The 57,671-nt window shown below is 47.8% G+C and carries 53 protein-coding genes, 1 tRNA gene, 1 CRISPR repeat array and 1 riboswitch (1 of these 56 running past the window's edge); of the genes, 34 read left to right on the top strand and 20 right to left on the bottom strand.

All coding sequences use genetic code 11. From position 1 onward, the window contains the following. The 5 genes from HFE64_00270 to HFE64_00250 form a co-directional block, all read left to right on the top strand. Positions 1–1,122, top strand: the 3' portion of a protein-coding gene (locus tag HFE64_00270) for a hypothetical protein (GenBank protein MCI8631910.1). Its footprint begins 627 nt before the window's first position; only the last 1,122 of its 1,749 coding nucleotides appear in the window; its start codon lies off the left edge, out of view; its stop codon occupies positions 1,120–1,122. Between the two features lie 73 nt (positions 1,123–1,195). After that, the gene (locus tag HFE64_00265; GenBank protein ID MCI8631909.1) at positions 1,196–1,711 is read left to right on the top strand and encodes a hypothetical protein; all 516 of its coding nucleotides are present in this window, start codon (positions 1,196–1,198) and stop codon (positions 1,709–1,711) included. Between the two features lie 19 nt (positions 1,712–1,730). Beyond that, positions 1,731–2,156: an acyl-CoA thioesterase gene (locus tag HFE64_00260; protein MCI8631908.1), complete on the top strand. Its 426-nt coding sequence runs from the start codon at positions 1,731–1,733 to the stop codon at positions 2,154–2,156. After that, positions 2,156–2,641: a DNA-deoxyinosine glycosylase gene (locus tag HFE64_00255; protein MCI8631907.1), complete on the top strand. Its 486-nt coding sequence runs from the start codon at positions 2,156–2,158 to the stop codon at positions 2,639–2,641. The genes HFE64_00260 and HFE64_00255 overlap by 1 nt, the downstream gene beginning before the upstream one ends. Positions 2,642–2,711: 70 nt before the next feature. Beyond that, positions 2,712–2,830: riboswitch (FMN riboswitch) on the top strand. Between the two features lie 82 nt (positions 2,831–2,912). Then, the gene (locus tag HFE64_00250) at positions 2,913–3,572 is read left to right on the top strand and encodes an ECF transporter S component (GenBank protein ID MCI8631906.1); all 660 of its coding nucleotides are present in this window, start codon (positions 2,913–2,915) and stop codon (positions 3,570–3,572) included. Here the strand turns inward: HFE64_00250 and HFE64_00245 are convergent. Then, positions 3,569–5,101 (bottom strand): ABC-F family ATP-binding cassette domain-containing protein, encoded by a 1,533-nt coding sequence (locus tag HFE64_00245; GenBank protein MCI8631905.1) that lies wholly within the window; start codon positions 5,099–5,101, stop codon positions 3,569–3,571. The genes HFE64_00250 and HFE64_00245 overlap by 4 nt on opposite strands. Before the next feature lie 437 nt (positions 5,102–5,538). On the opposite strand from HFE64_00245, the gene HFE64_00240 reads away from it, so the two are divergent. Both HFE64_00240 and HFE64_00235 read left to right on the top strand, forming a co-directional pair. Beyond that, positions 5,539–6,546: an aldo/keto reductase gene (locus HFE64_00240; GenBank protein ID MCI8631904.1), complete on the top strand. Its 1,008-nt coding sequence runs from the start codon at positions 5,539–5,541 to the stop codon at positions 6,544–6,546. After that, the gene (locus HFE64_00235) at positions 6,547–6,717 is read left to right on the top strand and encodes a chorismate--pyruvate lyase (GenBank protein ID MCI8631903.1); all 171 of its coding nucleotides are present in this window, start codon (positions 6,547–6,549) and stop codon (positions 6,715–6,717) included. Between the two features lie 56 nt (positions 6,718–6,773). Here the strand turns inward: HFE64_00235 and HFE64_00230 are convergent, their stop codons facing one another. The 3 genes from HFE64_00230 to HFE64_00220 form a co-directional block, all read right to left on the bottom strand. Continuing rightward, positions 6,774–7,418, bottom strand: coding sequence for a hypothetical protein (locus HFE64_00230; GenBank protein ID MCI8631902.1), 645 nt, complete (start codon positions 7,416–7,418; stop codon positions 6,774–6,776). Positions 7,419–7,480: 62 nt separating this feature from the next. Then, a complete protein-coding gene (locus HFE64_00225; GenBank protein MCI8631901.1) occupies positions 7,481–7,951 on the bottom strand; it encodes a hypothetical protein in 471 nt (156 codons plus the stop codon). 287 nt (positions 7,952–8,238) lie between these two features. Next, positions 8,239–9,615 carry a TrpB-like pyridoxal phosphate-dependent enzyme gene (locus HFE64_00220; protein ID MCI8631900.1) on the bottom strand — a complete coding sequence of 459 codons (1,377 nt, stop codon included), beginning with the start codon at positions 9,613–9,615 and terminating at the stop codon, positions 8,239–8,241. A gap of 509 nt (positions 9,616–10,124) precedes the next feature. Here HFE64_00220 and HFE64_00215 point away from each other — a divergent pair. After that, entirely contained in the window at positions 10,125–11,477 is a 1,353-nt protein-coding gene (locus HFE64_00215; protein MCI8631899.1) for an ATP-binding protein, read from the top strand. Between the two features lie 16 nt (positions 11,478–11,493). On the opposite strand, the gene HFE64_00210 is transcribed toward HFE64_00215, so the two are convergent. The 5 genes from HFE64_00210 to HFE64_00190 form a co-directional block, all read right to left on the bottom strand. After that, positions 11,494–13,644, bottom strand: coding sequence for a UvrD-helicase domain-containing protein (locus HFE64_00210; GenBank protein MCI8631898.1), 2,151 nt, complete (start codon positions 13,642–13,644; stop codon positions 11,494–11,496). A 24-nt stretch (positions 13,645–13,668) separates the two neighbouring features. Continuing rightward, positions 13,669–15,021 carry an ATP-binding protein gene (locus HFE64_00205; protein ID MCI8631897.1) on the bottom strand — a complete coding sequence of 451 codons (1,353 nt, stop codon included), beginning with the start codon at positions 15,019–15,021 and terminating at the stop codon, positions 13,669–13,671. A gap of 153 nt (positions 15,022–15,174) precedes the next feature. Next, positions 15,175–16,572, bottom strand: a complete 1,398-nt coding sequence (locus tag HFE64_00200; protein MCI8631896.1) for an FAD-binding oxidoreductase — start codon at positions 16,570–16,572, stop codon at positions 15,175–15,177. After that, positions 16,559–17,761, bottom strand: a complete 1,203-nt coding sequence (locus HFE64_00195) for an electron transfer flavoprotein subunit alpha (GenBank protein MCI8631895.1) — start codon at positions 17,759–17,761, stop codon at positions 16,559–16,561. Before HFE64_00195 ends, HFE64_00200 begins: the two co-directional genes overlap by 14 nt. A 12-nt stretch (positions 17,762–17,773) precedes the next feature. After that, on the bottom strand, positions 17,774–18,562 hold the full coding sequence (locus HFE64_00190) for an electron transfer flavoprotein subunit beta/FixA family protein (GenBank protein MCI8631894.1): 789 nt from the start codon (positions 18,560–18,562) through the stop codon (positions 17,774–17,776). 460 nt (positions 18,563–19,022) lie between these two features. On the opposite strand from HFE64_00190, the gene cas3 reads away from it, so the two are divergent. Genes cas3 through cas2 form a run of 7 tightly spaced genes read left to right on the top strand, consistent with a single transcriptional unit; the run spans position 19,023 to position 26,626 of the window. Beyond that, positions 19,023–21,221, top strand: coding sequence for a CRISPR-associated helicase Cas3' (cas3, locus tag HFE64_00185; GenBank protein ID MCI8631893.1), 2,199 nt, complete (start codon positions 19,023–19,025; stop codon positions 21,219–21,221). 34 nt (positions 21,222–21,255) lie between these two features. Continuing rightward, a complete protein-coding gene (cas5c, locus tag HFE64_00180) occupies positions 21,256–21,987 on the top strand; it encodes a type I-C CRISPR-associated protein Cas5 (protein ID MCI8631892.1) in 732 nt (243 codons plus the stop codon). Beyond that, a complete protein-coding gene (gene cas8c / locus HFE64_00175; GenBank protein MCI8631891.1) occupies positions 21,981–23,804 on the top strand; it encodes a type I-C CRISPR-associated protein Cas8c/Csd1 in 1,824 nt (607 codons plus the stop codon). Before cas5c ends, cas8c begins: the two co-directional genes overlap by 7 nt. 1 nt (position 23,805) lies before the next feature. Continuing rightward, positions 23,806–24,654 carry a type I-C CRISPR-associated protein Cas7/Csd2 gene (gene cas7c / locus HFE64_00170; protein ID MCI8631890.1) on the top strand — a complete coding sequence of 283 codons (849 nt, stop codon included), beginning with the start codon at positions 23,806–23,808 and terminating at the stop codon, positions 24,652–24,654. After that, positions 24,654–25,292 carry a CRISPR-associated protein Cas4 gene (cas4, locus tag HFE64_00165; GenBank protein ID MCI8631889.1) on the top strand — a complete coding sequence of 213 codons (639 nt, stop codon included), beginning with the start codon at positions 24,654–24,656 and terminating at the stop codon, positions 25,290–25,292. The genes cas7c and cas4 overlap by 1 nt, the downstream gene beginning before the upstream one ends. Beyond that, positions 25,289–26,311 (top strand): type I-C CRISPR-associated endonuclease Cas1, encoded by a 1,023-nt coding sequence (cas1c, locus tag HFE64_00160; protein MCI8631888.1) that lies wholly within the window; start codon positions 25,289–25,291, stop codon positions 26,309–26,311. Before cas4 ends, cas1c begins: the two co-directional genes overlap by 4 nt. A gap of 24 nt (positions 26,312–26,335) precedes the next feature. After that, the gene (gene cas2, locus HFE64_00155) at positions 26,336–26,626 is read left to right on the top strand and encodes a CRISPR-associated endonuclease Cas2 (protein MCI8631887.1); all 291 of its coding nucleotides are present in this window, start codon (positions 26,336–26,338) and stop codon (positions 26,624–26,626) included. 144 nt (positions 26,627–26,770) lie between these two features. Beyond that, positions 26,771–27,721: direct repeats of the CRISPR family, unit length 33 nt; unit sequence GTCACACCTCGCAAGAGGTGTGTGAGTAGAAAT. A 142-nt stretch (positions 27,722–27,863) separates the two neighbouring features. Here cas2 and HFE64_00150 read toward each other — a convergent pair. Beyond that, a complete protein-coding gene (locus HFE64_00150; GenBank protein MCI8631886.1) occupies positions 27,864–28,376 on the bottom strand; it encodes a GNAT family N-acetyltransferase in 513 nt (170 codons plus the stop codon). Positions 28,377–28,680: 304 nt separating this feature from the next. Between HFE64_00150 and HFE64_00145 the strand changes: the two genes are divergently transcribed. The 5 genes from HFE64_00145 (at position 28,681) to HFE64_00125 (ending at position 33,876) form a co-directional block, all read left to right on the top strand. Next, positions 28,681–30,567: a DNA mismatch repair protein MutS gene (locus tag HFE64_00145; GenBank protein ID MCI8631885.1), complete on the top strand. Its 1,887-nt coding sequence runs from the start codon at positions 28,681–28,683 to the stop codon at positions 30,565–30,567. 74 nt (positions 30,568–30,641) lie between these two features. Then, entirely contained in the window at positions 30,642–31,661 is a 1,020-nt protein-coding gene (locus HFE64_00140; protein MCI8631884.1) for a Gfo/Idh/MocA family oxidoreductase, read from the top strand. A gap of 1 nt (position 31,662) precedes the next feature. Next, positions 31,663–32,535, top strand: coding sequence for an aminoglycoside phosphotransferase family protein (locus tag HFE64_00135; GenBank protein MCI8631883.1), 873 nt, complete (start codon positions 31,663–31,665; stop codon positions 32,533–32,535). Further along, positions 32,529–33,317 carry a sulfite exporter TauE/SafE family protein gene (locus tag HFE64_00130; GenBank protein MCI8631882.1) on the top strand — a complete coding sequence of 263 codons (789 nt, stop codon included), beginning with the start codon at positions 32,529–32,531 and terminating at the stop codon, positions 33,315–33,317. Before HFE64_00135 ends, HFE64_00130 begins: the two co-directional genes overlap by 7 nt. 13 nt (positions 33,318–33,330) lie before the next feature. Then, positions 33,331–33,876 carry a DUF2441 domain-containing protein gene (locus HFE64_00125; GenBank protein ID MCI8631881.1) on the top strand — a complete coding sequence of 182 codons (546 nt, stop codon included), beginning with the start codon at positions 33,331–33,333 and terminating at the stop codon, positions 33,874–33,876. A gap of 114 nt (positions 33,877–33,990) precedes the next feature. Here HFE64_00125 and HFE64_00120 read toward each other — a convergent pair whose 3' ends face one another. Further along, positions 33,991–34,743, bottom strand: a complete 753-nt coding sequence (locus HFE64_00120; protein MCI8631880.1) for a cell wall hydrolase — start codon at positions 34,741–34,743, stop codon at positions 33,991–33,993. A gap of 381 nt (positions 34,744–35,124) precedes the next feature. Here HFE64_00120 and HFE64_00115 point away from each other — a divergent pair, with 381 nt between their 5' ends. From HFE64_00115 to HFE64_00090, 6 genes are all read left to right on the top strand, one after another. Continuing rightward, the gene (locus HFE64_00115; GenBank protein MCI8631879.1) at positions 35,125–35,748 is read left to right on the top strand and encodes a histidine phosphatase family protein; all 624 of its coding nucleotides are present in this window, start codon (positions 35,125–35,127) and stop codon (positions 35,746–35,748) included. Beyond that, positions 35,741–36,316, top strand: coding sequence for a septum formation protein Maf (gene maf / locus HFE64_00110; GenBank protein ID MCI8631878.1), 576 nt, complete (start codon positions 35,741–35,743; stop codon positions 36,314–36,316). Before HFE64_00115 ends, maf begins: the two co-directional genes overlap by 8 nt. Beyond that, a complete protein-coding gene (locus HFE64_00105; GenBank protein MCI8631877.1) occupies positions 36,316–37,203 on the top strand; it encodes an MBL fold metallo-hydrolase in 888 nt (295 codons plus the stop codon). Before maf ends, HFE64_00105 begins: the two co-directional genes overlap by 1 nt. 1 nt (position 37,204) lies before the next feature. Continuing rightward, positions 37,205–37,726 (top strand): GNAT family N-acetyltransferase, encoded by a 522-nt coding sequence (locus tag HFE64_00100; GenBank protein MCI8631876.1) that lies wholly within the window; start codon positions 37,205–37,207, stop codon positions 37,724–37,726. Between the two features lie 417 nt (positions 37,727–38,143). After that, entirely contained in the window at positions 38,144–38,782 is a 639-nt protein-coding gene (locus HFE64_00095) for a DUF4004 family protein (GenBank protein ID MCI8631875.1), read from the top strand. Beyond that, complete coding sequence (locus tag HFE64_00090) at positions 38,769–39,371, top strand: hypothetical protein (GenBank protein MCI8631874.1); 603 nt, start codon at positions 38,769–38,771, stop codon at positions 39,369–39,371. The genes HFE64_00095 and HFE64_00090 overlap by 14 nt, the downstream gene beginning before the upstream one ends. Positions 39,372–39,448: 77 nt before the next feature. On the opposite strand, the gene HFE64_00085 is transcribed toward HFE64_00090, so the two are convergent. Together HFE64_00085 and carB are read right to left on the bottom strand one after the other, a co-directional pair. Then, positions 39,449–39,886 carry a GNAT family N-acetyltransferase gene (locus tag HFE64_00085; protein ID MCI8631873.1) on the bottom strand — a complete coding sequence of 146 codons (438 nt, stop codon included), beginning with the start codon at positions 39,884–39,886 and terminating at the stop codon, positions 39,449–39,451. A gap of 88 nt (positions 39,887–39,974) precedes the next feature. Next, positions 39,975–43,211: a carbamoyl-phosphate synthase large subunit gene (gene carB, locus HFE64_00080; GenBank protein MCI8631872.1), complete on the bottom strand. Its 3,237-nt coding sequence runs from the start codon at positions 43,209–43,211 to the stop codon at positions 39,975–39,977. 286 nt (positions 43,212–43,497) lie between these two features. On the opposite strand from carB, the gene HFE64_00075 reads away from it, so the two are divergent. Genes HFE64_00075 through mutM form a run of 3 tightly spaced genes read left to right on the top strand, consistent with a single transcriptional unit; the run spans position 43,498 to position 45,492 of the window. Continuing rightward, the gene (locus HFE64_00075; protein MCI8631871.1) at positions 43,498–43,977 is read left to right on the top strand and encodes a GNAT family N-acetyltransferase; all 480 of its coding nucleotides are present in this window, start codon (positions 43,498–43,500) and stop codon (positions 43,975–43,977) included. A gap of 3 nt (positions 43,978–43,980) precedes the next feature. Beyond that, a complete protein-coding gene (locus tag HFE64_00070; protein MCI8631870.1) occupies positions 43,981–44,655 on the top strand; it encodes an alpha/beta hydrolase in 675 nt (224 codons plus the stop codon). A gap of 12 nt (positions 44,656–44,667) precedes the next feature. After that, positions 44,668–45,492, top strand: coding sequence for a DNA-formamidopyrimidine glycosylase (gene mutM, locus HFE64_00065; GenBank protein MCI8631869.1), 825 nt, complete (start codon positions 44,668–44,670; stop codon positions 45,490–45,492). 25 nt (positions 45,493–45,517) lie between these two features. On the opposite strand, the gene HFE64_00060 is transcribed toward mutM, so the two are convergent. From HFE64_00060 to HFE64_00045, 4 genes are all read right to left on the bottom strand, one after another. Continuing rightward, entirely contained in the window at positions 45,518–46,585 is a 1,068-nt protein-coding gene (locus HFE64_00060) for an acyltransferase (GenBank protein MCI8631868.1), read from the bottom strand. A gap of 16 nt (positions 46,586–46,601) precedes the next feature. Next, positions 46,602–47,078: a GNAT family N-acetyltransferase gene (locus HFE64_00055; GenBank protein MCI8631867.1), complete on the bottom strand. Its 477-nt coding sequence runs from the start codon at positions 47,076–47,078 to the stop codon at positions 46,602–46,604. Positions 47,079–47,112: 34 nt separating this feature from the next. Beyond that, a complete protein-coding gene (locus HFE64_00050) occupies positions 47,113–49,749 on the bottom strand; it encodes a MerR family transcriptional regulator (GenBank protein MCI8631866.1) in 2,637 nt (878 codons plus the stop codon). Between the two features lie 260 nt (positions 49,750–50,009). Continuing rightward, positions 50,010–50,095, bottom strand: a tRNA-Leu gene (locus HFE64_00045). A gap of 392 nt (positions 50,096–50,487) precedes the next feature. Between HFE64_00045 and HFE64_00040 the strand changes: the two genes are divergently transcribed. Continuing rightward, positions 50,488–51,042 carry a rubrerythrin family protein gene (locus HFE64_00040; GenBank protein MCI8631865.1) on the top strand — a complete coding sequence of 185 codons (555 nt, stop codon included), beginning with the start codon at positions 50,488–50,490 and terminating at the stop codon, positions 51,040–51,042. 302 nt (positions 51,043–51,344) lie between these two features. Beyond that, a complete protein-coding gene (locus HFE64_00035) occupies positions 51,345–51,950 on the top strand; it encodes a hypothetical protein (GenBank protein MCI8631864.1) in 606 nt (201 codons plus the stop codon). Between the two features lie 73 nt (positions 51,951–52,023). On the opposite strand, the gene HFE64_00030 is transcribed toward HFE64_00035, so the two are convergent. After that, entirely contained in the window at positions 52,024–52,467 is a 444-nt protein-coding gene (locus tag HFE64_00030; GenBank protein ID MCI8631863.1) for an AraC family transcriptional regulator, read from the bottom strand. Then, positions 52,467–54,221, bottom strand: coding sequence for a beta-galactosidase (locus HFE64_00025; GenBank protein MCI8631862.1), 1,755 nt, complete (start codon positions 54,219–54,221; stop codon positions 52,467–52,469). The genes HFE64_00030 and HFE64_00025 overlap by 1 nt, the downstream gene beginning before the upstream one ends. Before the next feature lie 155 nt (positions 54,222–54,376). Between HFE64_00025 and HFE64_00020 the strand changes: the two genes are divergently transcribed. From HFE64_00020 to HFE64_00010, 3 genes are all read left to right on the top strand, one after another. Next, on the top strand, positions 54,377–55,195 hold the full coding sequence (locus tag HFE64_00020; GenBank protein MCI8631861.1) for a GTP pyrophosphokinase family protein: 819 nt from the start codon (positions 54,377–54,379) through the stop codon (positions 55,193–55,195). 128 nt (positions 55,196–55,323) lie between these two features. Then, positions 55,324–55,719: a pyridoxamine 5'-phosphate oxidase family protein gene (locus HFE64_00015; protein ID MCI8631860.1), complete on the top strand. Its 396-nt coding sequence runs from the start codon at positions 55,324–55,326 to the stop codon at positions 55,717–55,719. A 78-nt stretch (positions 55,720–55,797) separates the two neighbouring features. Next, positions 55,798–56,175 (top strand): helix-turn-helix transcriptional regulator, encoded by a 378-nt coding sequence (locus tag HFE64_00010; protein ID MCI8631859.1) that lies wholly within the window; start codon positions 55,798–55,800, stop codon positions 56,173–56,175. A gap of 112 nt (positions 56,176–56,287) precedes the next feature. Here HFE64_00010 and HFE64_00005 read toward each other — a convergent pair whose 3' ends face one another. Then, positions 56,288–57,436, bottom strand: a complete 1,149-nt coding sequence (locus HFE64_00005; protein ID MCI8631858.1) for an aminotransferase class I/II-fold pyridoxal phosphate-dependent enzyme — start codon at positions 57,434–57,436, stop codon at positions 56,288–56,290. Between the last annotated feature and the right edge of the window lie 235 nt (positions 57,437–57,671).

The raw sequence follows: 57,671 nt of genomic DNA, 5'->3' as shown, positions 1-57,671 counted from the left end.
GATCAGTACAACCTGGAAATCCCCACCACTCTGGAAGAGTACAAGACTGCACTGAAGACCTTCAACGAGCAGGATCCTTCTGGTTCCGGCGCTGGCGTTGCTGGTATGAATGTATATTCCTACAATCCTTGTGATTGGGGCGATTCTATCGCTAACTGGTTTGGTCTGGTTCGTGGTTTGATCAGCGTTAACTGGGATACCGATACTGCTGTTTCTCCTTGGCATCAGGATACCGTTAAGGATTACCTGACCTTCGCAAACAGCCTGTATGCAGATGGACTGTATGATCCGGAAATGATCGGTTCTACTTCTACTCTGTCTCAGAAGATCGCTAACAACCAGGTTGCTGGTTTGACTACCTATGCACTGACCACCACCTATGAGCCCACTATCGAGGCTGCTTTCAACGACGGCAAAGAAGGCGGCGCTCTGTATGCTGACATCTACCCGATCGAAGCTGTTAAAGGCGTTAGCCCGCTGCTTCCTCTGGAAGATCCTACCTACATTTGGGATGAGTTCGTATTCACGACCAAAGCTGATCCTGAATTAGCTGCTAAATTCCTTGACGTATATTACAGCCCTGAGCACATCGAGATCCTGAACTACGGTGTTGAAGGCATTCACTACGAAGTCGTAAACGGCGAGAAGCAGTGGAAGAAATATGTTGCTAAGGAAGATGGTAAGGAATTCGAAGCTAACCAGCTGAACCAGTATCTGGATGACAAGGCTGAGCAGAGACTTTCTTATGGTAAGATCGCTTATACCCGTACCGTATTCTCTGACGTAAACTTCTACGACCTTTGGGGCGCAAAGAACGGCTGTGTTGAATTAGGTTGGGCTACTCAGAAGGCTGAGTATCAGGATGCTACCATCGATTTTGGTCATTACACCTCTATCGACGTAACTGGCGTGCTGGCTACCGCTTCTGCAGAAGAGCAGGAAAAATACAACGACGTAATCAATGATATGAAATCTGCTTCTCAGCAGGCAATTTCTGCATTCATCATGGGTCAGAGATCTCTGGATGAGCTTGATTCTGTTGTTGCTGAATTGGATACTCTTGGACTGGCTGATTGCGAGGCTATTTATCAGGCTCGTCATGACCGTTTCTTAGGTAAATAATTCAGATAGCATAACCAATAAAACAGGATGCGTTTAAGCGCATCCTGTTTTTAATTCAAGAAGGAGTAAGGCGTTGACAGCAGAAAATTCTACGTTAATCATATATAACAGTCGGTATGGCAGCACGAAACAGTATGCTGAGTGGCTGATGCAGCAAAGAGAATGCGACTGTCTGCAGGCCAAGGAAGTGAAGCTATCGCTGCTGCGTCCGTATCGCAATTTAATATGGATGGGAAATGTGAAAGGCGAACAGGTGGAAGGGCTTGATCGTTTACAAAAGGTATATGCTAAATTGAAGGATCAGCGGGTGGCAATTTTTGCAGTCGGTGCTGCGCCGGACGGATCAAGGATTGTTGTGCCGGGAGAGCTTTCGGAGCTTCCATTTTTTTATGCCAGAGGTAAGTGGGATCCGGCTGCGCTTAAAGGAATGGATCAGATGATGATCAAAATGTTAAAACTGATGGCATCGAAAAAACCGGAGGAGGTTCCGGACTGGCAGAAGGATATGCTGGAGTCCGAAGAAGCGCATGATTTTATGGACAGCGCATATTTAGAACCTCTGCTTGATTTTATAGCGGGGAGAGCGTAAGCTAACAGGAGGAATTCAAATGATAAAGCCGTATCAGCATAAAGTACATTATTATGAAACAGATCAGATGAGCATTGTGCATCATTCTAATTATATTCGCTGGTTTGAAGAGGCTCGCTGTGATATTTTGGAGCAGCTGGGCATTGGATATGCTAAGCTGGAGGCGCAGGGAATCATGATTCCCGTATTGTCGATCTCCTGCGAATATAAGACGATGACACGCTTTGGGGATACGGTTCATATATTCGGCAGAATATTGTATTATGATGGCGTACGGCTAAAAATGGGGTATGAGGTAAAGGATGCAGCAACAGGGGAACTTAGATGCATGGGAGAAAGCAGTCATTGCTTTTTGCATGCGGGCGGTCCGATTTCTCTGAAAAGAAAGTACTCGCAAATTGATACTCTATTTAGAAACTATTTGTGTGAGGAGCCTCACTTGTGATGAGACAAAAACATGATTTTGGACCCGTCTGGAATGAAGAGAGCAGGATTTTGATCTTGGGCAGCTTTCCTTCTGTGAAGTCGAGAGAGCAAGGCTTTTATTACGGGCATCCGCAGAATCGTTTCTGGAAGCTTTTGGCTTCTCTCTTGAGAGAGGGACAGCCGCAAAGCATAGAAGAGAAGAAACAATTTCTTTTGCAGCATAAGATTGCAGTATGGGATGTGATTGAAAGCTGTGAAATTGTAGGATCGTCAGACAGCTCTATTCGGAACGTAGAGGTTAATGATTTCAGCGATATTTTAGAAAAGAGTCAGATTAGGCATATTTTTGCGAATGGCAATAAGGCTTTTGAACTTTATGAAAGATATGCAAAACCGCAAACAGAGAGGGAGGCAAAGCGGCTGCCTTCAACAAGCCCGGCCAATGCCGCCTATTCATTGGAAAAGCTAATGGAGAAATGGACTTGCATTTTGGAGGATTTGTGATACAATAAAGGCGGCAGGGCAAGATGGGCTGATCAAGTTAATGAACTGCCTTGCATCAATATATAGGAAATAGTGTCTTCGGGGCAGGGTGAAATTCCCTACCGGCAGTAAAAGTCTGCGACCCGCTTAGGCGGTTGATTCGGTGCAATTCCGAAACCGACAGTACAGTCTGGATGGTAGAAGGCGTAACTGGGTTTTCTATGCCTGGTTTTTGCACCTGGAAGATATATATTTCCGGGTGTTATTTAATTTAAAACCAGGAGGGAAAACAATGAAGATCTCAAGAACAAAAAAGTTAACAACATTAGCCATGCTGGCAGCACTTGCTTATTTGGTCATGGTTGTGGGGCGCATTCCGATCGTACTTTTTTTGAAGTATGATCCTAAAGATGTGATCATTACGATTGGCGGTTTTATTTTTGGACCGCTTTCGGCATTTGCGATATCGGCAGTCGTGTCGGTGATTGAAATGTTTACCGTGAGCGATACCGGGATCATCGGTGCTGTGATGAATTTGGTTTCGACTTGCAGCTTTGCCTTTGTAGCGGCTCTGATTTATAAGAAGAATCATACCCTTAAAGGAGCGGTGATTGGACTTTTGGTTGGCGTATGCTCTATGGTGATCGTGATGCTGCTTTGGAATTATTTGCTCACGCCAATCTATATGGGATATCCGCGGGAAGCAGTGGCCGCTATGCTGCCCACAGCGTTTTTACCGTTCAATCTGCTAAAGGGCGGCCTGAATGCAGGCTTAACGGTGCTTTTATATAAGCCAGTAGTCAAAACATTGAGAAAAGCGGGGTTGGCGCCCGCCAGCGAGCAGACAGAGGAGAAGGTTTCGGGTAAGGTTAGCGCTTCTGTAATGATCATTGCCGTGCTGGTGCTAATCACTTGCATCTTATTTGCCCTAGTCCTTGCAGATGTGATTTAAGGCCTCTTGAGTAAGCCCTGCGGACTAAGTTCATAGACGGTATCGGCGACCTCATCGATATATTTTCGGTCATGAGAGATACTGATCACGCAGCCCTGAAAAGCGCTGAGTACCTCACGAATGACGGGGTTAGAAAGCGGCGAGAAGTTGCGGGTGGGTTCGTCGAGCAGCAGTACATTTGCTTTGGATAAAATCATTTTGAGCAGCAGAATTTTGGCCTTTTGGCCGCCGGAGAGCTCACGCATAGGATGAAACATCTCATCAGGAGTATACCGCATGCTTCCCAGATGGGTGCGGATTTGCGTGAGCTCTTCTTTATCTCCGGTAATGGCGAGCCATTCTAAGGGCGATAGAGACAGATCCAGCTGATCCTCATAATTTTGCGGCATATAGCAGACCTTTAAGTCAGTGCGCGGAAACAGCACAGCTGCAATTTGCTTCATGAGTGTAGATTTGCCGCAGCCATTGCGCCCGACAATGCAAATTTTTTCACGGCCCATGACGCGCAGCGACAGAGCAGGGGCCAGCGTTCGTTCTCCCACCGCAAGGTGGTCTAAGGAAAGATCGAGGATGCATTTGCCGGCGGGCAGGGCAGTGCCGGGATCGAAGGCGATCATGATGGCTAGCTCGGTGTGAGGGACCTGCGTACGGTTTTCGTGTTCCCGTTCAAAGCGGCGTTCCTGAGACTTAACGGCTTTCATTTTCTTTTTGAGCAGGCGGGCGCCAGGGGGATTTTGACGGGTGATGGTCCTTAGGTCGTGCTCGACCTGCTGCTGAATATGATAGAACCGGTCCATCTGTTTGCGGTATTCTCGTTCTTCGTTATATGCGAGCTGTGTCTGCTTTTGTAATTGGGCACTGCGTTTTTGGATATAGTCACGGTAGGACAGACGCGCGATGGTGTGCCGGACGGAGCGGCCGCGCTCTAGCTTTTCAAGGTGAATGATCACGTTGGCTGTGTTTTCGATGAGCGTCTCATCATGTGAGATGAAAAGCAGAGGAAATGGACTGTCCCTGATGAAAGTTTCAAGCCATTGCAGAGTTTCGATATCAATGTCGCCGCTGGGTTCGTCGAGCAGGAGGATATCGGGCTTTTCCATTAAAATGCGTGCCAGCTGCATTTTGACCTTTTCCCCTCCGGAGAGGGAATGCACCGGCTGGTCCAGATAGAAAAATTCTGGAGGGAGACTAAGCTGCATGGCGATGCGTGCAAGCTCGCGCGGAGTCTGGTCGAAAAAGGCCGCGCTCTGCGCATAAAATTCGTAGACGGTTTTATCTTTGTCGGCTTCGGGAAGCTCCTGAGGGAGATACCCGAGCAGAGAGCCCTCGAGGAGCCGAGTTCCGCTGGCCTGCGCATAGCCCTCGATGAGCGCAGGATCATATAACCATTTGAGCAGCGTGGATTTTCCGTTGCCTTCTTCGCCGATGATCACGGCTTTGTCGCCGGGCTGCAGGCTGAACGTAAAATTTTCTATGATGGTACGCAGATCCTTTTGATGCGTGAGCGTTAAATTTTGAATTTGTAGCATAAATACCTCCATTTTGCGGTAAAAGATAAACCCCTGTTTTCGGCTATGCAAAAACAGGGGCACGTAGTCCTATTCAAAAGATGCAAAACGCAGGCAGATGAAAGGGCAGTGACAATACCTATTTTCGATAACAGAAAAAAGCCAGAATATGACCATGGCAGGGAATGAATTTCTGATATTGCGAAAATAGATTAGTTGAACATGCTTTCATCCTTTCTGAATTTGATTGAGACGATGGTAGCATAAAAAGAAAACTACTGTCAAGGGAAAGAATACTTATAATTGTTTGAGATACCGCGTTATATGCAGATACAAGCTCAAGAGGCTAAGCTTGTAAAGCCAGCAGGACTATGGTAAAATTATAAAAACGAAGAAAATCACAGGCAGCGCGCTGTTGCCTGCTTTAAAAATTAAGCAATGCAGAGAAAGGAAAACAGATGGAATATCGAATTTTAGGTAAAACAGGGTTAAAAATTTCGCGCTTAGGTTTCGGAGGGATCCCCATTCAGCGGATCGACGCGGCCGGCACCAAAGTGCTCATGCAGCAGCTGATGGAGGCTGGAGTCAATTATATCGATACGGCCCGGGGCTATACCGTGAGCGAGGAATACCTGGGCGAGGCACTCGAAGGTATCCGTGCGCATTTTGTGCTGGCAACAAAGAGCATGGCGCGCACCAAAGAAGAAATGGCCCGCGACATCGAGATCAGCCTGCGTAACCTGCGCACCGATCATATTGATCTTTACCAGGTACATAATCCCAACCTGCAGCAGCTGGAGCAGGTTATGGGCGAGGGCGGCGCACTAGAGGCGCTTATGGAGGCCCGCGCGGCGGGTAAGATTGACCATATCGGTCTCACGGCTCACTCGCGCGAGGTGTTTGAGAAGGCGCTCAGCCTTGACTGGGTGGAAACGATGATGTTCCCCTATAATATTGTGGAAAGTCAGGGGGAAGAGCTGATTAAGGCCTGTACAGAGAAAAATATTGGCTTTATTGACATGAAGCCGCTGGCAGGCGGTGCCATTGAGGATGCTACCTTAGCGCTGCGTTATATTGCATCAAATCCGGATGTGACCGTGGTCATCCCTGGCATGGCGGCTCCGGAGGAGCTAACGCAGAATATAGCCGCGGTGCAGGATACGGCGCCGCTGACGGACGATGAGAAACAGCGGATTCAACAGGTTCGTGATGCACTGGGAACGCAGTTTTGCAGACGCTGCAACTATTGCGCGCCCTGCGCGGTGGGAATCCAGATTCCGAATGTGTTCCTGATGCAGGGATATCTGGAGCGGTATGGCTTGGCGGAGTGGGCTAAGGCGCGCTATGGTGCGATGCCGGTGAAGGCTTCGGCCTGTATAGAGTGCGGGGCATGTGAGAAGCGCTGTCCGTATGAGCTGCCGATTCGGCAGATGATGAAAAAGGCAGCGGCGGAGTTTGGTGAATAAATGGAGCGCAGAGAATACAGAGTAAAGCTGATTGACGGCGATTATGCACATCTGGCGCGTATAGACCAGCCGGAGGAAGAGCTGTTTCTGGTGGCGCGGGCGCTGCTGCCGGCGGAGATTGATGAGGGCAGCGAGCTGGTATATGAGATGTTTCAGTTTTCAATGAAATAAGGAAAAAAAGACAGGGTCATCTGTGAATGGATGATCCTGTCTTTTTGCAATGGAATTTAACGTTTGATGAGCTCTGTGGCTCCGTTAAACTTAATCTGCAATTCATAATACCCTTCAGCCGAGTAATAAAAAGGCGCTATGGCTACATCGATTCGGCGCCCGTCCTCCATCCGGATAACCTGCATATCGCTGGTGCTCTTTCCACCCGTAATGGCGGCTGCATGATCGGATGATTCACTGTACGACGCAGCTTGGTATTCGATCGTTCCGATTGTAGGCAGGAGCTCATTCAGCTCTTGGACGGCCTGATCCGCGATTTCAGCAAACTGTTCGGCGCTGACCTCGCTGTCAGGCTTTTTAAGGGTTAAATTGAAGGCATACATGCACCCTCTATAGTCAGGAAGCCGTTCGTCGGTTTCTGAAACGATGTAGAGGGAGACGGCAAATTCGTTGCCAGCGAAGGAATAGGGAGTATTCAGAATAAGCTTTTCTTCCTGAGAAGAGGCATTTACCTGCTCTGCGGTATAATCATCTGTCTGTAGGTTAAACTGACTTGCTATGTCTTCCTTTTTTTCCAGCATCTGCTGTGCCAAAGCTGGAATGGACAGAGCCTCCTTGTTAGCGCTGCATCCGGCGGTACAAGAAAGGGAGAGCAGCAGGAGCAGGGTAAGGCAAAGGGCTCGAAGTCGAGATCGAAGCATGATGAATCCTCCTACTAAATCAATATTAAATATTCCACAATGTGTATCCATCAGAAACGCCATTATCTGCGTTTTCCTAATTTCTCCAAAATCGCTGTAACATCCGGCTGTGTTGGGGTAAATTTTATGCCGCGCTTCAGCATACCCATGACCTTTTTTGCTCTTTGCTCAATCTTTTTAGCGGTGTGTTCGCTTGTCAGCATTAAATGATTTCCAGCAATTGTATATTGCCGCTCTATGTACTCTTCTGTAATTGGAAACATATCCTGTATCAAAAATGCACTTTCTCGGCCGTCATCCAATTTGGCGATGTAGAGAATATCGCAGGGTTTTCCGGCTTTTTCTTTTCTCTCTATAATCTGTCTGTATTTATTGATGCGACTAGATAGTGGAATCATCCAGTATATCCCAGTATTTGTATCTTCAAAACAGTAATAATGAGGTCTGTTTTCTGCCTTATTTCCTTTAAGATATGGGTCCTGCATATCTTCAAAGAATCTGTCTTGGATAATATAAAAACCTGTTTTTTTCATTTGACTGTCCTCATTATGAAAAAGTCCCTCACCATAAAGCGAAGGACTTAAACTTTCAACCCAACCATTTATATACCGCATGTCGGTCAGCGGTAAACTTTCAACCCGACCATTTATATACCACATATCGGTCAGTGGTAAACTTCCTTGTATCTACATTCTAGCAAGTGCAAGGAGGAAAGTCAATAGGGCTTTCCATTAAAATTATATGAAATAGATATATAAATTATGCTTCCCTTAATTAAAAGTATCGCCTCTTCATATCGTATATTTAGCAGCGACTTATATTATAGTCCAATATTAGGAATGCCGGCAAAGCCTGCCTGCAGATCCTCATCTGTGGGGATGTAATCGCTCATCTGACCATTGTGGAATTTTTCATAGGCCAGCATATCAAAATATCCGGTGCCAGTCAGGCCGAAGAGAATGGTTTTATCCTCACCTTTTTCTTTGCAGCGCAGCGCTTCGTCAATGGCAACGCGAATAGCGTGGCTGGACTCAGGCGCAGGCAGGATCCCCTCGGTGCGTGCAAACTGCTCGGCAGCCTCAAACACAGCTGTTTGCTCCACGGCAGTAGCCTCCATGAGGCCGTCATGATACAGCTGCGACAGCGTGGTAGTCATGCCGTGATAGCGCAGGCCGCCGGCGTGGTTAGCCGAAGGGATAAAGCCGGAGCCAAGCGTATACATCTTAGCTAGTGGGCATACCATACCCGTATCGCAGAAGTCATAGGCAAATTTACCGCGTGTAAAACTCGGGCAAGAGGCAGGTTCCACGGCAATAAAGCGATAATCAGCCTCGCCGCGCAGCTTTTCGCCCATAAACGGTGCGATCAGACCGCCCAGATTGCTGCCGCCGCCGGCGCAACCAATGATGGTATCCGGTTTAATATCATATTTGTCGCAAGCGGTTTTGACCTCCATGCCAATGACGGACTGGTGCAGCAAGACTTGATTCAGCACGCTGCCCAGTACATACCGATATCCGGGAGTAGAGGTGGCGACCTCTACAGCCTCAGAAATGGCGCAGCCAAGGGATCCGGTAGTGCCGGGGTGATCAGCCAGAATTTTCTGTCCGATTTTAGTGGTCATAGAAGGAGAGGGCGTAACGTCAGCACCATAGGTGCGCATTACCTCGCGGCGGAAAGGTTTCTGTTCATAAGAGACCTTGACCATAAATACCTTGCAGTCCAGATCAAAATAGGAACAGGCCATGGAAAGCGCAGTGCCCCACTGGCCAGCGCCGGTTTCGGTGGTTACACCTTTAAGGCCCTGCTTTTTAGCATAATAGGCCTGCGCAATGGCGGAATTTAATTTATGAGAGCCAGAGGTATTGTTGCCTTCAAATTTATAGTAAATCTTAGCCGGTGTTCCCAGTGCTTTCTCAAGGCGATAGGCACGCATCAGTGGCGAAGGACGGTACATGGTATAAAACTGGCGGATTTCCTCCGGAATTTCAATGAGACGCGTAGTCTCATCCAGCTCCTGCTTGGCAAGCTCGGTGCAGAATACGCCGCTCAGCTCTTCCAGCGTCATGGGCTGCAGAGTGCCGGGGTTTAACAGGGGAGCCGGCTTATTTGTCATATCGGCCCGCAGATTGTACCAATACTTGGGGATCTCGTTTTCTTCTAAGTAGATTTTGTAGGGAATTTTGCTCATGATGATCTGTCTCCTTTTTCATATGATTTGTGTCCGAGACAGGAGCATATAAAAAACCTGTCCCGGATATTAAATTATGCCGGGACAGGTGAATAAACGATTACCTGCGGTGCCACCCTGCTTGACGAATAAAATTCGCCCGCCTTTGCCCGTACCATCATACGGAAACATTTGATAACGGAGCGTTTACTCCGGCGCACATACTATCTGTTCTGCTTGCTCTCAGAAGCCCATTCATCATAACGCCTCTTGCTGCCCTTTCACCGCCGGCAGCTCGCTGAAAAGAAGTTGGAAATGACTACTCACTCTTCCTCGTTGATTTATGTGTATTAAAATAGCACAGGCAGGAAAATTTGTCAAGCACTAAGTTGATTTTTTGATAAAGACGGTACATATAAGAACCTAAAAAAGCATATAGTATTGAAAAGTCAGTGAAAATGAGCGTAAAATATATTGAAAAGTTGATTATTTTGGCTTATAATTTATTTGAAAAGTCATTTGTGAGGTGCTGCAGTATGTTATATCGCAAAATAGAGAGGGTCATAGAAGCCCATTTGAAGTCAGACTCAAAAAAGATTCTTTTAATTGACGGAGCGAGGCAGGTAGGGAAGACCTATATCATTCGCCATGCAGGGCAGAAACTGTTTGAAAATTTCATAGAAGTTAATATGATCGAGGACTCATTGGGGGCTCGGTTATTTGAGAATACAAAAACAATAGAGGATTTCTATCTTCAGCTTAGTATGATTGCTGGTGACAGAATGAAGGAAAAGAGCAATACGCTGATTTTTATTGATGAGATTCAGGCGTATCCGCATCTGCTGACACTTCTAAAATTTCTGTCACAGGATGACAAATATCACTTTATTGCCAGCGGCTCGTTGCTGGGGGTTACGCTGTCTCAGACTACCTCGATCCCCATGGGCAGCATCCGCAAAGTGAGAATGTTTCCGCTGGATTTTGAAGAGTTTCTGTATGCAAATGGAATGAATCAACTAGTCATTTCTGCAATGCAGAAGAAATTTGAAAGGCTAGAAGCGCTTGAAGAGTCGATGCATAACAAAATGATGGATTTATTTCGCAAGTATCTGCTTGTGGGAGGATTGCCGGATGCAGTCAATTCCTATCTTTATGATAAAAATATTCAGCTTGTGAGGGAGATTCAAAATGAAATTCACGATTATTATGCGGCGGATGCTTCTAAATATGATGAAGAGCGAAAACTAAAGATACGGCGCATATATGATCTGATTCCGTCCAATATGGAAAACAAAAAGAAACGTGTGATCGCGCAGAATATTGAAAATAAAAAAGGGAAAACCTTTCATGACTATCAGGATGAATTTGAATATTTAATCAGCGCAGGAATCGCGCTGGGAGTACAGGCGATATCCAATCCTATATTCCCGTTGATCGAGTCCAGCGGCAAGAACTTGCTTAAGCTCTATCTAAATGATGTGGGAATCTTAACAGGCATTTTATATGGCAACAATATCAGAGCTATTCTGGATGGTGAAAAGAGTATCAATCTGGGGTCAGTATATGAGAGCGTTGTGGCCAGCGAATTGATTGCACATGGATATAAGCTGTTCTACTATGATAATCGCAGCCGGGGAGAAGTAGATTATTTGATTGATGATTATGATAGCTTATCTGCCGTTCCGATTGAAGTCAAGTCAGGTAAAGATTATCGCGTTCACAGTGCGCTGAATGCATTTGTGCAGAATGAAGACTATCATGTTAAAAAGGCCTTTGTTGTATCAAATGAGCGGTCCGTGACAACCAAAGGAAAAATCGTCTATATTCCAATTTATTATATCATGTTCTTTCAAAGTTATAGGGGAACAGCGGATTTATCCTTGGCTTAACCGCTGAGGAAGAAACTTATAGCTTTGTCAGCTTCACCCGAAAAGCAATGCTGCGCGGCGTCGCGACCGCATCAAACTGAATGATATAAGCGCCGGCAGTAAGATCCGCCTCCAGTACGGTGCCGGCTCCGAAAACCGCATGGCGTATGCGGTCGCCGGGATTAAAAGCATTCTGCACATTAGGCTCTAGAAAGCGGCTGTTCATGCGGATATACTGCCGCGTTTCGGCAATCAGGCCGTCCCGCGGGGGCGACGTATAGCATAAAAGCGAATCGTCGATATCCAGCAAAAAGCGCGAAGGATAGCGGGGGGAGCCGTCCAGGTTGCGGCCTTGGGCCGAAGAAAGGTAGAGCGACTGCTCTGCCCGCGTGATGGCAACGAAGGCGAGGCGGCGCTCCTCTTCCATGGCCTCGCGCGTGTTGATTTTGCGGGAGGGACAGATGCCCTCATTCATAGCGCAGAGAAATACGATCGGAAATTCAAGGCCCTTGGCAGCGTGAATGGTCATCAGCTTGACTTTATCGCCCGTGTCGGCCGCGTCGCTGTTCGTGAAAAGGGCAATGTGCGACAGATAGTGCTCCAGCGTGCTCTCCTCGCCACAGGAGGTTTCATATTCATAGATGGCCTGCTTGAGCTCGGCCAGATTGTCGAGGCGCACCTGACTGCCCTCTGTGCGCAGCATAGCCTCGTAGCCGCTTTTATCGAGCACGTCGGAAAGCAGCTCCGAAATGGGGCGGGACGCATAGGCAGTGCCAAAGGTCTCGACCAGCTGAAGCAGCTGCTCAGCCTGCGTGCCCTTAAAAATGGCATGATCGAGTGTGCGCGAAAGCGCCTCATAGAGAGAGCAGTGATTCTGCTCCGCATAATCCTCCAAAAACTGCATGCGGCGCTTGCCGAGGTTGCGCTTGGGCACATTCGCTACGCGGCGGAAGGATAGGTCATCATGGTAGGCGATAAGGCGCAGATAGGAAAGCGCATCCTTGATCTCCATGCGGTCAAAAAACTGAACGCCGCTATAGATGGTATAAGGAATCTTGCTCTGCAGCAGACCTTCCTCCACGGCGCGCGTCACATAATGCGCGCGGTACAGGATGGTGATATCGCGAAAAGCCGTGCCGCGCTCATGCAGCTGCAGAATCTGCGCGGCAATCCATGCAGCCTCCTGCTGCGCGGTATCGGCAAAATGGCAGATCACGGCAGAGCCGGAAGAAAGGGTGGGCAGCAGCTCTTTGGCAATGCGGTCACGATTTGTCTGAATCAGTGAGTTGGCGGCGGCGATGATCTCCGGTGTGGAACGATAGTTCTGCATCATCATAATGGTCTGCACGTTCGGAAAGGCTTCATCGAAATGAAGAAGATAGCGTACATTAGCGCCGCGCCAGGTATAGATGGTCTGGTCGGGATCGCCGACAATAAAAAGATTTTTATGATAGGCGCAGAGAATGCTCATGAGCCGGTACTGCAGCGAATCGATATCCTGAAACTCATCGATCATGATATACTGCAGGCGTTTCTGCCATTTGAGCTTGATCTCGGCGTTTTGTTCAAAGATATAGAGTGAAAAGTTGATCAGGTCATTATAATCCAGGCCAAAGCATTTTTTCTCCTGATAGAGATAGCCGTAGAAGATGATGTCCTCTGGCTTTTGCGCGTCCAGATATTTTTGGTGCAGCGTATCGAGGGGGAGCGCGATCATATCCAGATAATAGTCAGGATTTTTGCTTAGCTTGCGGATTTCGATCATATCCCGGGCCTTGGCGAAGGTCATTTCACGCAGCGTGAGACTGCGTTCCTCGTAGATGAGTTTTAGCATGGAGTCGATATCAGAGTTATCGAGTACCAAAAAGCTTTTTGGGTACTGGACGGCGTGGCTGTCCTCCTGCAGAATGGAGACGCAAAATCCATGGAAGGTGTTGATGTAGCCGGTATCATTGTCGCCGGTCAGATTGTGGATGCGCTGACGCATTTCGGCGGCCGATTTATTGGTAAAGGTGACGCACAGGATGTTGCCGGGCATGATGCCGAGCTCGTTTACGAGGTAGGCAAAACGATGCGAAAGTGCGCGCGTTTTACCGGAACCAGCGCCGGCAATGACGCGGACAAAGCCTTCGGTCGTGGTCACGGCTTCCCGCTGTGCGGGATTAAGGTTTTGCAGTAAATCTTCCATGGAGCCTCCTTTGCAGAGTTGTGGTTAAAGTAGGGGTGTCATATACAAGGGAAGAAAAGTGATGCCCTTTTCTTCTTTTAGATCGTTCATATGCAGCACATAAGGAATATGGAGCTGCTCGGCATATTTGAGGTTGAATTTTTGCAGAGAGGATAGTGTATAATTTTTGCTTGATTTTACTTCGATGGGCGAAATATTATGGCGATTGCTGATTTTGTTTTTGGCGATTAGAAAATCGATTTCCATACGGCTTTTGGCATCGGTGCGCGAGGCATTTGCATAGAAATACAGCTTATGCCCGCTGGCAGTGAGCATCTGCGCTACAATATTTTCTACGATCATGCCCTTATTGACTTCGAGCTTGTCAAATAAAAGCTTTTTATAGATTTCTTCGCTTACGATGCCGTTTTCATCAAAGGCGTGACTGATGAGCAGGCCAGTGTCTGCCATATAGCATTTGAGGGTCATTCGGTCCATGTTGAGCTTTAGGCCGATGCTAGGCGCTGTAGAATTGTAACAGATATTGGCGATCATGGCATCGGAAAGCCAAAATAATGCGTCTTCATAATCGCGAAAGCGCGCTTCTTTTTTTAGGGAAGAAAGTCTGAATTTTTTGTCATGCTTTTGCAGCTGTGAGGGGATATCATCAAAGATCTGTGCAACCTTCATTTCGTAGCCCTCTGCATGCTTTACAATGTCAGCGCGGTACAGCTCTAAGATATCGCGTTTTACCCGGTCAACCCGGTCAAAGTCGTGTGTCTGCGTATAGGCAGCGACGGCCTGCGGCATGCCGCCGACAATTAAATATTGGCGGAAGTAATCCATTGCCTTTCTGTGAAGAGCTTGCCCCAAGGGCTTTTTTTGCTGAAAACAAATTCTGATGAAGTCCATGAGGGTATCGTTTTCCAGTGCCCAAAGAAATTCTTCAAAGTCCAGAGGATACATTTTGAGATGGCGCTCTTCGGAAGGGATAACAATATCTTTAACATTTTTTTTAATGGTCATTAAGGAACCTGTTTCAAGATAGTCGTAGCGTCCGTCTGCTACGAGATATTTAATGGCGGCCCGGGCTCTGGGAAAAAGCTGAACCTCATCAAAGATAATGAGAGTTTCGCGTTCGTATAATTTGATATTGTAGAAACTGGCAAGATATAAAAAGAAAGTGTCCAGATCATGCAGATAGTTGATAAATAAATCCATGATTTCTTTGGGAGCGCGGTTAAAATCAATCAGAACATAGCTTTTATACTCTGACTTGGCAAATAGCTCTGCAATATAGCTTTTGCCTACGCGCCGCGCGCCGTCAATGAGCACGGCTGTACGCCCGCATTCTCCATGCTTCCAATTTAAGAGCATGTCATAGATTTTTCTTTTCATAAGCCTGAACGCCTTTCTTTACACGAAATCAAGATTTTTGTTATATTAGTATAACACGAAATCAAGATTTTTACAACTTCATTCATACACGAAATCAAGAAAATCCCCTCACTGATTACCTTCTTAAAGAAGAGCTGGCGAGGGGAAGTTTAATTATACGATTTTATCAGGATTTAAAATGCCCTTTGGATCAAAGGCGGCTTTGATGCCCCTCATCAGCTCCATCTGCACAGGGCCAAGATGCTCATGCAGATAGGGCTTTTTAGCGTACCCGATGCCGTGCTCGCCGGAGACCTGCCCGCCGAATTCAGCGGACTTGGCGTACATTTTTTCAAAGGCAGCAGCCAGCTTTTGCTGCCATGCAGCTTCTTCCAGTCCGTCCCGGCAGATATAGATATGCAGGTTGCCGTCGCCGGCATGGCCAAAGCTGGGAATGCGGATGGAAAGCTCCTTTGCCAGCGCATGGGTGTAGGTAATGAAGTCGGCAATGCGGTTGCGCGGCACGACCACGTCGCATTCATCCATTTCGTCAGTGGAGGCTTTGATGGCCTCCAGAAAAGCGCCGCGGGCATCCCATACGGACTTTTTACGCTCATCCGTATCGATGAAATAAGCGTCGATCGCGCCGTTTTCGATGCAGATATCGGCAGCGCGGCTATAGTTTTGTTCAATTTCGGAGAGAGAATTGCCGTCGAAGGTCAGCAGCAGATACGCGTCGTAGGCCGTATCGGGGAATTTTTTACCCAGATAGCTTTCGGCGAACAAAATGGTATCGTGTGACATGTATTCAATGGCGGTGGGATTGGTGCCGGAGCGTGCGATCAGAGGCACGGCAGCAAGAGCCGCCTGCATGGTTTCAAACGGCACCAGAAGGCTGATCGTTTTGGCGGGCAGCGGCAGGAGCTTCAGCACGGCCTCGGTGATGATGCCCAGGGTGCCCTCAGAGCCGATCATCAGATTCAGCAGGCTGTAGCCGGAGCTATTTTTTACGACTTTGCCGCCCAGCTGCAGCACCTCGCCGTTTGCCAGCACAACGGTGAGTGCGCGTACATAATCACGCGTTACGCCATAGCGCACGGCGCGCATGCCGCCGGCGTTGGTCGAAATGTTGCCGCCGATGGTGGCGGATTTCTCGCCGGGATCCGGCGGATAAAAAAGCTGATTGGCTTCTACATATTCGGCAAGCTCCATCAGCAGCACACCGGGCTGTACGGTCACCGTGAGGTTCTCTGGATCAAGCTCCAAAATCTGGTTCATCTTGGAGGTGCACAGCAAAATACCCCCTTTTACCGCGACAGCGGCTCCCACAAGGCCCGTGCCTGAGCCGCGCGCCGTGACGGGAATGCTATGCGCATGCGCATACTGCATGACGCGTGAAACCTCCTCCGTGGAGGCGGCAAAAATCAGAAGCTCGGGCGCATGCTCGGTGCCGCTCAGCTCGTCATGAAAATAGTCGTCTACAATATCACCCCGGCAGAAAAGCCGGTCGGAGGGAATGAAGGACTGAAAATAAGCGATGTCCGCATCTTGTACTGGATTATACATGAGCATCTTCCTCCTCGATTCGTTTAATTAGGTCATTGAGCACTTCATACAGATCGCCGACCACGCAGTAATGCGCCACATCGAAAATGGGCGCGGCCGGATCGCTGTTTACGGCGATGATGCAGTCGGAGCTCTTCATGCCGGCGGCAAATTGCACCGCGCCGGAGATGCCCAGCGCAATGATGAGCTTTGGCTTAACGGTTTTGCCGCTCAGGCCGATCTGGTGTGAAGCGTCCATCCAGCCGCTCTCCACTAGCGGGCGCGTGCAGGCCAGCTGTGCGCCGATGAGGGCGGCAAAACGCTGCGCCAGCGCAAGATCATCCTTACTGCGCAGGCCGCGGCCGACAGCCACGATCACATCCGCCTCCGAAATATCAGTGCCGACGGGACGCTTTTCCGTGCTCAGCACCTGCACGCGCGCATCGAGCCATGCAGGATCCACAGGCATAGACACCAGCTCGCCGGCAGGGTTTTCTACCGGCTGCGGAGCAGCAAATACCTTGTAGCGCACCGTGCAAAACTGCGGCCGCGTGCGAGGGGTTACGATCTGCGCCATAATGTTGCCGCCGAATGCTGGACGAATCTGCACGAGATCGGTATTTTCTTTCATTTCCAGCACGGTGCAGTCGGCAGTGAGGCCGGTGCGGAAGCGGCAGGCAATGCGCGGGGCAAGGCTGCGCCCGATGTTGGTAGCGCCTACGAGTACGGAAGAGGGCTTTATCTGATGGATGAAATCCTCAAATGCATTGGCATAGGTGGTAATAGAAAAGTCCTTAAAAATAGGAGAGTCGTATAAGAAAACCTTGGACACGCCGCTTTGCAGCAGCTGATCCGAAAAGCCGGTATCGCCGTTGCAGATCAGCACGGCATAGATGGGATGGCCGGTGACCTGTGCAAGCTCCTGCGCCTTGCCGATGAGCTCAAAGGTAACGGGATGGATGCTGCCCTCGCTGCAATCGGCAAATACGGCAATGCCGTTCCATGCAGATTTGTCGACGCTTGCAGGCGCCGCATCCTCTATGTATTCGATCGCGCCGGCCGGACCCTTGCGCACGCACATTTTGCACATCTTGCAGGCAGCATTAATCTGCAGCTTATCATTTTCATAGGAGATAGCCGAAAACGGACAGAGCTTCACAAGCTGCCCGGCCGCGGCCGCATCGATCTTTTCATGATGAATTCTCAGTTCAGCCATGGGAATCCCTCCTTATATAAACTTCCGCGTTTTCAGCAGAGAAAACAGCTGTGCAGAGGCATCGCTGCCCTCCATGAAAACGCGCTCTGTATTTTTTTCGGGTGGGAAAATCCGCTCCACCTGCGTAGGCGATCCGGTCAGACCGTAATGCGAAGCGTCGGTATCGGTAAAGTCATTGAGACACAGGGTGGTGATCAGATCGTCATGCCCGGCCGCTGCACATTTGCGCTTGTAAGAAGGAAGCCTTGGCGTGTTGATTTCGCCGTCGGTGCAGAGCAGACAGGGCAAGGCGATCTCTGCTTCGAGCACCGTAGCGCCCAGCTCGCAGGAGCAGACCATGCGTCCATTTGCCGCATAGGCGGCCCGGTGTACGTTGGCATAATGCGGTAGCTGCAGAAACTCCGCCATCTCGGCACCCACCTGCGCCGTGTCGCCGTCGGTGGTCTGCTTGCCGCAGAGAATCAGATCGTAGCCGCCGAGGGCGGAAATTGCCGATGAAATCGTGTAGGACGTGGCTAACACGTCGGCGCCGGCAAAGCGCCTGTCGCTGATGAGATAGCCGTGGTCGGCGCCCATGTAGATGGCCTCCATGAGCACGGCCTTGGCGGCGTCTGGCCCCATGGTGACGACCGTCACGCTGCCGCCGTGATTTTCTTTGAGCGTGAGGGCCATTTCCAGCGCATAGAGGTCATAGGGATTCATCTTGCTTTCGACGCCGTCGCGGATCAGGACGCCGGTCACAGGATCTACCTTGACATTGGAGCTGCTGGGGACCTGTTTGATGCAAACAATGATATTCATAGGGTTCCTCTCTTTCGAAATTTGCTATCTCTACTGTAGCATATTCGGAGGCGGTTTGCAATGAAATCATGCGCAGCTTGAGTGAGGAGGGGCGTGCGTCATATTTACATGTGTGCATCATGTTTGGCGTAAATCTTGAAAATAGCTGAAAATTTTACGTCGCGGATGGGGAACGGGAGGCTTGTGGTGGAAAGATTTCCACCAGGAGATGATTCCGCGTTTTGGATGGCTGATAACTTTCAGCTACAGGGGAGGTTTTCCGCCATAGGCGGCTGAAAAAATTCAGCTAAATTGAAAAAAAATAAAAAAGGTGGTGCAAGGGAAATTAAGGTTATATAAAGTTTGAATATAGAATAGAGGACTTTGATGGAATGAATTGTCAATATAAACAAAATGTGTTGATGAAAAGAAAAATATATGGTAATATAGTCTAAATAAAGCAGGGGAAAGGGGGGAGAATGTGGAATATATTGCGCATATTAATGAGAAGACGAAGGAAGAACAAAGCGTCTATGAACATAGCATCAATACAGCTCATTTAGCAGAAAAATTTTCGATAGATTCTTTGAAGGAGTTAAATTACGCAGCAGGGCTGCTTCACGACCTGGGAAAACTTCAGATGGGCTTTCAGCGGAGAATAAGAGGGGAGGAAAACATTAGGATCGAGCATGCACTATGCGGCGCAATTGAAGCGAAGCAATTATACCAAAATGCGCCGGTGGTTTCATGCATCCTGCAGTACTGTATTATGGGCCATCATAGTGGGCTGCCGGATGGTGGAGCGATCAATGATACAGCGGACATGCCTACTTTAGCGGGACGGCTTAAAAGAAAGTATCAAGAGTATGAAGTGTATAAAGCAGAGATAACCCCGCCGGCCATAGATGGTCGGCAGCTTGCCAGCTTTTTGATACAGGGGTGTAAAGAGGATAAAAGGATGCTGGCAGAGAAGTTTGCTTTTATTACACGGTATTGTTTTTCATGCTTAACGGATGCGGATTCTCTTGATACAGCAGATTTTTGTTCGGATGAGCCACATCGGGAGTTAGTATCCGATTTTTCCCGGTGCCTAGAAAAGATAGACGCAAAATTCAATTCTTTTCGCTGTGAAACGCCTCTGCAGCGCTCTCGATCGGCGATACAAAGACAGGTGTATGATAAGCTGGAGTGTGAATCCGAGATTTTTCTTATGAATATGCCCACTGGCAGCGGCAAGACGCTGTGCAGTATGAAATATGCGCTTAGCAGAGCGCTTCGATATGGCAGGAAGAGAATTATATATGTGATTCCTTATAATAGCATTATTGATCAGACGGCTGAGCTATTGGAAGAGCTGTTTGGCGACTCTGCAGAGATCCTGAGGCATCAATCTTCGTTTTCATATGATGAGTATGATGCGGAGGAGGATTATAAAAGGCTGCTGAAGGCAGCAGAGGAAAACTGGAATGCACAAATTATCATAACAACGTTTGTTCAGTTTTTTGAGTCTGTTTATGCCAATAAGAGGGGGAAGCTGCGCAAGCTTCATAATATGGCGAATAGCGTGATCATCTTTGATGAGGCGCATCTTATGCCGATACATTTTTTAAAGCCCTGCTTACAGGCGGTAGCACATATTACATCTATATTGAATAGTGAGGCGATATTTTTAACGGCTACCATGCCTGACTTCAAAAGGCTTTTAGCCTCCTATGGTTTTGACCTCCAAAGAGTAACGGACTTGGTAGAGGATACAGCGTTATTTGAGAATTTTAAAAAGTGTTCCTATCAAGACATCGGCAGTCTGAGCGAGGAGATGCTGGCACAAAAGGCTTTGGAGGACGCTAGTACATTAGTTGTAGTCAATACGAAACTGACCGCCAGAAAACTATATTCATTATGTAAAAAATCGGGACAAAGGGTATATCATTTGTCCACCTATATGTCGGCATATGACAGAAAGAGAACAATACAAAAAATAAAGGAGGAGCTAAGCAGTTTACAGCAGGAATACCCTGAGCTGGAAGGGGTGCCAAGCGAAAGGAAAATTACCGTGATTTCTACATCGCTGATAGAAGCAGGCGTCGATCTTGACTTTTTTAGTGTCTATAGAGAATTGGCGGGACTGGATAATGTACTGCAGGCAGGAGGGCGATGTAATCGTGAAGGTAAGCTGGAAAATGCGAAGGTGTATGTATTTACGCTCGAAGAAAGGGCTGACAGGGTTTTGAAGGATGAACGGGCCAATTTGCTCAAAGGTCTATTGAAAGAATATGATGACATTTCAGATGCAGAATGCATTCGTGAGTACTATAATAGGCTGTTTTTTTCTAGTTCTGAAAACACCAATGGACCTATGATATCGGATGATAGTACTGATATATGGTCGCTTAAATTTGCAGCATATGCAAGAAAATTTGAACTGATTGACAGTGATGCAGTTTCTATTGTGGTGGAGCGAGATGACCTGAGCAAAAGACTGGTAGATGCGATAAAAAGACAGCAATATGTCAACCATCGGCAGCTTCAAAAATACACGTTTAGCATCAATGAAAGAGAATTTGCAGATTTGAAAGAGCAGGGCGTGATCAACAGCTTTGGCAGTAACATATGGTGTCTTATGAATCGGGATTATTATGAAGAGGATACAGGAGTCCAATTTGAGGCAAGGGATTATTAAGGTTAGAATCTGTTTTACAAGAAAGGATGTCACAATGAGTTATGGATTTAAGGTAATGGTAGAAGGGGATTATGCGTGCTTTACTAGACCGGAAATGAAGGCTGAGCGTGTAAGCTATGATGTGCCCCCACCGGGAGCACTGGAAGGGCTGCTAAAGGGGGTGTACTGGAAGCCCGCCATACGGTATGTGATTGATAAGATCATTGTATTTAATCCAATCGATTTTATAAGTGTCAGGCGTAATGAAGTAGAGAATAAAATATCGCTGCAGAAAATGAAGAGCCAGATGAGGCGAAAAGGCGGAGATCCCGTTATCTATACTTCCGAGGAGCGTAGTCAGAGATCTGCTATGATATTAAAAAATGTTAAATATGGCATAGAATTTCATTTTGAACTCACCAACTTAAAAAATGAGCAGGAATCAGGCGAGGGAGAAAAGAAGAATTACAATATCATAAAACGGCGCCTTGAAAGAGGGCAGTGCTTTAGAATGCCCTGTCTTGGCTGCAGCGAGTTTCCGATAAAAAGGATTCAATTGGTCGATGACTTTAATTTGCAGGAAATAGATAGCCGTATTATCCAGATGGGGGATGTTGATCTGGGCTTTATGAGCTATAAGGTTTGTTTTGAGGATCAGGGAATCCCTAAAAATGGCGATTGGTCAAATCCAAGGTTCTCCGATAAGGCAACGACAGCCTATTACAGACCGCATATGATAAACGGAGTGATTGAGGTAGAGAAATATAAAGAGGTGATGAAGTGCTGATCAAGGCTTTGTGTGATTATTATGACATCATGGCTGCTGAAAATAAAATCCTACCGGATGGCTATTCAAATCTGCCGGTCCATTTTTGTATCTGTCTGACTCTGGACGGGAAAATAGAGGATATCGTTAGCTGGCAAACAGAAGAGGCGGAGATTGACAAAAAAGGGGTTCCACGGAAAAGGCTGCGTCCTAAAAATGAGCTTCTTCCGCTGAGAGAGCAAGCAACAACTATACGCGCGAACATCGTAGAACATAGGCCCTTATATATCTTTGGCTTAAATTTTGAGAAGGATCAGCTGACAGCAGAGGACCCAAAAGACAAAGCCAAGAAGTCTCACGAAGACTTTGTTACGCGCAATATTGCTTTTCTGGAAGGCCTGGATTCGCCGGTCATCAATGCCTATAGGGCGTTTATTCTAAACTGGGTACCTGCTGATGAAGAGGAAAATCCTAAGCTGGTAGGCCTAGGAAAGCAGTATGCAAATTCTTCGTTTGTGTTTAGTGTAAGCGGCAGAACAGATCAGCTTTTGCACAATGATCCATTGTTGAAGGAAAAATGGAATCGTGAAAGAGCAGAGCAAAAAAGCGCTGAGGTAGCAGGCTTTAGGGCCCAGTGCGCCATTACAGGTCAGTACCATGAGCCGATTGCACGGATCCATCATAAAATTAAAGGAATTAGCGGGGGCTTATCGACGGGGACTGTTATGGTAGGCTATAATTTCCCGGCGGTTTGTTCTTATATGAACGAGCAGTCCTATAACAGTAATATTTCTGAAACGGCAATGGAGAAGTATACAACAGCGCTTAATATGCTGCTTAGCGATAAGCGCCATAAGGAAACCATGGATGATATGACGGTTCTGTACTGGGCAAACGGTGGGGAAAATGCTCAGAAGTGCACAGATCTAATGTCCTATCTGTGTTTTGGTAATTCAGATGAGATGGATCAGGAAAAGACAGATGAAATGCTGGATAGTATCATGAAAAGCGCAAAAGAAGGGAGCGTGCTGGAGGAACGATTTAATGTAAGTGATACCTTGTTTGAAAATGTAGATTTTTATATTGTTGGCATAAAACCAAATACATCGCGCGCAGCGCTCAAATTTATTTATCGTAAAAGGTTTGGGGAAATGCTACAAAACATTGCTACGCATCAGAGGGATCTGCAGATGGGCACAGAGGTGAGAGCACTGCCTATGTGGAGAATTAAAAAGGAACTGGTTACGCCCAATAGCACAAATGCGAAGATTCATCAGTCTCTGATCGAAGAACTATTCAAATCGATTATATGCGGTGCAGATTATCCGGAGTATTTACTTTCAACAATGATAAGGAGGGTGAAAACAGACCGAAGTATTAATGATATCAGAGCAGGGGTGATCAAAGCTTGTATCAACAGAAGAGCCAGAATACAAAATAAAAAGGAGGAACTGACAGTGTCACTGGACAAAGCGAATACCAATCAGGCATATCTTTGCGGACGGCTTTTTGCTGTTCTGGAGAAGTTGCAGGAGGATGTCTCAGGGGGAAGTCTTAATAGTGCGATCAAGGATGCCTTTTTTGCATCGGCATCAGTAAAGCCAATGCTGGTATTTCCCAAGCTATTAAGGTTAGCGCAATATCATTTAAAAAAGTTAGGGGAGTCCAAAAGAATCTATTATAAAAAATTGATGCAAGAGATTATCGATTGCATCGATGACGAGTTTCCCGGTATATTGATGCTTGCAGAGCAAGGGAAATTTATGGTCGGATATTATCAGCAGTACAATGAATTTTATAAACCAAAGCAGAATAATGAAAAAGTGGAGGAGCTTTAAGATGGCAATTCAGAACAGATATGAGTTTGTAATGTTTTTTGATGTTGAGAACGGAAACCCTAACGGAGATCCCGATGCAGGCAATACTCCCCGGATTGATGCGGAAACAGGCCTTGGATACATAACGGATGTTTGTATCAAACGTAAAATCAGAAATTATGTAGAGCTGATGAAGGAAGGGGAAGCGGGATATAATATTTTAATAAAGGCAGACCGTCCCTTAAATGCAAAGTTTACAGAAGCCTATGATGCCCAAAACATAGAGCATAAAAGTAAAGACCCGGATGATGAGAAGAAAGCGCGCGATTTTATGTGCAAAAACTATTTTGATGTTAGAGCCTTTGGCGCGGTTATGTCTACAGGTGATAATCCATGTGGAATTGTAAGAGGACCGGTGCAGATTAACTTTGCCAAAAGTATATCTCCGATCAATATTCAGGAAATTGCGATTACAAGACAAGCGAAAACCACGGAAGATCGTATGAATAAGGGTAAGACAGAAATGGCCCGAAAGAGCTTTGTGCCGTATGCCCTTTATCGTGCGGAAGGATATATTTCGGCGAATCTTGCCAATAAAGTAACGGATTTAAGCGAAGAGGATGTTGAGCTGTTATGGGAAGCGATTATCAACATGTTTGAAAATGATCACAGCGCAGCAAGAGGAAAGATGTGTATGCGAAAATTATTTGTATTTAAGCATGAGCATATCTTGGGTAACTGCCCGTCACATATATTATTTGATAAAATATCGGTCAAAGAGCTTTCCAATATTCCTCGTAGCTTTAATGATTATGAGATTGCTGTGGATCAGGAAATGCCATCGGGTGTAGAGCTGATAGAAAAGCTATGATAGAGGCAAATGACATATCCATACGTTCAATACAGCATTATTTATACTGCGCTCATCGATGGGGCTTAACAGAAATAGAGCAGGCATGGGCAGAAAATATGTTTGTTACAAAAGCTAATATTATGCATGAGAGAGTGCATGATGAAAAGGCTGCCTATTCCTCGGTGAGGGGGAAATGCTATACCTCTGTGTCGATATATAACGATGAGGAGGCATATGGACTGTATGGAAAGACAGATTGCCTAGAGGTAGGGGGAGACGGAAAGTTTGTAATCGTCGAATATAAGCCTACTAAGCCTAAGAATCAGGAATACAATTTTGATGATTCGATGCAGGTGTTTGCACAAAAAATATGCGTTGATTACGTATTTGATTGTGATTGTGAGGGAGCTTTATATTATGGAGATGTTAAAAAACGATATAGGCTCCCTCTTAGGGAAAATTATGCTGAATATGATATGAAGCTGAGGGAAGTCATAAAGCAGATGAGAAGCTACATTAAAAGTGGAACGGTTCCACCGATACCAGAGGGGCAGCGCTGCAGTGGATGTTCATTTGCAGATATTTGTATGCCGAAGGCGAGGTCTTTGATCAATGTTAGAAAAGAGATTGAGAGGGTGATGAGGAAGGAACCATGAGAAGACTATTAAATACGCTTTATATCACAAATGAAAATGCATATCTGTGTTTAGATGGCGAAAATCTCGTCTGCAAAATGGAAGAGGAGGACAAATTTAGAATTCCCTTTGATAATATTGAGAACATTGTATGCTTTAGCTATATCGGCTGTTCACCGGCGGTGATGGGAAAATGTGTGAGCCAATGCATTTCGATCAATTTTATTTCTCCTAGCGGCAAATTTTTAGCGAAGGTATGCGGGGAAACAAAGGGAAATGTCTTTTTGAGGATAGCACAGATTGATGTCTTTAGAGCAAAGGGGATATTGCTTGCCCAAAATACGATTGCTGCTAAATTGAGCAATTGCATACAGACAATTAAGAGATCGCAGCACGATAGGCCGAATCTACGTTCAGATAGTGATATCAATCAAACAATTGATACTTTGAAAGAGGGAATTCTTAAAATCTACGAGGCGGAATCTGCCGAAGAGATTATGGGGATCGAAGGAAACTGTGCAAGAAGTTATTTTTCCATTTTTAATAGTCTTATGACAAATGCATCGTTTTCGTTTGAATATAGAAGTAAGAGGCCGCCGTTCGATCCTGTAAATGCGATGCTATCTTTTGTCTATACGTTATATACCTCCGAATATGCTTCTGCACTTGAAACAGTGGGGCTTGATAGCTATATTGGCTTTTTGCATTCTGCCAGAAGCGGCAGAGTATCTCTGGCGTGTGATTTGATTGAAGAGACGAGGAGCCTTGTTGAAAGGTTTGTTTTAACATTGATCAATCTGAAGATCGTCAATGAAAAGGATTTTGATACGCAAATATCAGGAGCGGTTTGGTTAAGCGATGAGGGTAGAAAGAAGGTATTGAAGGAATGGCAGGAGAAAAAGCGAACAGCTGTGACGCATCCATTTTTAAAGCAGAAAATACCATTTGGGTTAATTCCCTATGTACAAAGTAATCTGCTGGCAAAATATATCCGGGGGGATTTGGAGGAATATCCCTGCTTTTTGATAAAATCATTGTGATGAAGGAAGGAGGGATTTTGCCGCATGATGGTACTGATTAGCTACGATGTTTCCACATCTGATGATGGAGGACGATGGCGCTTGAGAAAGATCGCAAAGGAGTGTCAAAATCATGCGCAGAGGGTACAGAACTCTGTATTTGAAGCAGATCTGGATTATTCTCAGTTTTTGAAATTGAAAGATAGACTGCTTAAAATAATCGATAGAGAAAAGGATAGTCTGCGATTTTATTATTTGGGAAATAAATGGGAAAAGAGGGTAGAACATATCGGAATCAAACAAACTTATAATCCTGAAGGGGTTATTATCATTTAGGCGAACCTATGGTAGTGTGAAATCCCTAGGAGGTTCACCCGAAAATTGACGTAATATCGTAGAAAAATTTAAGAAAACGATACCTTAAGTAAGAGTCGACCTCATGATATAGAAGTGAGAGTTGCAAAACTACAATATTTTGCGGTCACACCTCGCAAGAGGTGTGTGAGTAGAAATTACCCTCAACGACAACCGTCTCTTCGGTAAGATCGTCACACCTCGCAAGAGGTGTGTGAGTAGAAATTGCAGAATCTGTCATTTCCGTGTACGCATCATGTCACACCTCGCAAGAGGTGTGTGAGTAGAAATTAATGATGGAGTGTTTAAGCCGCTGGCCAGTGATGTCACACCTCGCAAGAGGTGTGTGAGTAGAAATTTCCCACACGCACTACATACCGACCCATTCCATGTCACACCTCGCAAGAGGTGTGTGAGTAGAAATAACGATGCTTTTTCGGATATATCAAAGGGAGCTGTCACACCTCGCAAGAGGTGTGTGAGTAGAAATTTAGTATGGGGTCCATTGTGGAGGCGCTGTCCGTCACACCTCGCAAGGGGTGTGTGAGTAGAAATCTTTTTGCGATTGATCCATAGCCTTCACCAGAAGTCACACCTCGCAAGAGGTGTGTGAGTAGAAATCAAAGGTCGCCGATGATAACGGTGTGTATTATGGTCACACCTCGCAAGAGGTGTGTGAGTAGAAATTATTGGCAACCCCATCAAAATCACTTGCGATGATGTCACACCTCGCAAGAGGTGTGTGAGTAGAAATCTTCCTTCATTGTCTGCAGCAGCCGGTTGATTGCGTCACACCTCGCAAGAGGTGTGTGAGTAGAAATTTTGCAGATACCGAAATGCTACCAGATGCCGAATGTCACACCTCGCAAGAGGTGTGTGAGTAGGAATCGGTCATGGCGGTTTCAAGTCCGTTCATGGTATCGTCACACCTCGCATGAGGTGCGTGAGTAGAAATTATATGGCGGACTATGGATACGCAAAACCATTGCGGAGGTGTGTGAGTAGAAATGGCGTGGAAACGAATATCACCAACTGGCAGCGCAGGTCACACCTCGCAAGAGGTGTGTGAGTGGAAATATGCCTGGCATTTATACCGTAACTGAGCGGAACATTACTCCTCATACGAGTATAGTAAACAAAAGGAGGACGATAACATCCTCCCATCCCCCTCCAGCACCATAAAAACAGGGGACTCTGCACTTGCAGAATCCCCTCATCCTCATGTCTCAAAAAAGAAAATATCACTGGGCGTACCATCCGGATAAAGCGCCTTTTGGTAGCCCCGCTCAAGCCTAAAATTTCCGCCCGTATACTCGGCAATCACCCGGTCCCAGAAATAAACACTGGGCAGATTATGCGGATGGCGGCGCAGCTGCCAGCGCCCGTGAAAGCGATCAAAAATCTCCTTCACCGCCCAGCGGCCCACGCCAGCGCGCCGGTATTTATACAGAATAAAAAACTCAGAGAGAGAATAATCCGTAGGCTCATCCGCCTCCGGAAAATCATTCACCATCACAAAGCCGGCCAGCTTACCGTCTGCCTTAATAAAAAAGGCCCAGCGATTCTTTTCAGTCCAGTAGTAATCCAAATAAGGGTAATCATATAAGCCAAGCGCATTCACATCACACAGCTCATACTGCGAAAACTCATACATATATTTCTCCAGCAGGTTACGCAGAATCTCCTTCTGCTCCGCCTGCACAGGCACAAGCTCCAGCTGCGGCATATTCATAGCCTCCTTCAGCATATTTTTATTCAGTATAGCAGAGAATAAGCATCCATGCAAAGGAGCGCAAACGTCTATAACCATTCTCACCCTTGACGAACCGCATACAAAAACCTATACTAAAGCCAATCATAAGACGAAAGGGAGGCTGTTTATGTCGGATAGTACTGTATTGGTAAAATAAGAACTTCTACCTTTACAGCCGGCGTACGCCGCCCATTTGGGTCTTTTTTGCGTGGGATTTTCCGCCCGCAGTGTAAAGGTAGCACTGCGGGCTTTTTTATGTACAGCAAACAACCAGGAGGCAATCATGAATACAGAAATCATATTAGAATTTGACAAAATCAAAAACCAGCTCAGCGATTACGCCATGTCCGAGGGCGCAAGGGCGCGTCTTTTAAGTCTCAGCCCCGCACTGGCAGAAGGACTATGCTACAGCCAGATGGAAGAAACCACCCGTGCCAGACAGACGCTCGATGCCTGCGGTACACCGCCTCTCACGGCAATGCCGGAAATTGACAAAATCCTCGCTCTCAGCGAAGCTGGCAGTGTACTCACGCCAGCACAGCTCTTAGGCATAAGCGGTTTCATCACCGCTTGTCAGCGGATGGAGGGATATTTAAAGCGCTCCGAGGATCCGGTCATGCATTCCTATGGGGCAGCGCTGCAGGGGGTGCCGCAGCTGCAAAATGACATATTAGAAGCCATTCAGGGGGATCGGGTACAGGACAGAGCCAGCACGCAGCTTTTTGATATACGCCGCAGCATAGAACGGCTTGAAGAAAAAGTGCAGCAAAAGTTGGGCTCCCTGCTGCGCACGCAGAAGTCCATATTTTCCGATGCGTATCCTGTTAAGCGAAACGGACGCTATACGCTGCCCGTTAAGCGTGAAATGAAAGGACGCATGCCTGGAACGGTGGTCGATTACTCTGCTAGCGGCAGCACCTGCTTCATTGAGCCAGCAGCAGTGACGGAGCTGACACAGCAGATTCTGACGCTGCTGCTGGAAGAAGAAAATGAGGTGCTGCGGATTCTGTATACGCTGACCGATGCCGTAGCACAGGAGGCGGAGCTGATCCGCGCCAATCAGCAGGTGATGGAAGAGCTTGACTTCATCTTTGCGAAAGGCAGGCTTAGTCAGGCTCTTGGCGCCTGCGCGCCGCAGATGGGCATGGAGCGGCGCATAGAGATTCGGCAGGGCAGGCATCCGCTCATTCCAAAGGAGAAATGCGTGCCGCTGGAGCTCAGCATGGGGACGGACCGTCAGGGGGTGACGATTACGGGACCCAATACGGGCGGTAAAACGGTGGCGCTCAAAACAGTGGGCTTGCTGTCAATGATGGCACAGTGCGGGCTGCATGTGCCGGCAGCAGAGGGGACATATCTGTGCATGCATAGTCAGTATCTGTGCGATATTGGGGACGGACAAAGCATTTCGGAGAATCTGTCCACGTTTTCGGCGCACATGACAAATGTGAAGGAGATTTTGGAAAAGGTCAATGAGCAGAGTCTGGTGCTGCTGGATGAGCTGGGTTCAGGGACGGACCCAGCAGAGGGGATGGGGCTGGCGATTGCGGTTTTGGAGGAGCTGCGCCGCAGGGGCTGTCTGTTTTTGGTGACGACGCATTACCCGGAGGTGAAGAGCTTTGCCGAGCAGACGCCGGGCGTGGTGAATGCGCGCATGGCGTTTGACCGGGAGTCGCTGCAGCCGCTGTACCGGCTGGAAATGGGCAAGGCGGGCGAGAGCTGCGCACTTCATATCGCGAAAAGATTAGGCTTTGGAGAGGAGATCCTGCGCCGTGCGCGCGAGGTGGCGTACGAGGGCAAGCTGACAGCCGCAGAGGAGCCCGATAGAATGCGGCCGCGAAGCCGCGGACCAAAGCTGCAGCGGCAGGCGGCAGATCGGCGCCATCAGGCCGAGTTTAAAATGGGAGACAGCGTGATGGTGTACCCGCAGAAGGAGGTCGGCATTGTGTACCGGCCTGAGGATGAGGAGGGGACGCTGATCGTACAGGTCAAGGGGCATAAGAGGCCGGTTTCCTATAAACGGGTTAAGCTGCTGGCGCCGGCTTCGGAGCTCTATCCGCCAGATTATGATTTTTCGATTATCTTTGACTCCGTAGAGACCAGAAAAGCGCGCCACCAGATGAGCAAGCATCACGTGGAGGGCCTGGTGATTGAGCAAAAGGAAGAATAAGGGTTAAGAAAAGGTTGGAAAATCGGGCGGTAAGTGATATGATAGGAAAAAAGCAGAAGGAGATCGGATTCAAGATGAAAAAACTACGATTTGGTGTGATTGGCGCCGGAGGAATCGCGCGCACGCGGACGATTCCGGGGATTGTGCTGGCGCAAAATGCGGAGCTTACCGCCATCATGGACGTAAATGAGAAGCTGCTGGCTGAGATGACGCAGCAGTATGGCGTAAAGGGCTATGTAAGCGCTGATGCGTTGCTGGCCGATGAGCAGATCGATGCGGTGTACATCGCGTCGCCCGTATTCGCCCATCTGGAGCAGGTGAAGGCAGCGGCGGCAGCCGGCAAGCATATTTTGGTGGAGAAGCCGGCGGGGCGCACGGCAGAAGAATGCGCGCAGATGCTCGCGGCCTGCGAAGCAGCCGGCGTGCAGATCGGCGTGGGCTTTATGATGCGCTTTCATACTTACCACCGGCAGCTGCGCGAGCTGATTGCGCAGGGCGTGCTTGGCCAGATCGTTTCTGCGCGTGCGCAGCAGATCTTCTGGTATCCGGATCTGCCCAATTGCTGGCGGCAGCAAAAGGCGCTATCCGGCGGCGGCGCGCTGATGGACGTAGGGATCCACAACATCGATGTCATCGAATATATTGTAAACAGTCCCGTAAAGCGTATCACCGGATTTACCGAGACACGGACCTTCAGCTACGACGTGGATGACGTGTGCAATCTTTTGATTCAGCTCGAAAACGGCACGGTAGCCTATATCGACGGTGCATTCAATATGCATGCCGCCCCGGGCGGTAACCTGCTCGAGGTTTACGGGACCAAGGGGACGGTGCTCATACAGGGCAGCATCGGTCAGGCAGAGGCAGGCGATCCAAAGGCGTTTTATATCGATGAGCAGGGTAAGCGGCAGGTACTGCCGCTGCAGGATGACTTTGGAAATTTATATCAAAAGGAGATCGAAAGCTTCGCGGAGGCTGTTCTGACAGGCGGGGCAGTGCCGGTGCCGCTTACGGAAGGGATGCATATCCAGCAGGTAGCGGAGGCTGCCTATCAGGCGCAGGCAGAGGGCCGCGTTGTGGAATTGAAAAAGTAAAATGAAAATTACAAGTGATTTAGTGCGCAGGCTGGTGGATACGCAGTTTCCTGAGTATCGGGAACTGCCTATTTGGCCGGTAGAAAAGAGCGGACATGATAACCGTACCTTCCATCTGGGAGATGAGTATCTGGTGCGGCTTCCCAGTGATATAGCGTATGCGGAGCATGTGGCTTTAGAATTAAAATGGCTCCCGTATCTGCAGGAGCATCTGGATTTTGAGATTTCAGCGCCGATTGCATCCGGAAAGCCGGCAGAAGGATATCCGCTGCCTTGGTCGATTGGCCGCTGGATCATCGGAGAGACGGTTACGCATGAAAATGTGGCGGATGAAAAGCAGCTGGCGCAGGACCTGAATGCATGGCTTAGCAAATTGCAGCAGGTACCGGCAAAGGAGGGGCCTGCTGCCGGCAAGCATAATTTTTACCGCGGCGGCGATTTAAGCGTGTATGATCAGGAGACGCAGGAGGCACTGACAGAGCTTTTGCCGGTGCTTGGCGCAGAGAAAATACAGGCTTGCCGGAGTATTTGGCAGGAAGCGCTAAGTAGCAGCTGGAAGCAGGAGCCGGTATGGGTCCATGGAGATGTGGCGGTTGGCAATTTGCTGGTGCGCGATGGCAGATTAAGTGCTTTAATTGATTTTGGAACCTGTGCGGTAGGCGATCCTGCCTGTGATTATGTAATGGCCTGGACCTTTTTTGATCAGGAGGCGCGGCAGATTTTTCTGGCAGGGCTGGATGATGCTGTGATCAGCAGGGCAAAGGGCTGGGCCCTTTGGAAGGCGCTCATCACATATGTAGATGAGAATCCGGAATTTGAAGTGCTTTCCCGAGTGGTGCTAAAGGCGCTGTTGGAGGAGGATGGGAAATGCTGATGCTTTTATATTTATTAGTAAGCTTTTTGGCTTCGGTGGCAGGGGCTATCTGCGGCATTGGCGGAGGTGTGATTATTAAGCCGGTGCTGGATCTGGCAGGACTTGCCAGCGTATCAACAATCAGCTTTTTATCAGGCTGCACCGTGCTTTCCATGAGCTGCTATTCAGTAGGCCGCAATTTGATTTCCGGCGAAAGCCGGGTGGACTTTAAAACAGGTACGCCGCTGGCGATAGGAGCGGCGGTAGGCGGCATCGCAGGCAATCAGCTCTTTAAAGTGATTAAGGGCGCATTTGAGAATCAAAACATGGTGGGATCGGTGCAGGCGGTTTGTTTAGCGCTGATTACGCTGGCTACCATTGTATATGCCATATTTGCGCACCGGATCCATACACATCATGTGACAAAAGCGCCGCTGTGTGTGCTGATTGGACTGCTGCTGGGAATTATGTCAAGCTTTCTGGGCATCGGCGGCGGGCCGATCAATCTGATGGTTCTTTCCTTTTTCTTTAGCATGGATACCAAAACGGCCGCGCAGAACAGCCTGTATATAATTCTATTTAGCCAGATCGCGAGTCTGCTGACAACGCTGATCACGCAAAGCGTGCCTGAGTTCGAGCTCTTGGCGCTTGTGCTGATGGCAGCCGGCGGGATTGCTGGCGGCGCAGTGGGCAGGGTGTTTTATCGTAAGATGAATAATCAGGCCGTCGATAAGCTGTACATGGCTCTGATGTGCATCATTGTCTGTATCAGCATCTATAATGCGGTGCGGTATGCGATGTGAAAAGGAAACGTCAATGTTTGCATATCATGTTATTACAGATAAGCCTATTCAATTAGGACAACAAATTATCTTTGATAAGACACATCATAGTGGAGTCTATAAAAGGGTTTATAATAAAATAGACATTGTAAATGATATCTATCAGAACCCGGACAAATATAACGCTGATTCTTTAGAATACCCTGTCAAGGTTGCTTTGAGAGAACTGGCACTTGAAGAAGTCAGACTGGAAAAGTATCCTGCATATCCATCTAGGATGAGCTGCTTATATGCGTCTAAAACCCTGAAAGAAGCCGGTGATTGGGCAAAGTATTTCGCGGAAATAGGTCGCCCCACATACAGCATTGTCAAGTTGGAGATAAAAGGCAACTGTTTCGTTGGCGATGCCACAAAATGCTTTGATGGCGGATTAGACAAACAGGAAAACATAAGGCTTGCTGAGGCATATTGGGAAAATAAGCATAACGATATTAACCATCCGCCTATATGTGAAATGTTAGTGGATGGTACGATAACGGTTGTTGAAATCATAAAAGAAATAAACGCTAATATCGAATAGTCTTTTGCTACTTGCCTTGTTACAATCGTTTCATTGGCAAAATAGCATTAAAAAAGCGAGCTTCCCATTCTTATAAATGAGAACGCTCGCTTTTGCATTTGGCTTAAAGATCGATTATAATGAATTGTTCAGGAAACAGTTTCCGCCGACTAATAAATAGGGGCAGGTGAGCGTTTCCGGTTTGGCATACCATTCTGCGTAGAAATATAAGTAATCACCAATATTGTTGGCGCCAGCCAGCGCATCGGCAGCTGCCTGCCGGGCAATACTGCTTGTACCGTTTTTGAGGTAATGAGGCATGCGCGTGATGGCAAACTGGTTGGGGTAGTAAATCACTTCATAAATGGTCTGGCAATCATCAAATCCGGTATTCAGCCGGTTCAAGACCACATTGGCAACAGCCAGGCAGCCATCGTAATCATAGCCGGCCTCAATCTGACAGATCGCAGCTAAAAGATCAAGGTCAGAATACTCTCCTTCAACGGGCTGACCAGAGCCGGAAGCGGCTGCGTGAATAGCACTGTTTTCTTCATAGGAGGGCTGCTCCGGATGGGCAGGCTCCATAGAGAAATCAACAGAAGATTCTTCAGAATAAGAGCTCTCTTCAGTTGGAGTTTCGATAGCAGTATCGCTCTCAGTAGATGGGGTATTCGTAGCATCAGGCTGCGGTGCGGTGGCCGGCATCGTAGAAGCAGATTGGTCATCTGCATTAGATGTTTGACCGGCACTGAGCGGCTTGTAAATATCCTTTTCTGTACTCAGAGGAGCAAAGGAAGAGCCATAGCCCTGTGTCAGCCGCTGAGCATCCTCTTCTGAGGCGTTCTGTTCAAGAGATGCCAGAAATTCCTCAGGAGCTTCTGAAGCCATAGGCTCGATGTTGAGGAACACCGACGATACAGCGATTGCAAATGCAAGACATATTAATAAGCGAAACGCTTTAAGGTTCTTTTTTCTACAAATCACGGAAATTATTTCCTTTCAAATTAAAGGGAGTCTTCATGCACTTTGTAACAAATGTAATACTTTTGTTATTATACGGTAAAATAATCATTTCGTCAAGTCATTTTGACAATAATCTCATAAAGCAGCATAAACAGTGACTTTTCGACGTTTTTTAACGTTCGGAATTTGTCTTCTGGCGAACAAAAAGGGCGGGTCAATTGTTACAAAATTGATACAATTATATCAGGCTTGCGATTCAGAGAAAAGGCCGGTATAATAAGGCAAACTATACAGGCGGAGGCAGAAATGAAGATCATAATCGTACGACATGGTGAAACGGCATGGAACGCAGAAGGACGGCTGCAGGGGCGCGAGGATGTGCCTCTTAACGATGCGGGCCGCCGGCAGGCGACAGATGCCGGCAAGGCGATCAGCCTGTATCCTTTTTCCGGGCACGGCCCGGCAATGATTTCCAGTCCGCTGCAGCGGGCGGTGGAAACAGCGAGACTGATTGGCAGGGAGCTTTCGTATGACGGCGTGATTCAGACGGACGATGTCTTGCTGGAGCGGGATTACGGCGCGGCGTCCGGACTCGCGCGGGAGGAGCGGCAGCGCCTTTATCCGGATGATTGTTTTCCGGGGCTGGAGGATCGCCTGGCAGCGGAGGCGAGGATTGTGCAGGGAGTGCGCAGGCTGGCAGAGGCGCAGGCTGGCCGCGATTTGATTTTGGTCAGTCATGGTGAGATCAGTCACATTTTTTTGGCGTATCTGCGAGGAGAGATGACGCAGACGGGCAGGTCTGCGCTAAAAAATGCGGCGATCAGCTGTCTGGAATATACAAAGGAAAGGGATTTTGTGATAGAATATTACAATCAGTCGGCGGCGGAGCTGGCGGCGCTGCTGAATAAAGGAGAGAAGAATAGTGATTGAAAAGGTGATTTTGGCCTCGGCCTCGCCAAGGCGCAGGGAGCTGCTGCAATGGATTTATGAGGATTTTGACATACAGGCGGCGGACATCGAGGAGGTTGTGCCGGATTTTCTGCCGCTTTCGGAGGCGCCGGAATATTTGGCGTGCATCAAGGCGCAGGCGGTCGCGTCAGAGCATCCGGAGGCGCTCGTGATTGGCAGTGATACAGGTGTGTTTGTAGAGGAGGGCGGCGCCGTACAGATGCTGGGCAAGCCGCGTAATGCGGAAGAGGCCGAAGAGATGCTGCGGCGACTCTCCGGGCGCCGGCATGTGGTGCGGACAGGCTGCTGCCTCTGTTATCGGAATGTAAAATATGCCTTTACGGAGGAGGCGCAGGTTGAGTTTTATCCGCTGTCGGAGCAGGAAATCAAGGAATATGTGGCGACCGGCGATCCTATGGACAAGGCTGGGGCCTACGGCATTCAGGGGCGCGGCGCGCTGCTTGTCAAAGGCATTATCGGTGATTTTTATACCGTCATGGGCCTGCCGGTGGCCCGCTTAAAGCGCGAAATTGAGAGGATGGAATCATAATGTACGAATTATGTCAGGCAGCGGAAAGAAGCTATTATATAGATTGCCCGGCCAAGATTGGCTTCTACCGTGCAGCGGAAAATGAGATATATCTAATCGACAGCGGCAGCGACAAAGATGCCGCCAAAAAGGTTAAGAAGGTGCTGGACGAAAACGGCTGGCAGCTGCGCGGGATTTTGAACACGCATTCCCATGCCGATCACATTGGGGGCAATCATTATCTGCAGCAGCAGACCGGCTGCAAAGTGTTTTCAACCGGGATCGAGGCAGATTTTATCCGTCACCCGGTCTTGGAGCCGGCATTTCTTTACGGAGGATACCCATGCAAGGAGCTCCGTCACAAATTCCTGCTGGCGCAGGAAAGCGAGGTCAGCGATTTTGCAGACGATGCCTTCCCTAAGGAGATAGAGATCATTCCGCTCGCGGGGCATTCGTTTGGCATGACAGGATTTCGCACGCCGGATGATGTGGTATATCTGGCCGATTGTCTGTCGAGCCGGGAGACGCTGGACAAATACGGGATTGGATTTATCTACGACGTGGGCGCATATCTGGAGACGCTGGAGGCTGTGCAGCATATGGCAGCAAAGCTGTTTATTCCGTCGCATACGGCGCCGGCAGAGGATATTCGGCCGCTTGCGCAGTATAATGAGCAGCAGGTAAAGCAAATTGCGGAGCGCATTGTGGACCTGTGCAGGGAGCCCATATGTTTTGAGGACCTGCTGGCACGGCTGTTTCAGGCATATCAGCTGAGGATCAATTTTCAGCAGTATGCACTGGTAGGAAGCACGGTGCGTTCATATTTGGCATGGCTGAAGGAAACAGGCAGGGTAACGGTAGAATTTGACGAAACCGAAAAAAAGGGCGTATGGAGAGCAGATAAATAAAATGGTGCGAATTCGAGAGGCTAGCTTAGAGGATGCGGCGCGCATTTTAGAGATTTATGCGTATTATGTTGAAAATACAGCGATTACTTTTGAATATGATGTTCCGTCACTGGCAGAATTCCAAAGCCGCATGACTAAAACGATGCAGCACTATCCCTATCTGGTGGCAGAGCGGGATGGCAGGATCGAGGGGTACGCTTATGCAGGCATTTTCCACGAAAGGGCGGCCTATAGCCGTTGCTGCGAGCTGTCGGTCTATCTGGATCGGAATGCGCAAAGATGCGGCATGGGCAGAGCGCTGTATGGAGCACTGGAGAAAAAGCTGGGGCAGATGGGAATTTTGAATCTGTACGCTTGCATCGCCTATCCGGTGGCAGAGGATGAATATCTGACTAAAAACAGTGCAGAGTTTCATGCGCATCTGGGCTTTCTCGAGGTTGGCAGATTTCATCAATGCGGGTATAAGTTTAAGCGATGGTACGATATGATTTGGATGGAAAAGATGATAGGAGAGCATATATAGTCCTATTAGTATAGGAAGAAAGCATAAAGCTACAAGATACCGAAAGGGAGTATTGTAGCTTTTTTGTTTTGGCAAAAAATGCATGCTGATGGGGAGGCGGTTTTTAATGTTCACCGACATGCAAGTATGTGATTTGCATGCCGGTGCAAGTTCTGATTCCAATGTCCGCCGACATGCAAATGTACATTTTACATGCTGATGTAACCCCCAATTCCAATATCTACCGACATGCAAAAACACGCTCTGCATGCTGGTGCAAGCCCCAGCTCAGTACTCATCGACATGCAGAATAACTGGAAAGAAAGCCCCCAATAAAATATTTTCAAAAAACCGCTTGACAATAAAACAATGTTATGTTACTATACAATCACGAAACATTGTTACATTACAAAGCAGGCCGCTTAGAAAGGAGAGCGCATGAATCTGATATCTAAAAAAGATCTGCTGGCAATAACCGGGATTTCCTACGGACAGCTGTATCGCTGGAAACGGCAGCAGCTCATTCCGGAAGAATGGTTTATCAAAAAGGCGTCCTATACCGGGCAGGAAACCTTCTTCCCCAGAGAGCAGATCCTTAGCCGCATTGAAACGATCCTGCAGCTGAAGGATCAGCATTCAATGGAAGAGCTTGCAAAAATGTTTGCCGAGCAAACAACGCAGGAGGGAGGCCTCACAGCAGAGGCTCTGGCGCAGATCGAGGAGCTGCCCGAGCAGTGGCGCACAAAGCTGCCGGAGCTGCTCGGCAAAGAACGGGTTTCATTAGAAGAGCTGACGGTAGCCATCTTTATCACAGGTCAGAAGCAAATCCCGGAGCAGGAGCAGGAGGAACTGCTTGCCAATCTGCCCCAACCGATTCCTGGCGGCAGCAGTGGAGCCATCGGAGTTTTCCCGCTGCGCGGGAGCTATCATTTAGTAATCTTTAAAGGAACAGGAGCGCTGGCATTCGATCAGACAATCCAGCTTACCATGCAGGCGTGGAGCAGCATCGCAGACCCGCTGATGGTAAAATACAAAAATTTATTCAAATTAGGAGGAGCATCTTATGGCAATCAATAAAATCAGTGGCGTAAGCACGGTTGGCGGAGGCAGCTACGACGAGCTTATAATGGACGGCGTAATCACCTGTAACGGAGATATCCACGCGCAAAGCGCGAAAATCGACGGAGTCGTTACGGTAAACGGTATGGTCGAGGCAAAGGAGAATATTGTGCTCGGCGGCGTGCTTACGGTGACAGGCAGAGTGAAGGGTGCGGATATCCGGGTGGATGGCGTGTGCACGATTAAGGATAATGTGGAGGCCGATCATGTTTTCTGTAAAGGGGTTGTCACCGCGCAGGAGCAGATTTCAGCAGATCTGGTAGAGGGCAAGGGCCTTCTGTCGGCCAAGGAGAGCGTGGGTGAGAGAGTGAATGTGCACTGCGATACTAAGAAGCGGCATGCGTTTTTTAAACGGAGCCATGAGCTGTGTAAGATTGAAATGATTGAAGCTACCGAAATTGATATTGACGGGATCGAAGCAAAGACGGTTAATGGGCATAATGTGATCATCGGACCGGATTGCATTGTGGAAAATGTGGACTGCTCCGGCACGCTGTCGATCGCAGAAGGCGCAGACGTTAAAAACGTGAACGGACAGCCGCGGTAATGCGGGTAACACCCTAGGGTGATACACAAAAAAGGCAGCTGCTTACTTGCCGCAGCTGCCCGCCTCTTTTTATAGTGTTAAAGATTTTTATGAAACCAATATGATAATTTTTGGTAGCCCAAGCGTTCATAAAATGCATGTGCACCAGCTCGCTGAAAGCCCGATGCCAACCCGATGCGTGAGGCGCCACGTTCTTTTGCTAATTCCTCAACACGGTTCATTAACATTTTTCCAATGCCTTGATGCTGAAATGAAGGCAGCACGGCAAGTCCGTTCATCTTGATATAACCATTTGGAAATCCGACCGCTAAGGTTTCGGCAGTCGTGGCGAAGCCAACAACCGTTCCATTTATATCGGCAACAAATGTGTGGTAACGTTCATCGCCTTTCATCTTCTCATATGTTTTAATCACAGCCTCATCCGTTGCTGCTGAAACGTCAAGTACGTCACGCCAAATTGCTGCTACAGATATATAATCTTGACTTTCAATTTCTCGTATGACTATGTTCATCATTTCTATTTATTTTTCCTCCGAAATTTTCATCAAACTTCCCCTGCTGAAAACTTTTCATTCAGCAGGGGAGGGTTGACTTTATTGCCGATTAGGCCTTATCTGTAATTTTTTCATGATAGCGCTGTAGAGAGTGCACGTTGTTGCCGACGGACTCCTTGATGGCCTTGATTCCCTGGATCGTAGCCTTAGCAGCAGCCATGGTAGTCATATAAGGAATGCGGTGCTTGATGGCGGCCTTGCGAATGTAGCTGTCATCTGCGCTTCCTTTTTTGCCCAGAGGCGTATTGATAATCAGATCAATGCGGCCGTTGGTGATTTTATCGAGCACATTGGGGCGGCCCTCCTGGAGCTTAGCCACCTTCTGCGCCGGGATGCCGGCCTCTACAATGCGGTCATAGGTGGAACCGGTCGCAATGATGGCAAAGCCAAGGGCATGGAAGCCCTGCGCCACCTCAAGAAGCTCCGGTTTGTCGCGGTGGCTGATGCTCAGCAGCACTGTGCCGGCCAGAGGCAGGCGCGTCTGGGTGGCCTCCTGTGCCTTATAGAAAGCCTTGCCCACGTTGGATGACAAGCCAAGCACTTCACCGGTAGAACGCATTTCCGGTCCGAGCACGGGATCAACCTCCTGGAACATATTGAAGGGGAATACCGCCTCTTTTACGCCATAGTAGGGGATATTCTTTTCCTTCAGCTCCGGCACGGGGGATTTGCGGCCCTGCAGCGGAGCGGTCATAATCTCGGTTGCCAGCTGCACCATATTGATGCCGCAGACCTTGGAAACCAGCGGCACCGTGCGAGAAGCACGCGGATTGGCTTCGATCACAAATACCTTGCCGTCCTCGATGGCATACTGCATATTCATCAGGCCCACAACATGCAGCTCGCGGGCAATCTTGCGCGTATATTCTTTAATCGTCTCAATCTGCTCCTGACTCAGCGACTGCGGAGGCAGGATGCAGGAGGAGTCACCGGAGTGAATACCGGCCAGCTCGATATGCTCCATCACAGCCGGAACAAACACGTTCTCACCATCGCTGATGGCGTCGGCCTCGCATTCAGTTGCATGATGCAGGAAGCGGTCGATCAGGATCGGACGGTCAGGCGTTACGCCAACAGCCTCCTTCATATAGAAGGTCAGCGCCTCATCATCGTACACCACTTCCATACCGCGGCCGCCCAGCACAAAGGAGGGACGCACCATCACGGGATAGCCGATCTGGTTGGCGATCTGCAGTGCATCCTCCACCGTAACAGCCATACCGGCCTCCGGCATCGGAATGCCCAGCTTATCCATCATAGCGCGGAACAGGTCGCGATCCTCAGCCATGTCGATGGTTTCAGGCGTAGTGCCAAGGATGGTCACGCCGTTTGCCTTCAGCGAATCCGCCAGATTCAGAGGCGTCTGGCCGCCGAACTGCGCGATCACGCCGATCGGATTTTCTTTGCGGTAGATGCTCAGCACATCCTCCAGCGTCAGAGGCTCAAAATACAATTTGTCAGAGGTATCATAATCGGTAGAAACGGTCTCCGGATTGCAGTTGACGATGATTGTCTCAAAGCCGAGTTTTTTCAGGGCCAGCGCTGCGTGTACGCAGCAATAGTCGAATTCAATGCCCTGCCCAATGCGGTTGGGACCGCCGCCCAAAATCATGATCTTGGGTCTGTCGGTATTCACGGGGCTTTTATCTTCGATATGATAGGTGGAATAGTAGTAGGCCGAATCCTCAGTGCCGCTGACATGGACGCCTTCCCAGGCCTCGGTCACGCCGTCATTTTCGCGCTGTGCGCGGATGCTGTCCTCGCTGATGCCAAGAAGCTGAGAAAGATAGCGGTCGGAAAAGCCGTCGAGCTTGGCCTGGCGCAGCATATCGGAGGGAAGCGGAGCGCCGGCATGAGCCTTGATCTGCTCCTCCTCTTCTACGAGCTCCTTCATCTGCTCGATAAAGTAGTGCTTGATCTTGGTGAGCGCATACAGCTCATCTACGGTAGCGCCCTTGCGCAGCGCTTCGTACATGATGAATTGGCGCTCGCTGGTTGCATCATGCAGCAGAGCGAGCAGCTCGTCCTTGCTCATAGCGCCGAGGTCGCCGAACTTGGTGACGGCGCCGCCAAGGCCGTAGCGCCCGGTTTCGAGGCTGCGGATGGCCTTCTGGAAGGCTTCTTTATAGGTTTTGCCAATGCTCATGACTTCGCCCACGGCGCGCATCTGGGTGCCGAGCTTGTCCTGAGAGCCTTTGAATTTTTCGAAGGCCCAGCGTGCAAATTTGAGTACAATATAATCGCCGTCCGGCACATATTTGTCCAGCGTTCCGTATTTGCCACAGGGGATCTCGTCCAGCGTCAGGCCGCAGGCCAGCTTGGCTGATACGAGGGCGATCGGAAAGCCGGTGGCCTTGGAGGCCAGCGCGGAGGAACGGGAGGTACGCGGATTGATTTCGATGACAATGATGCGGTCGCTTACGGGATCGTGCGCAAACTGCACGTTGGTGCCGCCGATTACCTCGATGGCCTCAACGATTTTATACGCCTGCTCCTGCAAGCGCTTCTGCACATCCTGCGAGATCGTGAGCATGGGCGCGCTGCAGAAGGAATCGCCGGTATGTACGCCGAGCGGGTCGATGTTTTCGATGAAGCAGACGGTGATCATGTTGTTTTTGGCATCACGCACCACCTCAAGCTCCAGCTCTTCCCAGCCGAGGATGGACTCCTCTACCAGCACCTGACCGACCAGACTGGCCTGCAGGCCGCGTGCGCACACTGTCTGCAGTTCTTCTTTATTATATACAAGGCCGCCGCCGGCGCCACCCATGGTGTAAGCCGGACGCAGTACTACGGGATATCCGAGCTGATCTGCGATCGACAAGGCTTCGTCAACGGTGTAGGCCACCTCGCTGCGGGCCATCTCGATGCCGAGGCTGTTCATCGTCTTTTTAAATTCGATGCGGTCCTCGCCGCGCTCGATGGCATCGACCTGCACACCGATGACCTTAACGCCGTATTGGTCGAGCACGCCGGCCTTGCTGAGCTCGGAGCACAGATTTAAGCCGGATTGTCCGCCCAGATTGGGGAGCAGCGCGTCGGGGCGCTCCTTCTCGATGATTTGTGTTAAACGCTCCAGATTTAAAGGCTCGATGTAGGTGATATCCGCCGTGTCCGGATCGGTCATGATGGTGGCGGGATTGGAATTGACGAGTACGATTTCGTATCCCAGGCTGCGCAGCGCTTTGCACGCCTGCGTGCCGGAATAGTCAAATTCACAGGCCTGACCGATGATGATGGGGCCGGAACCGATAATGAGTACTTTATGAATGTCTTCTCTTTTCATAGCTTCCTCCCTGTATAAAAGCTTATTAAAAAGCCGTAACTCCAAGCGGCAGTTCGGCAGCGGCCGAGGCTTAGAATTACGGTTTTCCTATGGGAGCGTCCTTGCTCCCACCGAATTACCTGCGATATGATACCATAAGAGGCGGCAAAAAACAAGAGAAAACGCAAAAAAAAGAGTAACTTGCGGAATAAAGCATTGCGAAGTAAAATGGCAAAAACAGATGTTTTGACAAAAGAAAACGGCTTGACTATAATGTATTTATACCGCTGTAAAAAGGAATAGGGCAATGATAAGAAAAGTAAAAAATAGTGACATTGGAAGGATTGCTGAAATCATAGTTTACAACAATCGAATCAACTATTTCCCGATCTTTCAGGATATTGAATATTCTTTTCGAGAATTTAACGTGCTTTCTGTGGCAGAGAAATTTAGAAACAATATGGATTTTATGCAGCATACCTATGTGTATGAAGATATGGTCATAAAGGGATTTATTTATGTGATGCATCAGGAAGTAAGAAAGCTTTATGTTGATTCCTTTTTTCAAAACCAGGGAATTGGCAGACAGCTGCTCCAATTTGCAATTAGGGAGAAAGAAGCACAGCATCTATGGGCACTGGAAAAAAATACAAAGGCACTGCGTTTTTACGAAAGATACGGATTTTATCAGGACGGACAGAAGAAATATGAAGAGGGAACAAGCATATTTTTAGTCCATATGATTTATGCGGGCAATGAGAGGCCCTTGGATGCAGAAAAGGAATAGATGATGCAGGAATTTATCATAGAAAATAGGAAAATTATGCTGTACCCAAGCACCTTGCCTGATCGGCCGGTTATCTATTTTAATACTTTCGATGAGGAAGGAGAAAAGGTGCATCATATACTGCAGGAGCAGGCATGTCCGGATTTTACTTTAGTGACCATAAGCGAGCTGGATTGGAATCATGACATGTCGCCATGGAGCGCGCCGGCTGTTTTTGCAGGGGATACAGATTTTTCAGGCGGCGCAGGGGAGTATCTGAAGGTGCTGACAGAGAAGATTCTCCCGCAGGCTGAAAAAGAGGTAAAAGGACGGGTTTTATGGCGGGGGATTGTCGGTTATTCGCTGGCGGGTCTGTTTGCTGTTTATTCTCTCTATCAAACAGACCTGTTTTCGAGAGCGGCCAGCATGTCGGGGTCGTTTTGGTTTTCCGGCTTTAAAGAGTATGCCGTATCGCATGAGATGAGAACGCGGCCGGAGGGTTTATATTTTTCTCTTGGCGGCAAAGAGTGTAAAACACGGCATCCGGTGCTGAAAACCGTACAGGAAAGCACGCAGGAGCTAGAAACATTTTACAGGGCACAAGGAATCAGCACGATTTTTCAGCTGAATCCGGGAAATCACTATAAAGATACAGCAGCAAGAGCAGCAGCGGGAATTCGCTGGATTTTAGAGCGATAGGAGAAGAAGGAAATGCCTGAACTACCAGAGGTGGAAACGGTAATCCGAGTGATCGGGCCACAGATTCGGGGGCTGTTGGTTACGCAGGTGATGATACATCATCCGGATGTCATTGCGTATCCTTCGGCGAAGGAGTTTAGCACCATGCTTATAGGAAAGAAAATTGCAGGCATGGCGCGTAGGGGAAAATTTATCCGCATCCTGCTGGAGGATGGCGGTTGTTTGACTTTGCATCTGCGTATGACGGGAGGCCTATTAGTGGCGCCGGCAGATTTGCCGCTGGAAAAGCATACCCATGTTGTTTTTCGGCTGAGCGATGGACGGGAACTGCGTTTTTCAGATATGCGGCGTTTTGGCCGGTTTTGGCTGATTCGGGCGGAAGAAGAGGATCCATATAGCGGGATTGCCAAGTTGGGGCTAGAGCCGTTTGACGAGAATCTTACGGCGGAGTATCTGCAGAAGAGTCTGGGAAAGAGGAAAAGGGCGATTAAGGAATGCTTGCTTGATCAAAGCATGGTTGCTGGAATAGGAAATATTTATTCGGATGAGATCTTATTTAGAGCAAAGCTTGACCCAGCTCGGACAGCCTGCAGTTTGACGGAAGAAGAATGGCAGCGTTTAGCAGAGTATATTCCAAGTGTTTTACGCTTTTATACGGAGAAAAATGCAATAACGGCGGAGGAGTATCTAAAGACAAGGGGGCGGGATTACCGCAACACGCCGTTTTTGCAGGTATATGGACAGAAAGGAAAGCCTTGTCCGGTTTGCGGAGAACCGCTTTGTAAAAAGGTGGTCGGCGGCAGAAGCAGCGTGTATTGCCCGAGGTGCCAGAGGTGATGAGGGGAAATTTTAGCAGGGCCGTTTATGGAAGGTGTATCTTAATGGATATTTCACAGCATAGGAATGTTGCAAGGTAGGATAGAATAAGAGGCAGAAGATACAGCAGCAGTATATGATTCCTGAAAATTCCAGACATGAGATATTGAAATAATACGAGCCAGATAAAGTGCCAGGTATAGAAAGTGAATGACCGGCGTGATAAGTATCTGGCTATCCTTCCGTTAGAGCTTAGATATTCCTTTCCGATTCCAAGCAGGGCAAGGAGCATAAACCATTCGGCAATCCATTTAGCAAGCCCATTTAGAAACGGATACGGGGTGTCAGACCAAATAAATAGATAGGTATTTAAAATAGCAGCAGACATCCCGATAAATAGGAAAGTCCATTTATATTTTTTTATTTTATCGACTGTATGCTCATCTGAGAAGATATAATATCCTATTAGGAAGAGATAGGTATAAGCAGCTAGGCTTTTTCCAGAGATGGAGAGCAGTTCGTGTAAAAAGGGCAAGGGCAGACCTAAAAAACAGATGCCAGGAAGCGGTATATGGCTTTTTAAGCGAGGCATGATCTTTTTTTGTACTTGAATTATGGAGATTGACAGCAAGGAAATGATAAAAAGATAAATCAAAAACCAGAATTGGCCTACAGAGAAACCGCCGTCAGCGCCCGTTAAATCGGTAAATTTGGTGAAGAAAATAAGATAATGCTGGATCAATCCCTCTGCTTTGTAGCCATAATTAAAAATAGCAGCAAGATAGGTCATTGCAGGCATGAGAAATACGGTTCCCAGTATAAAAGGGAGCAGCAATCTTTTGCACCTTTCCAGAATGTATTGCGTCGTTGTTCTTTTCTGTAAAGCAAGATTTGTAGTTATGCCTGCAATAAGAAATAAAAGCGGCATAAAATATGGATTGATCAATACAACGATGCTGCTGAGCAGTTTATTGCCCTCAAAAAATATATAGTTTGGTTCACCCCATGTGTTCCAAGACATGGCGGCGTGATAGGGAAGGAGCAGTAAAATGATGAAGCTTTTTAAGTTGTCAAGGTAATATTTACGCATATCCACCACTCCCTTAATCAGCAAACTTTACGCCGCCTTTTTATAATTCTTTTTGATAAATGTTTTGACCGTTTATTTCAAATATTTTATGGTATCCGCATTTTTCATAAAATACATCTGCATGGGAGCCAAGTGTGACATATTGGTAGCCTTGCTTTTTGGCGCAGTCTTCAAAATGATGCATGAGTGCTTTGGTAATGCCTTGTCTTCGATAGTTCTCGTGACAAGCGACAAAGCCAATAGTAATATTTTCTGGATTTTCAGCGCGCCCTAAAACGGCGGAAACAATTTTATTATCTTTTATGGCATATACCAATGGCTGCATACCATTTAGAAAACGCTCACGCCAAGCTGCATATCCATATATTTCCGGAATGCTTTCTCCTAAGATGCGGTAGCAGAGCCGGAGAACATCCCTTAATTCCTGCTCTGTTTCTATTTCTTTTATCAGAAATTGACTCATGAGGTATAGCGCTCCTTCCATAATAATGTCAACTTCACCATCATCGTGATGCATAAGGGCACAGGTATGTGGGATTATAGAACTTATTTCATTTTTTATTCTCCTTTGCATTTTCATTCAGTATTTTTACAACCTCATCAATAATATCTCCACATTCACGAATTCTTGCAGCGATCTTTTCTCGTTTCTCAGGTGTTTGCAGCGCTTCAAGTGTTATGTTGAAACCTCCTCCGAGAGCTTCAAGATCATTTCCGCCATCGTTGTTCCAAATGTCAGCAGTGCGTTTATATAAGAGACTAATATCATCAAGATATGTCATATCTGGGTTTAATTCATTTGTGCGCTTTAAAAAGTCATGGCAACAGCTGCCGTTTGTAGCAAGCACACAAACGAAATTGGTGTACATTGACCACGGATCAAATTCCTCAGGCTTTATTTGCTCAAAATATCCGCTTTCAATGTCATCTGCCCATCTACGGAAAGCCGACGCACCAAAACAATATTTATCGTTGTCAGTTGTCAGACGCTGCGGAAGCGCATAAATTGCTTCACGGTAAATTTCTGCAATATCCTTTTGTTCTTTTTTCTCACCTACAAATATCCAGCCACTTATATCCGTATCATATCCTATCGCTTTATCACATGAAATGCGCTGAGGCTCGCTGTTATTTCCTGAAATGTATATAAGTGTTTTTCCGTATTCCTCATAACCGACAAACACACCGTACGGTTGATCCGGCGGACATCCCATGGATATAACGGGAATCCCTTTGTCAATATAGGCCATGAGTGTTTTCAGATACATCTCTTTATTTTTGTGAAGGTCACGGCTGAAAACATACGTGGCTGCATAACCGCACTTTTCAAAAACATTCTCAAAGAATTTACCGTCACCGTTGAGCTGATAATGTGTGTTCACGCCATCGCCGGCAAATGGTTGTTTGTAATGCTGAGCAAATACGTCTCCAGTAAGTCCTGCAAAAAGCAGATAATCAAACTCCTTTTCTCCCAGACATTCCATTACATATCTGGCACTTCCGTTGAACCAGTAATTTTCACCATACTCATCTGTGATAAGACGGTGAATAATGGGAATTAAGTTATTGCTTTGCTTTGTATTCATGGTCAATTCTCCGTTCTTTATTTTATTTGTTTGAGAATACGCAAGCTGTGAAACCCTGATTTTTTTGAAATATTTCATTCCTTGACCGTTTGATCCAATAACAATAGGATATGCTTCTTCACGATTCAGATCAAGGAACATATACGGAAAATCAGTTCCGCAATACCGTATTTCTCCGTTTATTATGACCGACAAATGTTTTTGGCCGATGATCCATGTGACATGATTATATTCGTTCGGCTTGATCCAGCCCCTGTTCGGGAAATTATAAAGATCGTGAAAAATCGGCTGGTGAAAGCTGATTGCTTCTTCATGGCAGATCGAACGGTTATTCATATTGATACCAAAATCCATAATTCCGAGGTTTACGCCGCTGTTATAGCTGTCGGAGCCGTGATAAAAAATAATGCTGCCTTCGCTGTCACCGTAGCCAAACTGCTCGTCATTCATTGGTACGCGAAAATCTATATCCACCCGGAACGGCAGCTTTACGGATACATTTGTGTTAAGTGTCCGTGTGGAAATCCAACCGGTATATTCAGCTTCACCGCTGTCAAGTACTCGGTAATGGGGGTCGTTGATCGGCGTAATTTTATCAAATGCAACTTCCTTTTCCCACAATAGCGGATTTTGATTATTAATCTCGTCTATTGTAATATCCGTGATCTCGATAGGCCTTGGATAAAGCGTCACATCTGGAATCCGTTTTTTTACCGGAACATATAAAGCGACAAGCTGTCTGCGTTCGTCGGGAGAGATAAGATTTTCCGTTATGGCGGCGTGCCTCAGATTGCCATCCGGTGTGTAATCTATTTGATAAAACTTATTTTCGTCAAAGCTTTTTATCAGAGAACGAAACGATTGATTCATATCATTGTCGAGATATAAATTTACCGCGGCAAACAGACCTCCGTCAAAAATAAAATCTGTAAAGTCACTGTCGTTTACAAAATCGTCGGCAATTTTTGAGATCATAACATCATGTTCGTTTTCCTGATACTCAAAACTTTCGTGATAATCCGTTCTTATACCCTTCATCTGAATATAACGTGAAAAAGCATCGGTGTTAGAGTTTCGCAAACCAGCTTTAAGGTATGAGGACAACACACGCATTTTCGGTAGTTTTACAATAGAAACATCAAGCGGTCGTACAAGTTCTTCCGATACCTCGGAAAGCTGTTCCATGCCGATGCTTTCACGCACGGTGAGCTGCTTGTCCATTTCCTCGTACAAAAGATGCAGAGCGGTGATTTGCTTAATGCCTTTTTCAATCATCTTATATAAAAAGTCGTTAATGATGCGTTTTAGTTCAGACAACGCTGTGACCTTGCGGTCAATTTCACTAAGCTTGTCCACAAAAACCTGTGTAATGTCCGACATTTCACGGCTATCATAAATTCGTATGATATCCTTGATCGATATCTGCATTTTGCGAAGTACCATAATTTGACGTAATCGCTGAACATTTTGCTCATCATAATAGCGATATTTTTCATACTGTGGACGAACGCTTGTGATAAGTCCAGCTTCCTCGTAATAACGCAGTGTTCTTGACGATAGTCCGAGCTGTGCACAGAGATCGGTTATTTTGATTAAACTCATACTTACCCCTCTCTTTCCTACAAACAGTGTATCACTTGACGTTGCGTCAAAGTCAAGAAGTTTGTTTAAATTATTCTATACTATTCTTCATATTGGATTTCCGTATGTATATGCATGGTAGTCAAAAGCATCAACTCAATGATTTGTTGTTAATTACAGCTATTTCTTTTCGCCATTGTACGTCGGCATATTTTGCTGATAAAAACAATAAATCCGAACCCATTCCCAATGAGGAAAAGGTTCGGATTTCTACTTTTTAGTGCAGTTGGAGGGACTCGAACCCTCAAGTCGTTAAATGGACACTAGATCCTTAGTCTAGCGCGTATGCCAGTTCCGCCACAACTGCATAGAACTTATAACGCCAATTATCATAGCACTTAGAGGCATTTCTGTCAAGAAGTTTTTTATAGGCGTTAGCGTGTCTTGAAATTTAGATTTTTAACGGATCATATGGTGCATTTGATACGTTGTTGAGAAAGCTTATTCTGTGATTTAACGGAGAAAAATTCAATTTTCTCCGTTAACCCGCAAGGAGATTTTGCTTCGTAACGTGTCAAATGAAGCGTTTGGCACGTTAAAGCGCCGATTTCAATCAGCCGGTAACGGGCATGTGCACGTTATATTCTCTAAATCTTAACCAGTGCAACGGTGCAACTACCATAAAGAGAAAGCAGTGCTATCGCAGCGACGACAAACATAGTATTGGATATATCATATGATCAGAGAGGATCTTTGCGCATGGAAAAAAATAAAAATCCGTTTATCAATGATTGCAATATGGCAGGAATCAGGCCGATTATGATGGATCTGCCGTATCCGCCGATTCAGGTGAGGAGCAAAAATCAAAGATATGCGGATCTGTTGATGGACGATTATTGCGGGTCAGTATCAGAGCTGTCAGCAATTTTGCAGTATATCAATAATGAAAACCGTATGTCCGGCGAGCACTGCCCTCTGGCGCGAACCATTCTGGGGCTTGCAATGGCAGAGATGGTACACCTGCAGAAGCTTGGAGAAATGATCCATCTGCTTGGCGGAGTGGTCAGCTTCGAGACAAACCAGCCAAGTGGCCTTTGGTCGCCGGCTTGCCTGACACTGCCGAGGTGGATTCCGCAGATGCTGCAGGCGGATATAGAGGCAGAAAAGGCCGCCATTCATCAATATAGACTGCACATCAGCATGATTCAGGATGACTGCATCAATGCAGTGCTGAACCGAATCATTCATGATGAAGAGTACCATATTATGATTTTGCAGCAGATGATAAGAGAAGGATGGGAAAAAGTAGAATAAGAAATCAATATATGATAAAATAAGCGCAGCCAGATATATTTTGGCTAATCAAGTAATTGTGCTGCGCAAAGGCGGCAAGGCAGTTTAGGATATTTTAGTACCCGAGCCGCCTTATGAGTTTGACGCAAAGCGTCAAACTCCGGTGTCGTCATGGTATAATACAGGTACAGGGCGACCGCAAGAATCCCGCAGGGATTTCTTGCCAAGTTCAGCGAAGAATGAGCTGAACTTGTGGTATAATAAAAGGCGGCAAAGCAATCTGGGCTAAGCCGCCTTAAGAATATTAAAAAAAGGAGAAACCAATGAAACATACAATTCAAAATGTTCCGTTTATCAGTCAGCTAATCAAATATCCGACAGGCTGCGAGAGCGTATCAGCCGTCATGGCGCTGCAATACCTGGGGCTGGCAATCACGCCAGAGCAGTTTATGGACGAGCTTTTGCCGCGCGGCGCGGCCCCGGTGCTGGGCGAGGACGGCTTATATCATGGATGCGATCCTTGGGAGGCATTTCCGGGAAGCCCCTATACCAACGAAGGCTGGGGCTGTTTTGCTCCGGTTATTCTGAAGGCAGTCGAAAAGCTAGAAGGCTATCAGGCCAGCGCCTACTACGGACTTAGCATCGAAGAGCTGTGCAGACGGTTTATCGATCAGGATGTGCCGGTCGTGTTCTGGGGCACGATCGATATGAAAGAGCCCTACCATCTGCGCGATTGGTACACGGAGACCGGCAAAAAGATCGAATGGATCAACCCCATGCACTGCCTGCTGCTCATTGGCTATGATGAGGAGGGATATATTTTTAACGATCCCACGGGAGGCGAACAGGCCTATTATAAAAAGGAAAGTGTAGAGCGCGCCTATCAGGCGCAGAAAAGTCAGGCCGTTGTGATCCAGAGGGCGAAGTGAGCCGATCTCAGCGTCCAATAAAGCAGCCGCTAATGGCGGAAATAGACGAAATAGCTAGGTTCTTCAGTCGTTTTTAAGAAATGCTTTTGGCCTTTACTGGGATATAATAGTCCATCTGTTCATATCCCAGTATTTTTTTCGTAAGCGCCGATGTAATTATATTTCCTAATTCCAGACGTGCTGAATCGCGCTCAAGTCCGTTTGCGCTTAGGAATGTATCGATCTCCGTATCCATAAGCTCCCTATCCGTTTTTTGGTCTATATCGGTCGCTACAGCATAAAGGCCCCCTTGAAAATCTATTATCTCAAATGCGGCTGGAACCTTCATTCCATCTTCATACATATACAACCAAACAAAGCCTTCGCCAGCCCAGTATAGGAAATCCTTTGGGAATAGACTCTGCTTTTGCGAAGATATCCATTGATCAAACAAATTGAACCTTTCTTCTTCAAACATGCCTACCCCGGATGAAACCATCTTACAAGCCGGCATTTCATAAATTCTTATACTTTGCATCATACTTCCTCTTCAATGGCAGCCTTTCGCGTCATGATCTCATGGATGATCGCCGGATCCACCTTCGGACGCCGGTCATAGGTATACAGTCCGTTCTGTTCCTGCTCCACATCGGTCAGCTGCGTATAGCACAGCCCCATGATGTGCGGATGATCCAGCAGCGCATCCGTGAGCCCCTTAAAGCGGGCGATAAACTCTTTTTCGCTCGCCGCTGCATTGCCATAGCTCCAGGCCTCATTCACAGGGCCGTTCTCATTTACGAGATCATCCCGGTTGGTAAGCTCATCCTTTTCAGCAGGGCTATAGCCAATACCGCCATATTCGCTGATCATGATCGGCTCGCCGCCGTAGGTCTGGCGCTCCGCAAATCGAATTGTGATGGGTCCATCCTTAGGATAGGAGCCGGCAAACACTTCCGGCTCCTGCCGGTAATCATGCAGGTCAAAAATATCCGTCTCCACATGATAGTTGCCGCTGGTGTCGATGCAGGGGCGCGTAGGATCGGCTGTTTTGGTCGTGCGGTACACGAGCCGCAGGAGCGGATCATATTGCGGATGCGCATTCAGATCCCAAGTTTCATTGAAAGGACACCACCCAACGATGGACGGATGGTTGAAATCGCGCTCAAGCTCCTCCAGCCAGTCCGGCAGGAACGAATAGATCGCTTCCGGCCTCGTGTGCTGCAGGCCCCAGTTGGGATACTCGCCCCACACCATATAGCCCAGGCGGTCCGCGTGATACAGAAAACGCTCCTCAAACACCTTCTCGTGCAGGCGCGCGCCGTTAAAGCCCATCGCCATTGAGCGCTCGATATCGGCGATCAGCTCTGCATCCGAAGGCGCCGTGTAGATGCCGTCCGGATAAAACCCCTGATCCAGAATCAGCCGCTGAAATACCGGCCTGCCATTGATGCGGCATACGCGCTCATCCAGCTCCACCGAGCGCAGGCCGAAGTAACTGTGCACCAGATCATCGCCGTAGGTCAGCTCCAGGTCATACAGCCGGCCGCAGCCGACCTCCCATAGGTGCCGTTCGCTGAGCGGCAGGCAGAGCGTCTGAGAGCCGCCGCTGCAGGCCGCCGTGATTTCGCCAACGGTGCGTCCCTCATATAGGGCCCTTACTGTCAGAGCGGCAGCGCCGCAAAGCTGGGCGATGATGGTCACCTTGCCCGTGGCTGCATCGGGATAGAGGCGGAAGCTGTCCAGATGCGTGACCGGCAAGAATTCAAGCCATACAGTTTGCCAAATGCCGGTGGTACGCGTGTAGTCGCAGTCATGGGAAAAATATTCTTCGCTCTGCTTGCCGCGCGGGATCATAGGATCGCGAGTATCGTCCTCGGCAAAAACGGCAAGCGTGTTTTCGCCTTCCTTTAAAAGGTCCGTGATATCAAAATAGAAGGACGTATAGCCGCCGGTATGCTTGCCGGCCTCTTGGCCGTTGACATAGACCGTGCAGCGATAATCAACGGCGCCAAAGTGAAGGCGGATGCAGCCCTGCAGCTGCTCAGCACAGATCTGAATGCTGCGTTGGTACCAAACGCCGTACATAAAGTCCGTGTACCCGATGCCGGAAAGCTTGCTTTCAGGGCAGAAGGGCACGAGAATTTGCTGAGAAAGCGGAGTATCACTGCCAGCGAGGCCGCGTGCAAGGCCGCTGCGGCCATTGTCAATCTCAAATTGCCAGAGCCCATTCAGGCTTTGCCAGCTGTCGCGGCGAAGCTGCGGCTTGGGGTGTTCGGAGCGAGGAATATTCATAAGTTTTCTCCTTTTATTATGCGCTTTTGCGCTAGATACAGCGATTATACGCGGGCGAAAATACGGTGTCAAGCGCTTAACGCTAAATATTGGCTGGAACATACGCCGGCGATATGATATGATAAAGACACAGAACATTTTAAGGAGGAAATCAAATGCAAGATCATAATATACAGCACCATGCAGCGCTAGAGGATGAAGAGCTTTCCAGTCTGGCGGCTCCGATTCATGCCCTCTCCACAGAGCTGCTTTCGCAGGAAGACCTTGGCATCGATGCCCTGTTCGAGCAATCCAAGACCTTGATGAATACAATGGTTGAATACAAGGAAATGCTCATGACGTATTCCTGTGCCATCAAAGAGATTCGCACCAAGTTTGAGGTGCTGAATACCGAATTTAATATTCGCTATCAGCGCAACCCAATCAACTTCATCAATACGCGGCTAAAGCGCTCCTCCAGCATAGCAGGCAAGCTGGAGCGCCTGCATCTGCCGCTTTCTGTTGAAAACATAGAGAATAACATTCATGACATAGCCGGCGTGCGCGTGATCTGCTCTTATGTCGATGATATCTACCTGCTGGCTAAATCGTTGATTCAGCAGGACGATATCGAACTGATCCGGCAAAAGGATTATATTGCAAATCCTAAGCCAAACGGCTATCGGAGCCTTCATCTGATCGTTTCGGTCCCTGTCTTTTTTGCCAATCAGACCAAAAAAGTAGAAGTTGAGGTACAGATCCGTACGATCGCCATGGATTTTTGGGCCAGTCTGGAGCATCAGCTCAAATATAAGCACGAAATCGCCAATGCAGAAGAGATCGGCAAGGAGCTCAAAGCCTGTGCCGACATTATCTCCTCTACGGATATGCGCATGCTTGGAATCCGGCAGAAGATTGAAGCCAGCCATGAGCAGCCTTCAGAAGTGGACGAGCTGCTCGAAAAGCTTAAAAAGCTGGAGTTTCCGATTATGTAAGCATTCACTATGAAATTTAATAGTAGCTAATAAAATAGCTAATATCTTCCTGCTTATCAATACCCTTGCTATAATAAGCGTATCACAGGGGCTCACAGTTATGAGCCTGATAATAGGAGGATATAACAATGTTGAATGATTCTGTAAAAAAATTGCTGAAGGACAATATGTGGGATTTAGCGACCTGTGCGGGTGGTAAGCCCAATGTAGTACCGGTGGCATTTAAGGATGTGACGGAAGATGGGAATTTGGTCGTTGGAGATGTATTTTTGGAAACTACGCTTAGAAACATTCAGGAAAATGGAGGCAGGATTGCGATCTCCGTATATGATGCAAAGAGTCTGGAAGGCTATCAAATCCAAGGCATCGCCAGCTATGTTACCGAAGGGGAAGTCGTAAGCGCCTTCAAAACCATGGTAGAAAAAATGTTTAATGGGGCCGCTACTGCTAAAGGCGCTTTGATGATTACACCAGAGAAGGTAATCGTCACGACTCCCGGCACAGATAATAAAAAAGTCCTGTAATGAGAATTTCAAAGCGGATGCAGGGAATGACTTGCATCCGCTTTGTTGTTGGCAGGTAAGAGGAAGGAAGCACAAAATATGGCATATAAAAGGAAACTGGAAAAAGATATCCGCTGTCCCTTGGAGTATGGTATGGAGTTATTTGGCGGCAAATGGAATTCACGTATCATTTGTGTGCTGGCAACTCTAGGGACGCTTCGGTACAGTGAAATTCGCAAAGAAATGGGCAATATCACAGATGCCGTTCTGGCAGCTACTTTAAAGGATTTGATTGCAAATGGTATTGTTTTACGAAAATCCTATGATGAGATTCCGCCCAGAGTTGAATATTCCTTGTCTGAGAAAGGGCTGTCGGTAGTTCCTATTTTACAAAGCATCTGCAAATGGGCAGGTATATTTTATAAGGAAAATAAGGAAATGCCCATGATTCAATGCCAAAGGTGTGATTATCGTTAATCGATCTGCAGACGAAAGCGCCATCTTGATTGGCCATAAAGCATTGCAAATAGAAAAACCGATATAAGCGGCATACATTTTTTGATGCGCTTATATCGGTTTTTTGCTGCTGCTATTTAATCCCTCTACGGCGCAGCGCCTGCCCCAGCTGCGCCACTGCCTTTTGCCAAAAACGATGCGGCGTGGCCATATTCATGCGGAACCATCCGGTCTCGCCATATTCGCTGCCCGGCGTAGCGATGATGCCGGCATCCTCCCGCAGAAAACGAAGCGCCGCCTCCTCCGTATCAAAGCCAGCAAGCCGCAGCCATATCACATAGGTCCCCTCTGGACGAACAGCCGTTAGCCCGGACCAATCCTGCGCCAGCAGCTGCAGCCGGTTTTCATTCACATAAGCGAGCATAGCCTCTACCCATGCCTTGCCCTCGGGACAATAGGCGCCCTTAATCGCCGCATATACCCAAGGATCAATGCTGCCAAAATGATCCGCATCGCGCTGGAGGATCCACTGCCGGCGCAGATCCTCATCAGCAATGATCACGTTCGCATGGTTTACCCCCGTGAAATTAAAGGTTTTCCCCAAAGAAGTGATCGTCATATGACCGCATGGCGTTGTGCGGTGCCCGTCCCATACGACCTCCGCAAAGATTTCATCGCTGATAATCTTAGCTCCGCAGGCATCGGCAAGCTGCATCAGGCGGGCGCATTCCTCAGCCGACCAAACGCGCCCGGTCGGGTTATGCGGATTGCACAGCACCATAAGCTTGGTCCGGGGCATCTGCAGCGCAAGCTGCTGCCAGTCCATTTCGTACCGGCCATCGCGCCATAAGAGCGGGCACGTGAGCACTTTGCGGCCGAGCCGCGAAATGGCTTGTGCATATCGGGGATATTCGGGGCTTTGCACGAGAACGGCGTCACCCTCCTGAGTGAGCAGGCGGATGGCGGTGGCGACGGAGTGAATGGTGCCCGGAGAGGGAACGATCCATTCGGGACGGATCTCCCATTGACGGACCTCCTTCATCCACCAGCAAACATGCTCGCGATAGGAAGCATCGGCTAGGGTATAGCCGAAAAGGCCGTTGTCCACGAGAGCACGCATCTGCCGGAGAATACTGGGAGCGGTGGGAAAATCCATCTCAGCGCCATCGAAGGAGGGGAGGGGGCCTTGATCCCATCCCGGAGGAGCGAGGGCCTCCTTGAGGCTGCCCATATGGCGGCGGTCGACAAGGCGGTCAAATTCATAATAGGAAGGCTGCGGCATGGCAAGAATCTCCTTAGTTTTTGTTTTATCATAGCATTGAAAAAGAAAAAAAGCAAAAAAATAAAAAAAAGGGAAAAAAGGTGAGCCGAAAAGGGAGGGGAGGGGGTCTTAAAGAAGTATAAAGGAAAATATCTTAACAATACATATAAAAGGGCACAGGGGAAGGGCCTAAGAAAGAAAGGGAAGCGTGAAAAGGATGAAAAAGAGAGTAAGACAGTACCTGGCAGTGATGATG

Source organism: Lachnospiraceae bacterium (genome assembly GCA_022794035.1).
Taxonomy (GTDB): Bacteria; Bacillota; Clostridia; order Lachnospirales; family Bianqueaceae; genus CALWPV01.
Note: the sequence above shows the minus strand (reverse complement) of the source record. Positions and strands in the feature narration are given on the sequence as shown.

Coding starts and splice junctions, on each gene's coding strand:
- HFE64_00190 (MCI8631894.1), bottom strand. CDS start 18,562: ATGAATATCATTGTTTGCATCAAACAGGTCCCCAGCAGCTCCAATGTC.
- HFE64_00070 (MCI8631870.1), top strand. CDS start 43,981: ATGCAGGAATTTATCATAGAAAATAGGAAAATTATGCTGTACCCAAGC.
- cas7c (MCI8631890.1), top strand. CDS start 23,806: ATGGCAATTCAGAACAGATATGAGTTTGTAATGTTTTTTGATGTTGAG.
- cas2 (MCI8631887.1), top strand. CDS start 26,336: ATGATGGTACTGATTAGCTACGATGTTTCCACATCTGATGATGGAGGA.
- HFE64_00235 (MCI8631903.1), top strand. CDS start 6,547: ATGGAGCGCAGAGAATACAGAGTAAAGCTGATTGACGGCGATTATGCA.
- HFE64_00225 (MCI8631901.1), bottom strand. CDS start 7,951: ATGAAAAAAACAGGTTTTTATATTATCCAAGACAGATTCTTTGAAGAT.
- HFE64_00095 (MCI8631875.1), top strand. CDS start 38,144: ATGAATCTGATATCTAAAAAAGATCTGCTGGCAATAACCGGGATTTCC.
- HFE64_00005 (MCI8631858.1), bottom strand. CDS start 57,436: ATGCCGCAGCCTTCCTATTATGAATTTGACCGCCTTGTCGACCGCCGC.
- HFE64_00025 (MCI8631862.1), bottom strand. CDS start 54,221: ATGAATATTCCTCGCTCCGAACACCCCAAGCCGCAGCTTCGCCGCGAC.
- HFE64_00010 (MCI8631859.1), top strand. CDS start 55,798: ATGGCATATAAAAGGAAACTGGAAAAAGATATCCGCTGTCCCTTGGAG.
- HFE64_00055 (MCI8631867.1), bottom strand. CDS start 47,078: ATGCATCACGATGATGGTGAAGTTGACATTATTATGGAAGGAGCGCTA.
- carB (MCI8631872.1), bottom strand. CDS start 43,211: ATGAAAAGAGAAGACATTCATAAAGTACTCATTATCGGTTCCGGCCCC.
- HFE64_00115 (MCI8631879.1), top strand. CDS start 35,125: ATGAAGATCATAATCGTACGACATGGTGAAACGGCATGGAACGCAGAA.
- cas5c (MCI8631892.1), top strand. CDS start 21,256: ATGAGTTATGGATTTAAGGTAATGGTAGAAGGGGATTATGCGTGCTTT.
- HFE64_00050 (MCI8631866.1), bottom strand. CDS start 49,749: ATGAGTTTAATCAAAATAACCGATCTCTGTGCACAGCTCGGACTATCG.
- HFE64_00075 (MCI8631871.1), top strand. CDS start 43,498: ATGATAAGAAAAGTAAAAAATAGTGACATTGGAAGGATTGCTGAAATC.
- HFE64_00015 (MCI8631860.1), top strand. CDS start 55,324: ATGTTGAATGATTCTGTAAAAAAATTGCTGAAGGACAATATGTGGGAT.
- HFE64_00130 (MCI8631882.1), top strand. CDS start 32,529: ATGCTGATGCTTTTATATTTATTAGTAAGCTTTTTGGCTTCGGTGGCA.
- HFE64_00195 (MCI8631895.1), bottom strand. CDS start 17,761: ATGGCTGAACTGAGAATTCATCATGAAAAGATCGATGCGGCCGCGGCC.
- HFE64_00135 (MCI8631883.1), top strand. CDS start 31,663: ATGAAAATTACAAGTGATTTAGTGCGCAGGCTGGTGGATACGCAGTTT.
- HFE64_00030 (MCI8631863.1), bottom strand. CDS start 52,467: ATGCAAAGTATAAGAATTTATGAAATGCCGGCTTGTAAGATGGTTTCA.
- HFE64_00105 (MCI8631877.1), top strand. CDS start 36,316: ATGTACGAATTATGTCAGGCAGCGGAAAGAAGCTATTATATAGATTGC.
- HFE64_00210 (MCI8631898.1), bottom strand. CDS start 13,644: ATGGAAGATTTACTGCAAAACCTTAATCCCGCACAGCGGGAAGCCGTG.
- mutM (MCI8631869.1), top strand. CDS start 44,668: ATGCCTGAACTACCAGAGGTGGAAACGGTAATCCGAGTGATCGGGCCA.
- HFE64_00120 (MCI8631880.1), bottom strand. CDS start 34,743: ATGGCTTCAGAAGCTCCTGAGGAATTTCTGGCATCTCTTGAACAGAAC.
- HFE64_00250 (MCI8631906.1), top strand. CDS start 2,913: ATGAAGATCTCAAGAACAAAAAAGTTAACAACATTAGCCATGCTGGCA.
- HFE64_00240 (MCI8631904.1), top strand. CDS start 5,539: ATGGAATATCGAATTTTAGGTAAAACAGGGTTAAAAATTTCGCGCTTA.
- HFE64_00020 (MCI8631861.1), top strand. CDS start 54,377: ATGCAAGATCATAATATACAGCACCATGCAGCGCTAGAGGATGAAGAG.
- HFE64_00040 (MCI8631865.1), top strand. CDS start 50,488: ATGGAAAAAAATAAAAATCCGTTTATCAATGATTGCAATATGGCAGGA.
- HFE64_00035 (MCI8631864.1), top strand. CDS start 51,345: ATGAAACATACAATTCAAAATGTTCCGTTTATCAGTCAGCTAATCAAA.
- HFE64_00150 (MCI8631886.1), bottom strand. CDS start 28,376: ATGAATATGCCGCAGCTGGAGCTTGTGCCTGTGCAGGCGGAGCAGAAG.
- HFE64_00140 (MCI8631884.1), top strand. CDS start 30,642: ATGAAAAAACTACGATTTGGTGTGATTGGCGCCGGAGGAATCGCGCGC.
- HFE64_00215 (MCI8631899.1), top strand. CDS start 10,125: ATGTTATATCGCAAAATAGAGAGGGTCATAGAAGCCCATTTGAAGTCA.
- HFE64_00145 (MCI8631885.1), top strand. CDS start 28,681: ATGAATACAGAAATCATATTAGAATTTGACAAAATCAAAAACCAGCTC.
- HFE64_00090 (MCI8631874.1), top strand. CDS start 38,769: ATGGCAATCAATAAAATCAGTGGCGTAAGCACGGTTGGCGGAGGCAGC.
- HFE64_00260 (MCI8631908.1), top strand. CDS start 1,731: ATGATAAAGCCGTATCAGCATAAAGTACATTATTATGAAACAGATCAG.
- HFE64_00100 (MCI8631876.1), top strand. CDS start 37,205: ATGGTGCGAATTCGAGAGGCTAGCTTAGAGGATGCGGCGCGCATTTTA.
- HFE64_00205 (MCI8631897.1), bottom strand. CDS start 15,021: ATGAAAAGAAAAATCTATGACATGCTCTTAAATTGGAAGCATGGAGAA.
- HFE64_00230 (MCI8631902.1), bottom strand. CDS start 7,418: ATGCTTCGATCTCGACTTCGAGCCCTTTGCCTTACCCTGCTCCTGCTG.
- HFE64_00085 (MCI8631873.1), bottom strand. CDS start 39,886: ATGATGAACATAGTCATACGAGAAATTGAAAGTCAAGATTATATATCT.
- HFE64_00125 (MCI8631881.1), top strand. CDS start 33,331: ATGTTTGCATATCATGTTATTACAGATAAGCCTATTCAATTAGGACAA.
- cas1c (MCI8631888.1), top strand. CDS start 25,289: ATGAGAAGACTATTAAATACGCTTTATATCACAAATGAAAATGCATAT.
- HFE64_00255 (MCI8631907.1), top strand. CDS start 2,156: ATGAGACAAAAACATGATTTTGGACCCGTCTGGAATGAAGAGAGCAGG.
- HFE64_00200 (MCI8631896.1), bottom strand. CDS start 16,572: ATGCTCATGTATAATCCAGTACAAGATGCGGACATCGCTTATTTTCAG.
- HFE64_00245 (MCI8631905.1), bottom strand. CDS start 5,101: ATGCTACAAATTCAAAATTTAACGCTCACGCATCAAAAGGATCTGCGT.